Origin of the sequence: Microbacterium sp. CGR1 (assembly GCF_051062835.1) — a bacterium.
In the GTDB taxonomy this organism is placed as follows: Bacteria; Actinomycetota; Actinomycetes; order Actinomycetales; family Microbacteriaceae; genus Microbacterium.
In genome coordinates this window covers 1-55,691 of the sequence record NZ_JAOTPG010000001.1, presented here as the reverse complement: position 1 = coordinate 55,691, position 55,691 = coordinate 1, and the positions used below count along the sequence as shown (strand labels likewise).

General features: G+C 68.4%; 63 protein-coding genes and 1 tRNA gene (1 of these 64 running past the window's edge). 28 read left to right on the top strand and 36 right to left on the bottom strand.

Going from position 1 to position 55,691, the window contains the following annotated elements; all coding sequences use genetic code 11:
- The 4 genes in view from nadC to OD997_RS00305 are tightly spaced (at most 54 nt apart) and all read left to right on the top strand, a layout consistent with a single transcriptional unit that may run on beyond the window.
- A protein-coding gene (gene nadC, locus OD997_RS00320) for a carboxylating nicotinate-nucleotide diphosphorylase (RefSeq protein ID WP_434329856.1) crosses the window boundary here: on the top strand, positions 1-507 show its 3' portion. It extends 345 nt beyond the left edge of the window; 507 of the gene's 852 nt are visible here — the last part of the coding sequence; its start codon lies beyond the left edge, outside the window; the stop codon is at positions 505-507.
- A gap of 5 nt (positions 508-512) precedes the next feature.
- Complete coding sequence (locus OD997_RS00315) at positions 513-1,652, top strand: cysteine desulfurase family protein (RefSeq protein WP_434329855.1); 1,140 nt, start codon at positions 513-515, stop codon at positions 1,650-1,652.
- A 54-nt stretch (positions 1,653-1,706) separates the two neighbouring features.
- Positions 1,707-2,654, top strand: a complete 948-nt coding sequence (locus tag OD997_RS00310) for a glycosyltransferase family 2 protein (RefSeq protein WP_434329854.1) — start codon at positions 1,707-1,709, stop codon at positions 2,652-2,654.
- Positions 2,655-2,674: 20 nt separating this feature from the next.
- Entirely contained in the window at positions 2,675-3,448 is a 774-nt protein-coding gene (locus tag OD997_RS00305) for an SDR family NAD(P)-dependent oxidoreductase (RefSeq protein WP_434329853.1), read from the top strand.
- 7 nt (positions 3,449-3,455) lie between these two features.
- On the opposite strand, the gene OD997_RS00300 is transcribed toward OD997_RS00305, so the two are convergent.
- Positions 3,456-5,501: an ABC transporter ATP-binding protein gene (locus OD997_RS00300; RefSeq protein WP_434329852.1), complete on the bottom strand. Its 2,046-nt coding sequence runs from the start codon at positions 5,499-5,501 to the stop codon at positions 3,456-3,458.
- Between the two features lie 170 nt (positions 5,502-5,671).
- Between OD997_RS00300 and OD997_RS00295 the strand changes: the two genes are divergently transcribed.
- Positions 5,672-7,150: a DHA2 family efflux MFS transporter permease subunit gene (locus OD997_RS00295; RefSeq protein WP_434329851.1), complete on the top strand. Its 1,479-nt coding sequence runs from the start codon at positions 5,672-5,674 to the stop codon at positions 7,148-7,150.
- 25 nt (positions 7,151-7,175) lie between these two features.
- On the opposite strand, the gene OD997_RS00290 is transcribed toward OD997_RS00295, so the two are convergent.
- A complete protein-coding gene (locus OD997_RS00290; protein WP_434329850.1) occupies positions 7,176-7,319 on the bottom strand; it encodes a hypothetical protein in 144 nt (47 codons plus the stop codon).
- 93 nt (positions 7,320-7,412) lie between these two features.
- Between OD997_RS00290 and OD997_RS00285 the strand changes: the two genes are divergently transcribed.
- Complete coding sequence (locus tag OD997_RS00285) at positions 7,413-7,994, top strand: 1-acyl-sn-glycerol-3-phosphate acyltransferase (RefSeq protein ID WP_434329849.1); 582 nt, start codon at positions 7,413-7,415, stop codon at positions 7,992-7,994.
- A gap of 12 nt (positions 7,995-8,006) precedes the next feature.
- Here the strand turns inward: OD997_RS00285 and OD997_RS00280 are convergent, their stop codons facing one another.
- Positions 8,007-8,228: a hypothetical protein gene (locus tag OD997_RS00280; RefSeq protein WP_434329848.1), complete on the bottom strand. Its 222-nt coding sequence runs from the start codon at positions 8,226-8,228 to the stop codon at positions 8,007-8,009.
- Positions 8,229-8,297: 69 nt separating this feature from the next.
- On the opposite strand from OD997_RS00280, the gene OD997_RS00275 reads away from it, so the two are divergent.
- Complete coding sequence (locus OD997_RS00275) at positions 8,298-8,828, top strand: DUF6328 family protein (protein ID WP_434329847.1); 531 nt, start codon at positions 8,298-8,300, stop codon at positions 8,826-8,828.
- A 15-nt stretch (positions 8,829-8,843) separates the two neighbouring features.
- Here OD997_RS00275 and OD997_RS00270 read toward each other — a convergent pair whose 3' ends face one another.
- Positions 8,844-9,386 (bottom strand): Dps family protein, encoded by a 543-nt coding sequence (locus OD997_RS00270; RefSeq protein WP_434329846.1) that lies wholly within the window; start codon positions 9,384-9,386, stop codon positions 8,844-8,846.
- Between the two features lie 162 nt (positions 9,387-9,548).
- Here OD997_RS00270 and OD997_RS00265 point away from each other — a divergent pair, with 162 nt between their 5' ends.
- The 3 genes from OD997_RS00265 to OD997_RS00255 all read left to right on the top strand — a co-directional run bounded on the left by OD997_RS00265 (position 9,549) and on the right by OD997_RS00255 (position 10,873).
- Positions 9,549-10,022: a GNAT family N-acetyltransferase gene (locus OD997_RS00265; protein ID WP_434332300.1), complete on the top strand. Its 474-nt coding sequence runs from the start codon at positions 9,549-9,551 to the stop codon at positions 10,020-10,022.
- A 76-nt stretch (positions 10,023-10,098) separates the two neighbouring features.
- Complete coding sequence (locus tag OD997_RS00260) at positions 10,099-10,398, top strand: hypothetical protein (protein ID WP_056308697.1); 300 nt, start codon at positions 10,099-10,101, stop codon at positions 10,396-10,398.
- 130 nt (positions 10,399-10,528) lie between these two features.
- The gene (locus tag OD997_RS00255; RefSeq protein ID WP_434329845.1) at positions 10,529-10,873 is read left to right on the top strand and encodes a LysR family transcriptional regulator; all 345 of its coding nucleotides are present in this window, start codon (positions 10,529-10,531) and stop codon (positions 10,871-10,873) included.
- Positions 10,874-10,876: 3 nt separating this feature from the next.
- On the opposite strand, the gene OD997_RS00250 is transcribed toward OD997_RS00255, so the two are convergent.
- The 6 genes from OD997_RS00250 to OD997_RS00225 are packed head-to-tail and all read right to left on the bottom strand — an operon-like array spanning position 10,877 to position 15,955.
- On the bottom strand, positions 10,877-12,541 hold the full coding sequence (locus tag OD997_RS00250) for an ABC-F family ATP-binding cassette domain-containing protein (RefSeq protein ID WP_434329844.1): 1,665 nt from the start codon (positions 12,539-12,541) through the stop codon (positions 10,877-10,879).
- A 12-nt stretch (positions 12,542-12,553) separates the two neighbouring features.
- Positions 12,554-12,814, bottom strand: coding sequence for a DUF4190 domain-containing protein (locus tag OD997_RS00245; protein WP_434329843.1), 261 nt, complete (start codon positions 12,812-12,814; stop codon positions 12,554-12,556).
- Between the two features lie 27 nt (positions 12,815-12,841).
- Entirely contained in the window at positions 12,842-13,378 is a 537-nt protein-coding gene (locus tag OD997_RS00240) for an isochorismatase family protein (RefSeq protein WP_434329842.1), read from the bottom strand.
- A gap of 5 nt (positions 13,379-13,383) precedes the next feature.
- Positions 13,384-13,944 carry an alpha/beta fold hydrolase gene (locus tag OD997_RS00235; protein WP_434329841.1) on the bottom strand — a complete coding sequence of 187 codons (561 nt, stop codon included), beginning with the start codon at positions 13,942-13,944 and terminating at the stop codon, positions 13,384-13,386.
- A 58-nt stretch (positions 13,945-14,002) separates the two neighbouring features.
- Positions 14,003-14,149, bottom strand: coding sequence for a hypothetical protein (locus OD997_RS00230; RefSeq protein WP_434329840.1), 147 nt, complete (start codon positions 14,147-14,149; stop codon positions 14,003-14,005).
- A gap of 39 nt (positions 14,150-14,188) precedes the next feature.
- Entirely contained in the window at positions 14,189-15,955 is a 1,767-nt protein-coding gene (locus tag OD997_RS00225; RefSeq protein WP_434329839.1) for a GNAT family N-acetyltransferase, read from the bottom strand.
- 84 nt (positions 15,956-16,039) lie between these two features.
- On the opposite strand from OD997_RS00225, the gene OD997_RS00220 reads away from it, so the two are divergent.
- Both OD997_RS00220 and OD997_RS00215 read left to right on the top strand, forming a co-directional pair.
- Positions 16,040-16,819, top strand: a complete 780-nt coding sequence (locus OD997_RS00220) for an alpha/beta fold hydrolase (RefSeq protein ID WP_434329838.1) — start codon at positions 16,040-16,042, stop codon at positions 16,817-16,819.
- A gap of 156 nt (positions 16,820-16,975) precedes the next feature.
- A complete protein-coding gene (locus OD997_RS00215; protein ID WP_434329837.1) occupies positions 16,976-17,266 on the top strand; it encodes a hypothetical protein in 291 nt (96 codons plus the stop codon).
- Positions 17,267-17,329: 63 nt separating this feature from the next.
- Here OD997_RS00215 and ychF read toward each other — a convergent pair whose 3' ends face one another.
- Together ychF and OD997_RS00205 are read right to left on the bottom strand one after the other, a co-directional pair.
- Entirely contained in the window at positions 17,330-18,403 is a 1,074-nt protein-coding gene (gene ychF, locus OD997_RS00210) for a redox-regulated ATPase YchF (protein ID WP_434329836.1), read from the bottom strand.
- Positions 18,404-18,462: 59 nt separating this feature from the next.
- Positions 18,463-19,212, bottom strand: coding sequence for a class I SAM-dependent methyltransferase (locus OD997_RS00205; RefSeq protein WP_434329835.1), 750 nt, complete (start codon positions 19,210-19,212; stop codon positions 18,463-18,465).
- Positions 19,213-19,271: 59 nt separating this feature from the next.
- On the opposite strand from OD997_RS00205, the gene OD997_RS00200 reads away from it, so the two are divergent.
- Together OD997_RS00200 and OD997_RS00195 are read left to right on the top strand one after the other, a co-directional pair.
- Positions 19,272-19,865 (top strand): exonuclease domain-containing protein, encoded by a 594-nt coding sequence (locus tag OD997_RS00200; RefSeq protein WP_434329834.1) that lies wholly within the window; start codon positions 19,272-19,274, stop codon positions 19,863-19,865.
- A 43-nt stretch (positions 19,866-19,908) separates the two neighbouring features.
- Entirely contained in the window at positions 19,909-21,222 is a 1,314-nt protein-coding gene (locus tag OD997_RS00195; RefSeq protein WP_434329833.1) for a DNA recombination protein RmuC, read from the top strand.
- Between the two features lie 2 nt (positions 21,223-21,224).
- Here the strand turns inward: OD997_RS00195 and OD997_RS00190 are convergent, their stop codons facing one another.
- Positions 21,225-21,524, bottom strand: a complete 300-nt coding sequence (locus tag OD997_RS00190) for a hypothetical protein (protein ID WP_434329832.1) — start codon at positions 21,522-21,524, stop codon at positions 21,225-21,227.
- Between the two features lie 158 nt (positions 21,525-21,682).
- Positions 21,683-22,669, bottom strand: a complete 987-nt coding sequence (gene glpX, locus OD997_RS00185) for a class II fructose-bisphosphatase (protein WP_056308721.1) — start codon at positions 22,667-22,669, stop codon at positions 21,683-21,685.
- Between the two features lie 184 nt (positions 22,670-22,853).
- Here glpX and fbaA point away from each other — a divergent pair, with 184 nt between their 5' ends.
- Positions 22,854-23,882 carry a class II fructose-bisphosphate aldolase gene (gene fbaA / locus OD997_RS00180; protein ID WP_434329831.1) on the top strand — a complete coding sequence of 343 codons (1,029 nt, stop codon included), beginning with the start codon at positions 22,854-22,856 and terminating at the stop codon, positions 23,880-23,882.
- Positions 23,883-23,945: 63 nt separating this feature from the next.
- Here fbaA and OD997_RS00175 read toward each other — a convergent pair whose 3' ends face one another.
- From OD997_RS00175 to OD997_RS00165, 3 genes are all read right to left on the bottom strand, one after another.
- Positions 23,946-24,473 carry a DUF6264 family protein gene (locus OD997_RS00175; RefSeq protein WP_434329830.1) on the bottom strand — a complete coding sequence of 176 codons (528 nt, stop codon included), beginning with the start codon at positions 24,471-24,473 and terminating at the stop codon, positions 23,946-23,948.
- A 267-nt stretch (positions 24,474-24,740) separates the two neighbouring features.
- A complete protein-coding gene (locus OD997_RS00170; RefSeq protein ID WP_434329829.1) occupies positions 24,741-25,532 on the bottom strand; it encodes an IclR family transcriptional regulator in 792 nt (263 codons plus the stop codon).
- A gap of 2 nt (positions 25,533-25,534) precedes the next feature.
- Positions 25,535-26,578, bottom strand: coding sequence for a 4-hydroxy-3-methylbut-2-enyl diphosphate reductase (locus tag OD997_RS00165; RefSeq protein WP_434332299.1), 1,044 nt, complete (start codon positions 26,576-26,578; stop codon positions 25,535-25,537).
- Between the two features lie 90 nt (positions 26,579-26,668).
- Between OD997_RS00165 and xseA the strand changes: the two genes are divergently transcribed.
- From xseA to OD997_RS00140, 5 genes are read left to right on the top strand one after another with little or no spacing between them, the layout of a single operon-like run.
- Entirely contained in the window at positions 26,669-27,961 is a 1,293-nt protein-coding gene (xseA, locus tag OD997_RS00160; RefSeq protein ID WP_434329828.1) for an exodeoxyribonuclease VII large subunit, read from the top strand.
- A 31-nt stretch (positions 27,962-27,992) separates the two neighbouring features.
- Positions 27,993-28,229: an exodeoxyribonuclease VII small subunit gene (locus OD997_RS00155; RefSeq protein ID WP_434329827.1), complete on the top strand. Its 237-nt coding sequence runs from the start codon at positions 27,993-27,995 to the stop codon at positions 28,227-28,229.
- Positions 28,226-28,864, top strand: a complete 639-nt coding sequence (locus OD997_RS00150) for a DUF4245 family protein (RefSeq protein WP_434329826.1) — start codon at positions 28,226-28,228, stop codon at positions 28,862-28,864. The genes OD997_RS00155 and OD997_RS00150 overlap by 4 nt, the downstream gene beginning before the upstream one ends.
- A gap of 5 nt (positions 28,865-28,869) precedes the next feature.
- Positions 28,870-29,559 (top strand): carbonic anhydrase, encoded by a 690-nt coding sequence (locus OD997_RS00145; protein ID WP_434329825.1) that lies wholly within the window; start codon positions 28,870-28,872, stop codon positions 29,557-29,559.
- On the top strand, positions 29,556-30,950 hold the full coding sequence (locus OD997_RS00140; protein ID WP_434329824.1) for a class II fumarate hydratase: 1,395 nt from the start codon (positions 29,556-29,558) through the stop codon (positions 30,948-30,950). Before OD997_RS00145 ends, OD997_RS00140 begins: the two co-directional genes overlap by 4 nt.
- 64 nt (positions 30,951-31,014) lie before the next feature.
- Here the strand turns inward: OD997_RS00140 and OD997_RS00135 are convergent, their stop codons facing one another.
- Together OD997_RS00135 and OD997_RS00130 are read right to left on the bottom strand one after the other, a co-directional pair.
- On the bottom strand, positions 31,015-32,397 hold the full coding sequence (locus tag OD997_RS00135) for a PhoH family protein (protein WP_434329823.1): 1,383 nt from the start codon (positions 32,395-32,397) through the stop codon (positions 31,015-31,017).
- Positions 32,398-32,624: 227 nt separating this feature from the next.
- A complete protein-coding gene (locus OD997_RS00130) occupies positions 32,625-33,404 on the bottom strand; it encodes an isoprenyl transferase (protein ID WP_056508681.1) in 780 nt (259 codons plus the stop codon).
- 96 nt (positions 33,405-33,500) lie between these two features.
- On the opposite strand from OD997_RS00130, the gene trhA reads away from it, so the two are divergent.
- Complete coding sequence (gene trhA, locus OD997_RS00125; protein WP_434329822.1) at positions 33,501-34,229, top strand: PAQR family membrane homeostasis protein TrhA; 729 nt, start codon at positions 33,501-33,503, stop codon at positions 34,227-34,229.
- 26 nt (positions 34,230-34,255) lie between these two features.
- Here trhA and OD997_RS00120 read toward each other — a convergent pair whose 3' ends face one another.
- A complete protein-coding gene (locus OD997_RS00120) occupies positions 34,256-34,540 on the bottom strand; it encodes a hypothetical protein (RefSeq protein ID WP_434329821.1) in 285 nt (94 codons plus the stop codon).
- Positions 34,541-34,609: 69 nt separating this feature from the next.
- Between OD997_RS00120 and OD997_RS00115 the strand changes: the two genes are divergently transcribed.
- A complete protein-coding gene (locus OD997_RS00115; RefSeq protein WP_434329820.1) occupies positions 34,610-34,996 on the top strand; it encodes a DUF4307 domain-containing protein in 387 nt (128 codons plus the stop codon).
- A gap of 96 nt (positions 34,997-35,092) precedes the next feature.
- Positions 35,093-35,584, top strand: coding sequence for a transcription elongation factor GreA (greA, locus tag OD997_RS00110; RefSeq protein WP_056308754.1), 492 nt, complete (start codon positions 35,093-35,095; stop codon positions 35,582-35,584).
- Positions 35,585-35,664: 80 nt separating this feature from the next.
- Here the strand turns inward: greA and ilvA are convergent, their stop codons facing one another.
- Positions 35,665-36,894, bottom strand: a complete 1,230-nt coding sequence (ilvA, locus tag OD997_RS00105) for a threonine ammonia-lyase (protein ID WP_434329819.1) — start codon at positions 36,892-36,894, stop codon at positions 35,665-35,667.
- Positions 36,891-38,087: an AI-2E family transporter gene (locus OD997_RS00100; protein ID WP_434329818.1), complete on the bottom strand. Its 1,197-nt coding sequence runs from the start codon at positions 38,085-38,087 to the stop codon at positions 36,891-36,893. Before OD997_RS00100 ends, ilvA begins: the two co-directional genes overlap by 4 nt.
- Before the next feature lie 78 nt (positions 38,088-38,165).
- Between OD997_RS00100 and OD997_RS00095 the strand changes: the two genes are divergently transcribed.
- A complete protein-coding gene (locus OD997_RS00095; RefSeq protein WP_434329817.1) occupies positions 38,166-39,428 on the top strand; it encodes a winged helix-turn-helix domain-containing protein in 1,263 nt (420 codons plus the stop codon).
- A complete protein-coding gene (locus OD997_RS00090) occupies positions 39,425-39,904 on the top strand; it encodes a hypothetical protein (RefSeq protein ID WP_434329816.1) in 480 nt (159 codons plus the stop codon). The genes OD997_RS00095 and OD997_RS00090 overlap by 4 nt, the downstream gene beginning before the upstream one ends.
- 73 nt (positions 39,905-39,977) lie before the next feature.
- Here OD997_RS00090 and OD997_RS00085 read toward each other — a convergent pair whose 3' ends face one another.
- The 3 genes from OD997_RS00085 to OD997_RS00075 form a co-directional block, all read right to left on the bottom strand.
- Positions 39,978-40,544 (bottom strand): LemA family protein, encoded by a 567-nt coding sequence (locus tag OD997_RS00085; protein ID WP_042542063.1) that lies wholly within the window; start codon positions 40,542-40,544, stop codon positions 39,978-39,980.
- Between the two features lie 92 nt (positions 40,545-40,636).
- Positions 40,637-41,950 (bottom strand): D-arabinono-1,4-lactone oxidase, encoded by a 1,314-nt coding sequence (locus tag OD997_RS00080; protein ID WP_434329815.1) that lies wholly within the window; start codon positions 41,948-41,950, stop codon positions 40,637-40,639.
- On the bottom strand, positions 41,947-43,194 hold the full coding sequence (locus OD997_RS00075) for an amino acid deaminase/aldolase (protein WP_434329814.1): 1,248 nt from the start codon (positions 43,192-43,194) through the stop codon (positions 41,947-41,949). The genes OD997_RS00080 and OD997_RS00075 overlap by 4 nt, the downstream gene beginning before the upstream one ends.
- A 497-nt stretch (positions 43,195-43,691) precedes the next feature.
- Between OD997_RS00075 and OD997_RS00070 the strand changes: the two genes are divergently transcribed.
- Positions 43,692-43,764, top strand: a tRNA-Leu gene (locus OD997_RS00070).
- Between the two features lie 12 nt (positions 43,765-43,776).
- On the opposite strand, the gene OD997_RS00065 is transcribed toward OD997_RS00070, so the two are convergent.
- The 11 genes from OD997_RS00065 to OD997_RS00015 form a co-directional block, all read right to left on the bottom strand.
- Positions 43,777-44,460, bottom strand: coding sequence for a DedA family protein (locus OD997_RS00065; RefSeq protein WP_434329813.1), 684 nt, complete (start codon positions 44,458-44,460; stop codon positions 43,777-43,779).
- Between the two features lie 17 nt (positions 44,461-44,477).
- The gene (locus OD997_RS00060; RefSeq protein ID WP_434329812.1) at positions 44,478-45,305 is read right to left on the bottom strand and encodes a cation-transporting ATPase; all 828 of its coding nucleotides are present in this window, start codon (positions 45,303-45,305) and stop codon (positions 44,478-44,480) included.
- A gap of 290 nt (positions 45,306-45,595) precedes the next feature.
- Positions 45,596-47,083, bottom strand: a complete 1,488-nt coding sequence (locus tag OD997_RS00055; RefSeq protein WP_434329811.1) for an NAD(P)/FAD-dependent oxidoreductase — start codon at positions 47,081-47,083, stop codon at positions 45,596-45,598.
- 39 nt (positions 47,084-47,122) lie between these two features.
- A complete protein-coding gene (locus tag OD997_RS00050; protein WP_434329810.1) occupies positions 47,123-48,415 on the bottom strand; it encodes a S8 family serine peptidase in 1,293 nt (430 codons plus the stop codon).
- Entirely contained in the window at positions 48,412-48,954 is a 543-nt protein-coding gene (locus OD997_RS00045; RefSeq protein ID WP_434329809.1) for a DUF501 domain-containing protein, read from the bottom strand. The genes OD997_RS00050 and OD997_RS00045 overlap by 4 nt, the downstream gene beginning before the upstream one ends.
- Positions 48,955-49,019: 65 nt before the next feature.
- Positions 49,020-49,583 carry an FtsB family cell division protein gene (locus OD997_RS00040; protein ID WP_434329808.1) on the bottom strand — a complete coding sequence of 188 codons (564 nt, stop codon included), beginning with the start codon at positions 49,581-49,583 and terminating at the stop codon, positions 49,020-49,022.
- Between the two features lie 55 nt (positions 49,584-49,638).
- Positions 49,639-50,919 (bottom strand): phosphopyruvate hydratase, encoded by a 1,281-nt coding sequence (eno, locus tag OD997_RS00035; RefSeq protein ID WP_056308775.1) that lies wholly within the window; start codon positions 50,917-50,919, stop codon positions 49,639-49,641.
- 99 nt (positions 50,920-51,018) lie between these two features.
- On the bottom strand, positions 51,019-51,678 hold the full coding sequence (locus tag OD997_RS00030) for an O-methyltransferase (protein ID WP_434329807.1): 660 nt from the start codon (positions 51,676-51,678) through the stop codon (positions 51,019-51,021).
- Between the two features lie 31 nt (positions 51,679-51,709).
- Complete coding sequence (locus OD997_RS00025) at positions 51,710-52,660, bottom strand: lysostaphin resistance A-like protein (RefSeq protein WP_434329806.1); 951 nt, start codon at positions 52,658-52,660, stop codon at positions 51,710-51,712.
- 46 nt (positions 52,661-52,706) lie between these two features.
- Positions 52,707-53,726, bottom strand: coding sequence for a DUF1648 domain-containing protein (locus tag OD997_RS00020; protein WP_434329805.1), 1,020 nt, complete (start codon positions 53,724-53,726; stop codon positions 52,707-52,709).
- The gene (locus OD997_RS00015; RefSeq protein WP_434329804.1) at positions 53,723-54,073 is read right to left on the bottom strand and encodes a GntR family transcriptional regulator; all 351 of its coding nucleotides are present in this window, start codon (positions 54,071-54,073) and stop codon (positions 53,723-53,725) included. Before OD997_RS00015 ends, OD997_RS00020 begins: the two co-directional genes overlap by 4 nt.
- Before the next feature lie 98 nt (positions 54,074-54,171).
- On the opposite strand from OD997_RS00015, the gene OD997_RS00010 reads away from it, so the two are divergent.
- A complete protein-coding gene (locus OD997_RS00010) occupies positions 54,172-54,642 on the top strand; it encodes a PaaI family thioesterase (protein WP_434329803.1) in 471 nt (156 codons plus the stop codon).
- 50 nt (positions 54,643-54,692) lie between these two features.
- Positions 54,693-55,691 (top strand): APC family permease (locus tag OD997_RS00005; protein WP_434329802.1); only part of this gene is annotated, 999 nt, incomplete at its 3' end.

The window sequence follows — 55,691 nt, the reverse complement described above, 5'->3', positions numbered from 1 at the left end:
GCCTATGTGCGGGCGATCGAGGGTACCTCGGCCCGTATCGCCGACACCCGCAAGACCACCCCAGGCCTGCGTGCCTTTGAGCGTCACGCCGTGGTCTCTGGCCGGGGGCACAACCACCGCTACTCGCTGTCGGACGCGGTGATGGCCAAGGACAACCATCTCGCCGTGCTGCAGCGCTCCGGTGTCGACCTCGCCACAGCCCTGCGCGAGGCGTTCTCCCGCCTCCCCCACACGACCCATGTGGTGGTCGAGGTCGACCGGCTCGATCAGATCCCGGCTGTGCTCGACGGCGGAGCGCACACCGTGCTGCTCGACAACTTCTCGCTCGACGACCTTCGGGCAGGCGTCGCGTTGATCGGCGACCGCGCACAGGTCGAGGCCTCCGGCGGGGTGAGCCTCGACACGGTCGGCGACATCGCCAGGACCGGGGTCGACGTGATCTCGATCGGCGCTCTCACCCACTCGGCGCGCGCGCTCGATCTCGGCCTGGACGTGCGGATCGACTGACTCCGATGCTCTACCTCGATCACGCTGCGACCTCTCCGGTACGACCGGAGGTGCTCGATGCGATGCATCCGTATCTCACCGGCATGTTCGGCAATCCCTCCAGCCACCACACCTACGGCGAGGCTGCGGCGAGCGCACTCGACGATGCGAGATCGCGAATCGCGCGCGTCTTGGGGATGCGCACCGGCGATGTCGTGTTCACCGCGGGCGGCACCGAGGCGAACAACCTCGCGGTCAAGGGGATCGTGCTCGCCGCTCTCGCGGACGGCCGCCGTCATCTGGTGATCTCGCCGATCGAGCACGAGTCGATCCTGGAGTCCGCCGACTACCTGCGACGCTTCCACGACGTCGAGGTCACGGCGGCGGCCGTCGACTCGCACGGCCGGGTCTCCGCGGCATCCCTGCGAGAGGAGATCCGCGAGGACACCGCGCTGGTCGCCGTCGGACACGCCAACAACGAGATCGGCACGGTCCAGGACGTGGCCTCGCTCGCGGAGGTGACCCGCACAGCCGGCGTTCCGCTGCACGTCGACGCGGTGCAGTCCGCGGGGTGGCTGCCGCTCGCAGGACTCGGGGCGGATGCGATCACGATCGCCGGGCATAAGCTCGGAGCGCCCAAGGGGATCGGCGCGCTCGCCGTGCGCGGCCGGGTCCCCCTCGAACCTCTCCTGCACGGGGGCGGTCAGGAGCGGGGACGTCGATCGGGGACGGAGAACGTCGCCGGAGCGGTCGGCCTCGCCGTGTCGTTGGAGCTCGCCGAGGCGGAACGCGACACCGTCAACACGGTCGTCGGAGCGGCGACGCAGCGTTTCATCGCCGCCGTGCTCGCAGCCGTCCCCCAGGCGGCGCTCACGGGAGATCCGATCCGGCGGCTCCCGGGGACAGCGAGCTTCACGTTCGCGGGAGTGAGCGGCGAGGCCGTGCTGCTCGAGCTGGAGCGCCGGGGCGTGGTGTCGTCGAGCGGTTCGGCGTGCGCCGCCGGGAGCGACGAGCCGTCGCATGTGCTGCTCGCCTGCGGCGTCGATCCCGCCGTCGCGCAGAGCTCCGTGCGGTTCACGTTCGGTCACGCCCCGTTGCGCGACGATCTTCCCGATCGACTCGCAGACCTCGTGGCAGAGTCGGTACGCGCCGTCATCGGCGTCTGAGAGGCGAGACGCCTGAGAGCGCGAGACTTCCGCACGCGGCCATAGACTCGGCTGGTGACCGCCCCCGCCCCGATCGTGACCCTGATCGTCCCCGGCCGCGACATCGCCGGCTTCGCCCCGGCCGCCCTCGATTCGCTGCGCGCGCAGACCGAGAATCGGTGGCATGCGATCCTCATCGACGACGGCTCGACAGACGGTACCGCCGAGATCTTCGCCGCGGCAGCGGCATCCGATCCGCGCTTCCGTGCCGTGCGACACGAGGCATCGCGCGGGCTCGGTGCGGCGCGGAACGTCGGGATCGACCTCGTCGACACTCCTCTCGTCGGATTCCTCGACGGCGACGACGAGCTGACACCCGCCGCGCTCGAACGTCTCCTCGGGACCCTCACCGAGACGGGCAGCGACTTCGTCGCGGGTGCCTACGTGCGCTCGCGCTTCGACGGCGAACGCTACGTCCCTGGGCGCGTGCAGCCCTGGGTCGAGGCCGCCACCTCCCCGGCACGCCTCGAGACCACGATCATCGAGCACCCCCGGGCCAGCGCCAACATCGTCGCCTGGTCGAAGATCAGCCGTATCGAGCTCTGGAGCGATCTGCGGTTCCCCGAGGGCGTCGCTTATGAGGATCAGGTGGTCGCGCAGCAGATGTACACCCGGGCACGAGCCTTCGACGTGATCCCCGACACGGTGGTCCGGTGGCGGCTGCGAGCGGACGGAACCTCGATCACGCAGGGCCGCGCGCAGCTGCACGTGCTCCGCGACTATCTCCGCGCACTGCGGGGAGGCATCCGCGTGCTGCACGACGCCGGCGCGCATGCCGCCGTCACCGCACGCCTCGAACTGATCCTGGCGATGGACCTGCCGCCGCTCCTCGAGATCGCGGCCACCCACCCCGATCCCCGCTACGCCGAGGAGGTGGCGTCTTTCGCCGCAGAGATCCAGGCACTGCCCGAATACGCCGACGCACGCCCCGATCCCGCCCTCACCGCCGCACTGGCCTGGTGAGAGCACGCCCCAGGAGACTCATGAACGGCTACCTCGCCGACCTCTTCTCGCTCGACGGCCGCACGGCTGTCGTGACCGGGGGCAGCTCCGGCATCGGTCGCGGCATCGCCACCGCCCTCGCGAAGGCCGGTGCCTCGACCGTGATCGTCGCTCGAGGCGAGAGCAGGATCGAGGCGACCGTCGCCGAACTGGCGGATGCCGGATGCCGTGCGGCGGGTGTCGTCGGAGACCTCAGCACCCGCGAGGGGATCCGCGATGTGGCCGACGCAGCGACCGTGCCGTTCGGCGAGCCCGACATCCTGGTGAACTCCGCGGGCATCAACATCCGTCCCCCTTTCGCCGAGATCACGGAGGACGACTGGGACGCGACGATGACCGTCAACGCTCTCGCGCCGTTCCTGCTCGGGCAGCGTTACGGCAGAGGCATGGCCGAACGCGGATTCGGCCGGCTCATCCACATCAGCTCGCAGCAGGCGCACCGCGCTTTCGTCGGAAGCGGGATCTACGGGGTGTCCAAGGGCGCGGTCGAGTCGCTGATGCGGTCGGAGGCCGAGGCCTGGGGCGGCACCGGCGTCACGAGCAACACGCTCGTCCCCGGGTTCGTCCTGACGCCGCTGAACGCCCGCCTGCAGGAGGACCCCGCCCAGATCGCCGCTCTCGCCGCCCGCACGATGATCGGTCGCAACGGCGTGCCCGCGGATTTCGCCGCAGCCGCGGTGTTCCTCGCGGGTGCGGGCTCGAGCTACGTCACCGGTCAGTCGCTGTTCATCGACGGCGGCCTCTCTGTGCACTGACGGCAGCTCAGCCCTCTGCCGGATACACCCTCTCGTCGGCACGCGGAGCGTCGAGCAGCGGCACCGATGCCGTGAGGGTGGCGACGGCATCCGCTCCCGCTGAGTCCTCCGGGGCACGGTCGGCCCGTCGGTCGGCGAGCGCTGCATTCACTCCCCCGGCCACGGCCTCCTCGATGACGGTCTCTGTCTCGATCACCCGTGACGCCGCGACCTGCTGCGCGGCGAGCTCGGCATAGAGGCCACCCCGCGCGATGAGCTCGGCGTGGGTGCCGGACTCGACGATCAGGCCAGCCTCGAGCACGTGGATGACGTCTGCGCCGATCACCGTCGACAGCCGGTGCGCGATCGTCAAGGTCGTACGCCCCTTGGCTGCCTCGTCCAACGCCTCCTGCACGACGCGCTCGGAGACGGTGTCGAGAGCCGACGTGGCCTCATCGAGCAGCAGTACCGGCGGATCCTTGAGCAGCACGCGGGCGATCGCGATGCGCTGCTTCTCGCCGCCCGACAGCCGGTAGCCGCGCTCCCCGACGACCGTGTCGTAGCCGTCCTCGAATCCCGCGATGATGTGATGGATGTTCGCCGCGACGCACGCGGCGATCACCTCGTCCTCCGTCGCCCCCGGCTTCGCGTACAGGAGGTTCTCGCGGATGGTCGCGTGGAACAGGTAGGTCTCCTGCGACACGATCCCGACCTGATCGATGATCGACTCCTGCGTGAGCGTGCGGACATCGGCCCCCGCGAACAGCACGGCCCCGCCGTGAGCCTCGTACAGGCGCGGAGCGAGGTAGAGCACGGTCGTCTTGCCCGCCCCCGAAGGACCCACGAACGCGACGTGCTTCCCCGGCTCCGCGACGAACGAGACACCCTGGAGTGTGGGGCGCGCGTCCGGCGCGGCATCGGGATAGCGGAAGACGACGTCGTCGAACTCGATGCGCCCACGCGGCCCCGGTGCCTCGGCGACCGTGATCGCGTCCGGTGCGTCCTGGATCTCGGGCACGAGGTCGAGGTACTCGAAGATGCGCGCGAACAGCGCCGACGAGGTCTGCAGATCCAGCGACACCCGCATGAGTCCCATCAGCGGCTGCAGGAGACGCGCCTGGACAGTGGTGAACGCGACGACGGTACCGGCGGTGATCGCGCCCGTACCGCCCGCGATCAGGTATCCCGAAACGAGGTAGATGACGGCCGGCACGCTCGCCATGAGCACCTGGACGACGGCGAAGAACCCCTGGCCGCTCATCGCCCTCCGCACCTGCAGCTTCACCTGGTTGCGGTTCTCCGCCTGGTAGCGCTGCGATTCGGTGCGCTGCCGATTGAACGCCTTGGACAGCAGCATCCCCGACACGCTCAGCGTCTCCTGAGTGATCGAGGTGAGCTCCGACAGCGATTCCTGCGTCTCGCCCGCGATGCGCGCGCGGACCTGGCCGACGCGTCGCTGCACGATGATCAGGAACGGCATCAGCACGACAGCGATCAGGGTCAGACGCCAATCGATCAGGATCATCGCGACGAGCGAGGCGATCACCGTGACGACGTTGCCCAGGATGCTGGTGACCGTGTTCGTCAGCACGCCGGAGACGCCGCCGACGTCGTTCTGGAGCCTCGATTGGATCACCCCGGTCTTCGTGCGGGTGAAGAACCCGAGCTCCATCGCCTGCAGGTGCTCGAAGAGCCGCACTCGCAGATCGCCGGTGACGCTGTTGCCCACCGTCGAGGTGAGCCATGTCTGGGCGACTCCGAGAACCGCGGAGACGAGGAACAGCCCGACCATCGCCGACACGAGCCAGATGAGCAGCTGCAGCTGCGGACCGCCGCCGTCGACGGGGAACAGCGCGTCATCGAAGATGCGCTGCACGATCAGCGGCGGGATGACCGCGATGCCGGCGCCGATGACGACCAGCACGCCCGTCCAGAAGATGCGCCACCGGTACGGCCGGAACAGGGTGATGACCCTCGCCCCGAGTCCGCTGATCCGCGGCGCCTCGGCATTGAGCCGACGCTGTGCGCTCTCGTCCACGCCGCGGAATCCGCCGCGTCCGCCACCCATGCTCATGTCGCCAGCGTAGTCACGGTGGCGGACACCGGGCCGCCCGCAGCATCCCCAAGCTCCGCTGAGAGCGGATCCGACCGGATCCGGAATGAAATGTCCGAACCTGTGGTTACGCTGAATGGTCCCCGCGCACTCGCGCGATCTCCCCCCCTCTTCAGTGCCTAGGAGGCCGTATGTCTGCCGTCGACACCGGTTCGATCACCACGCCCCCTGCGTCGTCAGGAGGGGAGATCTCTCGCAGCGACATGCGCGTGATCTGGCTCCTTCTCGTCGCTGCGTTCGTCGCCATCCTCAACGAGACGACGATGGGAATCGCGATCCCGCACCTGAACGTCGACCTCGGGATCCCGCCGGAGCTCGGGCAGTGGCTGACGAGCGCGTTCATGCTCACCATGGCCGTCGTCATCCCGACCACCGGTTTCATCCTGCAGCGCTTCACGACGCGTCAGGTCTTCATCGCCGCGATGATCTCGTTCTCGCTCGGAACCCTGGTCGCGTTGGTCGCTCCCGGTTTCGAGGTGCTGCTCGCCGGCCGCGTCATCCAGGCTGCGGGCACCGGAATCATGATGCCGCTGCTCATGACGACGATCATGAACGTGGTGCCGCCTCAGTCCCGCGGCCGCATGATGGGCCGTGTCGGTCTCGTCATCTCGCTGGCTCCCGCGATCGGCCCGACGCTCGCCGGAGCCGTCCTCGAGACGCTCAACTGGCGCGCACTGTTCGCGATCATCCTTCCGATCGCACTCGTCTCGCTCCTCATCGGAGCCAAGTGGATGACCAACCTCGGCGAGACTCGCAAGGTCCCCCTCGACGTGCTCTCCATCCCGCTCGCGGCCCTCGGATTCGGTGGCATCGTCTTCGGACTCAGCCAGTTCGGCGGCGAGGGCGGATCCGGCGAGACCGCCGGCATCGTCTCGCTCGTCGTGGGCGCCGTCGCGCTCGCGCTGTTCGTGTGGCGCCAGCTCGTCCTGCAGCGCGTCGATGACGCGCTGCTCGACCTGCGCGTGTTCCGTTCCGCGAACTTCACGTTCTCGGTCATCATCATGACGATCCTCGCGCTGTCGATGTTCGGCACGCTGACTCTCCTGCCCCAGTACCTGCAGAACGTCGCCGGCCTTAACGCCCTCGAGTCCGGCCTCATCCTGCTGCCGGGTTCCGTGCTGATGGGTCTGCTCGGTCCGATCATGGGCCGTGTGTACGACGCACGCGGCACTCGTCCGCTTCTGATCCCCGGCACGATCCTCGTCTCGGCGGCACTCTTCTACTACTCCACAGTGGGCGAGCACACCGTGTGGTGGGTCCTGATCATCGTGCAGGCCGCGATGTCGGTGGGACTCGCGATGTCGTTCACACCGCTGTTCTCCGCCTCGCTCGGATCCCTCCAGCGCTCGCTGTACTCGCACGGGTCTGCGGTGCTCAACACGCTCCAGCAGGTCGGCGGAGCGGCCGGTGTGGCTGTGCTCACCGTGACCTACTCGGCGATCCTGCATGCCGGCGAGGCCGAAGGGCTGCCGACGGCAGCAGCCGGAGCACCGGGTGCGCGGATGGCGTTCCTGATCGCCGCGATCATCTCGCTCGCCGCAGTCGCGCTCAGCGCGTTCGTGCGCAAGCCTGCGGATGACATCGCCGGCGGGGTGCACGGCGGACATTGAGCACCGTCGCGGCGGCGCCTGATCGCTACTGCGTCTTCGGCGCGGGGAAGTGGCAGACGCCGCCGCTGCAGTACCCGGCGGAGTCGTTCTCGAGCAGGTTCAGAGCGTCCGGAAGCGGCTGGAGCGCGGTGGGTGCGTCCTGCTCGACGGAGTCCTGTGTCTTGGCCATCATTAGATGCTACGCCTGCTCCGACCGGATGGCGCGGAAATCGACACGCCGATCGACAGCGGACGGACAGCCGTGCTCCCCTACGGTTGACGAGTGCTCAAACGACTCATCGCCCGCCTGTACTGGACGCTCAGCCGCTGGACCCTCACCGCTGAGAGCACGCCCACCCGCCCGACGATCCTGATCGGTGCGCCGCATACGTCGAACTGGGACTTCGTGCTGATGCTCGCCATCGCCTGGCGCCTGGACATCGAGGTGCACTGGCTCGGCAAGAGCAGCCTCTTCAGAGGATGGCGGGGCCCGATCATGCGCCGCCTCGGCGGCATCCCTGTCGATCGAGCGGACCCCGCGCGCGTCGTGGCGGATGTGGTGGCACAGGTCCACTCCGGAAGCGTGTTCGGGCTGGTCATCACGCCCGACGGCACCCGCGGCGGCAACGAGTACTGGAAGTCGGGCTTCTACCGCATCGCCCGCGAGACGGGGATGCCGGTCACGCTCGGGTTCGTCGACCGCACCACGATGACGACCGGCCTCGGACCCACGATCGACCTGACCGGCGATATCCCGGCCGACATGGACCGGATCCGTGCGTTCTACGCCGGCAAGGCGGGGGTGCGCCCCGAGCGCCGCACGGAACCGCGCCTGCGAGAAGAGAATCCCACGCGGGACAGCTGACCGCGGCCCGGGTCAGTCCGAGTCCGCCGCCTCGATCTCCGCACGAGCCTCCGACCGCGCGAAGGCGAGGTCGTCGTCTGACAGGGTCTCGGCGATCCCGACCACGGCTCCCGTGAGGGTCCTGATCTCCTCGCGGGCCTTTTCGCCGAGATGCGGTGCGGTGTCGCCGAGTACCTCGACCCGTGCCTCGAGCGACAGCTCGGACCACCATTCGCTGATGGGTGGGATCGTCATCCGGACCGCCTCATCGATCTTCGCGCAAGAGTCTGGACAGCGTCTGTCCTCCCCAACGAGACTGACCGCATGGAACCCGAGGAGCGGCTGCCCGCCGCTGAGCGTGATGACCTGATCGACGGACGCGATGAGACCCGCAACGAGCGCGCCGACCGCAACTGGGAGGAACTGCTCCAAGAGCTGCGGGTGATGCAGACCGGCACGCAGATACTCACGGGTTTCCTCCTGGCCGTGGCGTTCACGCCTCGGTTCGAGGACATGGACGAGTTCCAACGCGACGTGTACGTGGTGCTCGTGGCCGTCGCTGCGGTGGCCACCATTCTGGCACTGGCACCCGTCGGCATGCACAGGGCGCTGTTCGGCCGGCGCCGCAAACCCGAGCTCGTGCGGGTGGCAGCGCGCATCGTGAAGATCGATCTCGTGGCCATCGCAGCCCTCACGATCGGCGTCACGACTCTGATCATCGATTTCACGGTGAATCGCGCCGCAGGGCTCATCGCTCTCGTCGCCTCCCTGGTGGGAGTGCTCATCCTCTGGCTCGTCCTTCCCCGCCTCGTTCAACGCGAGGCCGAGCGAAGCGGGGAGGACGGCCGGGCCTGAGGGCCTCGCCTGTGCTCAGCGCCCGGCAGGGGTCCGGTTCTCAGCGCTGACCATCCAGGCGAACTGCTCGAGGCTCTCGAGGACGGCGTGCAGGATGTCTGCAGAGGTCGGGTCCTCCTCATCGACGGCATCGTGGACGTCTCGGACGGTGCCGATCGTGGCCTCGAGGCGCGCGGTGATGAGATCGATCGTGTCGGTGGTCGACACCTCACCCATCGGGAACGCGGGAAGCGATGTCGTCTCGGCGATCGTGTCGGTGCGGCCGTCGGGAACGGCGTGCAGCGCGCGCATCCGCTCGGCGACCGTGTCGCTGAAGGTGCGCGCCGCATCGATGATCTCGTCGAGCTGACGGTGGGTGTCGCGGAAGTTGCGACCGACGACGTTCCAATGCGCCTGCTTGCCCTGCAGCGAGAGCTCGATGAGGTCGACGAGCACGACCTGCAGGTTGCCGGCCAGCGTCGACGAGGCGGTGAAGCCCTTCTCGGCGTTCTGGCGCCTCGTGGTCTTCGCTCCGCGCTTGGACGTGCTGCCTGTCTTGGACGTGGTGTTCTCAGCCATGGGATCCTCCTGGGGTCGTGCCTGCGACGGTAGCCTCCGAATCCCTCGTGTTCGAGGGGGTTGACAGTCCCCCGGTGCAGGGCTGATCGTGGCGCAGTGACGGAACCAGAGACATCCCACGACCAGACCGGCGGCCCGGAATCAGAGGTGGCCATCGCGCCCATGACCGAAGCGGATGCCGGTGAGGTGCTCACCGTGCAACGCGCGGCCTTCGTCTCAGAGGCGCAGATCTACGGCAGCGCCGACATGCCCCCGCTGACGCAGACGCTGGCCGAGGTCGAGGCGGAGCTGCGAACAGGGAGCGGTCTGACCGCCCGGATCGGCGGACGTCTGGTGGGCGCGATCCGGTTCGTCGAGGACGACGGCCTGCTGCTCATCGGCCGCATCGCGATTGCTCCCGACATGCAGGGCGAGGGTATCGGCCGCGCCCTTCTCGACGCGGCCGAGCGCTCGTCGACGGCGGCGGAGGCTGAGCTCTTCACGGGCAGCCTCAGCGAGGCGAACCTCCGCCTCTACGACGCGTGCGGCTACCGAGAGACAGTCCGGGTGCCCGATGGCGACGGCACTGAACAGGTCTTCCTGAGAAAACCTCTGCATCAGGTGGGAGACCCCTCCGAACCGGGCGCGTCGGGTTGAAACGCGTCGCCGGGTGGGGAATCGTGGCCCGGACACGTCGCACCCGCGTCGTGACCGCAACCGGAAGGAGAGTCTCGTGCTCACCCTCACCGATAACGCCACCGCAATCGTGAACACCCTCGTCAGCCGTCAGACCGACGCCACCGACGCAGGACTGCGCATTCATTCCACGCCCGCACCCGGGCCTGACGGCGGCGCACGTCTTGCCGTCCTGGTCACGCCCGACCCCGAGCCTGAAGACCAGGTCGTCGAGGTCTCGGGCACGCGTCTCTTCCTCGATGAGACGGCCGCAGCCGCTCTCGATGACAAGATCCTGGATGCCGGAGTGGACGACGAGGGCTCGGTGTCCTTCGCCGTGCTCCCGAAGGTCGCCTGACGAAGACTCCCCGGATGCCGCGGCTCATCGAGCCGCGGCATCCGTGCGTCCGGGGTGTCTGCGCCGCCGTCTCGCGTAGGTTAGAACCAGAGCCGCGATCGTCGTGGTTCGAGAAGGACCGTTCACGCGCATGAAGTTGGCACTGCTCCGTCGCTACGTCGTCCTCGCCGAGACGCTGCACTTCCCCCGAGCCGCGAAGGAGCTGGGCATCCCGCTGGCGTCGCTCTACACCTCGCTCGACAAGCTCGAAGATGAGGTGGGCCACACGCTCGTCAACCGCGAGGGCACGCCTCGCCTGACGAATGTCGGTGAGCTGTTCCTCGTCGAGGCCCGGGCCACCGTGGCTGCCGCTCCCCCGCCTGCGCCGAAGACCGCGGCTCCGGCCGGCGGCAAGGCCAAGGCCTCCAAGGGAAAGGGACGCGCGCCCATCGTCAAGGGGCAGCCGAAGCCGTACAAGAAGCGTCAGGGTCGCTGAGACTCAGCGTTCTTCGACCTGTCCGTTCTCGACGCTCCACCGGCGGTTCGTCTGCACTGCCTCCAGCATCCGACGGTCGTGCGTGACGAGCAGAAGAGTGCCTGTGTACGACTCGAGGGCCTGTTCGAGCTGCTCGATCGCCGGAAGATCGAGGTGGTTGGTCGGCTCGTCGAGCACGAGGAGATTGATTCCGCGCGCCTGCAGCAGAGCGAGCGCCGCCCTCGTCCGCTCCCCCGGTGAGAGCTCGTCCACCGGCCTCGTCACGTGGTCGGCCCTGAGACCGAATTTGGCCAGCAGCGTCCGCACCTCGGCCGAGGACATCTCGGGCACGAGCGCCTCGAACGCGTCAGCGAGCGCGGCATCGCCGACCAGGAGGGAGCGGGCCTGGTCGATCTCTCCGATCAGCACGCTGCTTCCGAGTGTCGAGGTCCCCTCGACGGGCGCCTGCCGTCCGAGGAGCGCCCGCAGCAGAGTGGACTTCCCCGCTCCGTTCGGACCCGTGATGCCGATGCGGTCTCCCGCGTCGACCTGCAGCGACAGCGGACCGAGCGTGAAACCGCCCTGCCCGAACACCGCGGAGTTCAGCGTCGACACGACGGTGCTCGAGCGCGGCGCGGAGCCGATCGTGAACTCGAGCTGCCACTCCTTGCGAGGCTCTTCGACCTCGTCGAGGCGCGCGATCCGACTCTCCATCTGACGCACCTTCTGCGCCTGCTTCTCGCTGGACTCCATCGACGCCTTGCGCTTGATCTTGTCGTTGTCCGGAGACTTCTTCATCGCGTTGCGCACGCCCTGACTCGACCACTCCCGCTGCGTGCGGGCACGGGCGACGAGGTCGGCCTTCTTGTCGGCGAACTCGTCGTACTTCTCACGCAGGTGACGGCGGACGACCGCGCGCTCTTCGATGTACGCGTCGTACCCGCCGCCGTAGACACGGTGGGAGTTCTGGGCGAGGTCGAGCTCGAGCACGCGGGTCACGCTTCGCGCGAGGAACTCTCGGTCGTGACTCACCAGCACGACGCCGCCGCGGAGTCCGCGGACGAAGGACTCCAACCGATCCAGGCCGTCGAGGTCGAGATCGTTGGTCGGTTCGTCGAGGAAGACGATGTCGAAGCGCGACAGCAGGAGGGCGGCCAGCCCGACGCGTGCGGCCTGGCCTCCTGACAGCCCCGTCATGAGTGCGTCCTCGGCCACGCGTCCGCCGCTCGGGAGGCCCAGATCCGCCAGCACCGCAGGGATGCGGTCATCGAGGTCGGCGGCGCCGCTGGCGAGCCATCGGTCGAGTGCCTGTGAATACGTGTCTGCCGGATCCGTGCCCTCCGGAACCAGTGACGGGTCTCCCAGGGCGGCAGCCGCGGCATCCATCTCCTGCGTCGCCTCGGCACAGCCCGTGCGGCGCGCGATGTACTCGGCCACCGTCTCACCCTCGACGCGCTCGTGCTCCTGCGGCAGCCAGCCGACGAAGGCGTCGGTCGGTGCGAGGGACACCGTCCCGTCAGCGGGCGCGAGAACCCCGGCGAGAATCCGCAGCAGCGTGGACTTGCCCGCGCCGTTCGCGCCGACGACCCCGATGACATCTCCGGGAGCGACGGTCAGGTCGAGGCCCTCGAAGAGGATGCGGTGGCCGTAGCCACCTGCCAGATTCTGGGCGACGAGGGTTGCGGTCATCCCTCCAGTCTGTCAGGAAGCCATTCCGCCGACCGCACGGAAGAACAGCGAGAACCAGATGATGAAGAAGCCGATCTGAGCGAGCGAGCCAACGACTCCGATCACCATCGCCCAGCGGGCGAGTCCGCGGCCGGATTCGGCGTTGCCCGGCGCATCGAGCTGACGCCGGGCGAACACGGACAGGATCACGCCCGCGAGCGGGATCATGAATGCCGCGATGAAGCCGACGAGGGCGAGCACATTCGTCTTGGCCGGTGCGGCGCACTGGGTCACGGGATCAGGATAGAGCGCGACTCGCCCTCAGAGCGCGACCCGGTCGTGCGTGGCGATCGCGAACCGCTGGCCCGGGTACCGCAGACCCGCGAAGTACATGTTCGTGTGCGCGACGATCTGCTCTCCCGAGATCGGCACGCCGTCCCATTCGGTGTCGACGGTGGTGTGCGCGTCGCTCACGAGTGTGACGTCGTATCCGTCACCCGCCGCGCGCTGCATCGTCGTGCGCACGCAGAAATCCGACTGGGCGCCGGCGATCACGAGGTGCGTCGCGCCGAGGCCATCGAGCGTCTCCCTCAGCGTCGTGTCGGCGAAGGAGTCGCGGTAGCTCTTGCGCACCAGAGGCTCGCCCTCGAGGCGGTGCAGAGGCGCCGCGAGCTCCCACTCGGGTGTGCCCACTCCGACGGGGTCGTGATGCACCCAGACCACGGGAACGTCCGCGGCGCGAGCGCGATCGACCAGCGCCGCAGCACGCGAGAGCACGCCGTGCTCGTCGTGGCAGCCGGGCATCACCCCGGCCTGCAGGTCGATCGCGAGGACGACGGTGCGCTCGCCCGAGGCCATCGGGTTCAGTCCCAGTCCAGGTATTCCTCGATGATCACGCCGGTCTCGATCGGGTGATGCATTGGGAACAGGTGATCACCGGCGATCGTCTTGATACTCGAGCGGTCGGGGATCGTGGACTGCAGCGCCTCGGCGTTCGCGGCGGGAGTGTCGGTGTCCTCGGTGCCCTGCACGATCAGCACGGGAATCGCGGGGGCCACCTCGATGTCGACGTCCTCGACGCCCAGCAGCAGCAGTCCGTTCGCGCGGTCGGTGTGTGCGGCGACCAGCGCCCGAGCGATGGTTCCACCGAATCCGTGGCCTCCGACCCAGGTGTCGTCGATGCCGACGTGGTCGATCACGGCGACGACGTCTTCGACGCGCTCGTCGAGCGTCGCCTCGCCGGCACGGTGGCCGATGCGCAGCACATGGAACCCTGCCTCTTCGGCGAGGTAGTGTGCGGCGACCCCCAGAACGTCGGCCGCGAGCCCCTGCTCCTGGATCAGCACGAGCTTGACCGGCCCGTCGCCCTCATCCACGAAGGGGATGGCGCGGCCTTCAGGCTCGAAGATCTGGGTGTCGGTCATGGGCGCGCGGCTCCTCGTTCAGCGTTCAGGGGTCGTGTTCCAGCGTAGTCGAGCGCCTCTACCCGCTGTGGTCCTCGAGATCGGGGCTCGCCCGCAGAGCATCGGCGATCTGCTCCTCCGGTCGCGGCGCGATGGTCTCGTCGAGTTCGAGTTCCGGGACTGACGGCTCGTCTGGGGCGGGGATGTGCTCTTTGTGGTCAGACATGGCGGATCCTTCGGTCGGCGGCACCCACAGCGTACGCCGCTAAATGTGCCGTTTCAGTCCAACGTGAGCGGTCTCGTACCCGAGCCGGGTGTAGAAGGCGCGAGTCCGATCCCGTGCTTCGTCGGTCGTGACCTGTGACAGTCGAGCCCCTCGTGCGCGGCCGAATTCGTGTGCCCACTCGAGCATCGCAGCACCCAGACCCTGGGACCGTTGCTCTGGCGCGACTCGCAGCCCCTCGATCTGCAGTCGGGTCGAACCGCTGCGGGAGAGCCCCGGGATGACGGTCAGCTGCATGGTGGCGACGATGTTCTCGGCGCTGTCACGAACGACCCCCAGATAGTTGGATGGGTCGCGAGCGACCGCACTGAAGCCGGCCTCATATCGCTCGAGCTCGTCACTCTCACGGTCGGAACCGAACTGATCATCGGACAGCAGCGCTGCGATGGCCCCGATGTCGTCACGATTCGCACGCTCGAGCCTGAACGTCCGGCCCGCGACCTGAAGCCGGCCCCGGACGGAGGAACGCGCGTCCGCCTGCAACCTGGCGACGAGCAGATCGAGCCAGCCACCGACGTTCGCACGAGCTTCGGCAGTGTCGGGATATCGGCATCTCAGGTGTAGACCCGACTCATCCAGGATGAACCACAGCATCACGCCGTCGGTGTCGGTCGCCGCGCTGACGTATTGCGCGTCGAGCCCGACGGAATCGATCCGCACGGGGAGTCTGCGCAGGTCCAACCACGAGATCGCGAACATTCCGGAGGCCACGGGCATCCCGCCCCACGGAGCGAGTACGTCTGCGAGCGGCCAGGCACCGAGCTGCACGGCCTCTTTCACCGCGGCCGCCGCCGCGTGCGGTTCGGCGAGCTCCGACTCGAGGACGGAGTTGGTGATGAACCAGCCGACCGAGTCGTGCCAGTTCTCCTCGAAGCGGCTGTGCACGGGAAAGACGGCTCGCAGCGCCGTGCCCGCCAGCTCGCGGGTCACCGCGGTCATCGCGACGACTGCGCGTGCGAGGGTCGAGACGCCGTCGTCACGGGCTTGCGCGGCGAACGCGGCGGCGTCGTCGACGTCGAAGACGTCACGCACCTCCACACGCTCGCGATGCGGCTCGGGCACACCGAGCGACAGCGGGAACTTCGGCATCACGCCACCGCTGTCCGCGATGATGGCTTCCCATCGCTGACGCACGCTGTCAGGCGCGGCATCCCGATCCAGCAGTGCCTGCGTGTGCTCGACGAAGGCGGGCGCCGGTCCGGGCATCGGCTTCGCGCCGGCCCTCCCCGCGTCGAGCGCGGACAGCAGGTCGCGCGCGATCACCAGCATCGACCACATGTCGACATGCGCGTGATCAGCCGCGATCACGACCGTGAGCCCCGCAGCAGTCTCCAACACGCACAGCCGGTGCGACGGACGGCGGTACGGCGAACACGCCGCATCGAGGATGTCCCGCAACGCGTCGTTGACGGCCTGCCCAGGGCCGACCTCGTGCTCGACCCAGCTTCCGGGGCCGATCTCGATCTCGTGGAGCACCGGATCGCCATCAGCGCCTGGCGCGAATGCCGATCGCAGCGTTCCATGACGGGCGACGACCGCCAGCCAGGCATCGGCGATCGATTCACGACGAGTCTGCGCAGGCAGCCGGAAGGACAACGCCATCCACGAGCCGGGTCGGTCACCGGCCCCGACATGGAGTCGCTGATCGAACGACACAGGAAGGCGCCGCCCGAGCGCAGACGCGCTCACGTCGTACCCCCAGAGCCGTCCGAACGGGAGGCGGAGGTGCGTGACGTTGGTCAGTCGCATGGGCAGTACCTTATCGGCCCCAGATAACCTGAAAACTCCAGGACTGCCCGACCCGACGCGGTCAGTCACCGATCGAGGAGCCTGATGCCCACTTTCGAGGTGCCCGGAGCCAAGCTGGCTGTGTCCTTGAGCGATGAAGGCGGACACCCGGTCGTCCAGCTGCATGGCCTCACTTCGAGCCGCGCCCGTGACCGGGTGCTCAATCTCGACCTCGGCCGAGGACTCAGCGGCACTCGACTGCTGCGTTACGACGCACGCGGACACGGTCGGTCGACCGGGAGGGAGGTTCCCGAGGACTATCGCTGGGAGAGTCTCGCCGATGATCTTCTACGAGTACTCGATCAGTGGTTCCCCGGCGAGCGCGTTCACGGAGTGGGACCGTCGATGGGCACCGCGACGCTCCTGCACGCGGCGACGATCGAGCCGGATCGCTTCTCCGGGCTCACACTCATGGTGCCTCCCACGGCGTGGGAGACCCGACTCGATCAAGCCGAGATCTACCGAGCAGCGGCGGCGCTCATCGAATCCGACGGTGTGGAGGCATTCCTCGCCGGGTCGCGCGGATCGACACCGCCCCCTGCCGCCGTCGCCGCGCCGGAGACCTGGCCCGACATCGCCGATGCTCTTCTGCCGTCAGTCCTTCGCGGTGCAGGGCTCAGCGACCTGCCCAGCCCTGACCTCATCGCGCGAATCAATGTGCCGACGTCGGTCCTGGCGTGGGTGGACGATCCGGGCCACCCCTTGTCGACCGCGGAGCGCCTCGCCACGCTGCTCCCGCACGCGACGCCGACGGTCGCCCATAGCCCGGAAGACGTCGAAGCGTGGCCAGAGGTGTTGAGTCAGGACGTCGAGCGGTACGGCTAGGCCGGCTGTTCGCGCCCAGCTCGCTCGCGACAGCACGGCATCGCGATCATCGCAAGCCGAGGTCACGATGCCGGTGCTGTCCTCGCTCAGACAGCGCAGTGATATCTTCATGCGGTGAGGCCAGAGTTCGGGGATACCGCAAACGCGGCCTTCGCCGTGAGCATCGTCGTGGACATGCCGATCACGAAGCTCCATGCGCTGGACGTCATCGCTTTCGTGTCGGACAGTGCCATCGCAGACGCACGCACCGCGTCTCCTCGGGTACCGCTTTCGCCCGACGCCTGGGCAGAGGTGCAGATACCACGCTTTGCCGATCCGCCGCCGATCGCCATCGACGTCTGCTCAGATGCAAGCTTCGAAGTGGCGCACGCTGCCGCCGACCGCCTTGCGGAGGCGTTGGTGCAGGTCGGCTGGATCGTGCGTGCTCGACGTAGCGACGAGATCTGATCCGCGACCCGCGGCTTCGAACGATCCGCACCCGATCTCCTCAGCAGTCGGGCAGGACATCGCTCAGTTGTTGAAGCGGAACTCCACGACGTCGCCGTCCTTCATGACGTAGTCCTTGCCCTCGAGGCGCGCCTTGCCCTTGGAGCGGGCCTCGACGACCGAACCGGTCTCGACGAGGTCGTCGAACGACACGATCTCGGCCTTGATGAACCCCTTCTCGAAGTCGGTGTGGATGACGCCCGCGGCCTGCGGAGCCTTCGACCCCTTGGGGATCGTCCAGGCGCGTGCTTCCTTCGGGCCTGCCGTGAGGTATGTCTGCAGACCGAGCGTGTCGAAGCCGATGCGGGCGAGCTGGTCGAGGCCCGACTCGTCCTGTCCGGTCGACGCGAGAAGCTCAGCGGCATCCTCGGGGTCGAGGTCGATCAGCTCGGACTCGATCTTCGCGTCGAGGAAGATCGCCTTGGCGGGGGCGACAAGTGCCGCGAGCTCCGCCTTGCGGGCGTCGTCCGTGAGCACGCCCTCATCGACGTTGAAGACGAAGATGACGGGCTTGGCCGTCAGCAGGCCCAGTTCGCGGATGGGCGTCAGGTCGATGCCGGCGACCGACAGCAGCACGCCGCGCTCCAGAGCATCCTTCGCCGCGGTCGCGGTCTCGAGAACGATCGGCTCGATCTTCTTGCCGCGGACTTCCTTCTCGTAACGGGTGATCGCCTTGTCGACCGTCTCGAGGTCGGCGAGCATCAGCTCCGCGTTGATCGTCTCCATGTCGGATGCCGGATTGACCGCGCCGTCGACGTGCACCACGTCGTCATCGGCGAAGCCGCGGACGACCTGCGCGATGGCATCCGCCTCACGGATGTTCGCGAGGAACTTGTTGCCGAGACCCTCGCCCTCGCTCGCGCCACGCACGATACCCGCGATGTCGACGAACGACACAGCGGCGGGCAGGATGCGCTCGCTGCCGAAGATCTCGGCGAGCTTGTCGAGACGCGGATCGGGCAGGTTCACCACCCCGACGTTCGGCTCGATCGTCGCGAACGGATAGTTCGCCGCGAGCACGTCGTTCTTGGTCAGAGCGTTGAAGAGGGTGGACTTGCCGACGTTGGGCAGGCCGACGATTCCGATAGTGAGAGCCACGGGGGTCGAGTCTACCGGTCGTAGATGCTCGGCCCCTGCGGAATGCCGGGATCAGCCGTTCAATCGCGCACCGCGCGGAACACGTGCGTGACGTAGGGAAGATCGATCGTCGAATCGCCGTCGAGCCCGAGCTCGTCGAACAGGGCATCCATCTGGCGCGTGATCTCCGTGCGCTCGTCCGCGGGCGCTGTGATGAGGTAGCTGCGAGAGAGGGCCATCTGGTGCAACTGAGTCCGCGTCATCGGGCGGTTCCACTCCCAGCGCTGCATCTCGACCTCGCCGAAGGGCGCGGCGATGCGCGGCCCCTCGGATTCGGGACCGTTGACCATGTTCTCGGCAGGGCTGCTGTGCATGATGTCGGTGAGGCGGCGCACCCACTCGGTGCTCTCGTCGCGGATGTTCCAGATGAGACCCAGCACTCCCCCGCTGCGGACGACTCGACCCAGCTCCGCGGACGCGGCGATCGGCTCCACCCAGTGCCACGCCTGGCCGAGCACCGCCGCGTCGAGGCTCGAGTCCGGCAGGGGCATCCGTTCAGCCGAGCCCAGGAAGGTGGGCACTCCGGGAACGCTCTGTCGCAGCGCGGCGAGCATCGCCGCATCCGGATCCACGGCGACGACCTCCGCACCCGGTGCATGACCGAGCACCCGAGTGAGCTTTCCGGTGCCCGCCCCGACATCGGCGATCCGGCGCGAATCGGCCGGCATCCGCTCGAGCATCCACGCGACCGCCTCGAACGGATACTCGGGCCTACCGGCCTCGTAGTTCGCGGCCTCTGCGCCGAAGGATGTCGCACGGTCTGCACTCATATCGTCAGCCTACGGCGAGTCCTCCTCGGGCGTCATCGACACCGGGAGAGAGTGGAACCGTGCCACTGGACTTCACCGCGATCGACTTCGAGACCGCGAACTCCAGCCCCGCTTCCGCGTGCTCCGTCGGACTCGTCCGCGTACGCGACGGCCAGGTCGTCGCCACGGCAGGATGGCTGATCCGTCCGCCTGCAGGCCACGACGAGTTCCAGGAGTGGAACACCAAGATCCACGGCATCCGCGCGCAGGATGTGGTCGCGGCCGCCACCTGGGCTGATCAGTTCGATCGTCTGTGCGCCTTCGCCGGTGCCGACGTGCTGGTCGCCCACAACGCGGGTTTCGACCTGAACGTCCTGCGCCGCGCGTCGGAGGTCACCGGCGGCGACTGCCCGCCGTACCGTTCACTGTGCAGCCTGCAGGTCGCGCGCAAGACCTACGAGCTCGAGTCCTACCGTCTTCCGAAAGCCGCAGAAGCCGCGGGCTTCACCGGTTTCTCTCACCACGATGCACTCGCAGACGCCCTCGCCTGCGCCCACATCATCATGGATGCCGCACGACGACACGACGCCGCGGATGTGTTCGCCCTGGCCGCAGCGCTACGGCTGCGTGTGACCGACCCTGTCATCGCCACCCCCGAGCGCGCTGTCGCCTGAGTCGCAGCGGACGAATGTCCGAGGCCGAGCGCATCATGGAGCCATGGATGCTCTGACGATGGTTCTGCTGCTGGCCGCCCTCGTGGCCGGCGCTGCGGTGGGCTGGTTCCTCCGCGCGTCGCGAGGCGCTGCCGACCTCGCCCGAGCGCAGGCCGAGCTCGCGGCCGCGAGAGACGACCGCGATCGGCAGTACGACCTGTATCGGGATGCCGTCGAGCACGCCAGACTCGAGCAGCGCGCCGAGGCGCAGCGGGTGCAGCAGCAGAATGCCGTGCTCACGGCACTCGCCCCCGTGCGCGAGAGCCTTCAGCAGATGCAGCAGAAGGTGTCCGCGATCGAGCAGGAGCGTCATGCGCAGTTCGGGTCGCTCGCAGAGCAGCTGAGGCGTGCACAGGAGTCGGACGAAGCGCTGCGTGCGACGACGGAGTCACTCGCCGGTGCGCTCAAGTCGACCGCCACGCGAGGCGTGTGGGGCGAGACGCAGCTCCGCCGGGTGGTCGAGGCCGCGGGATTGACCCGGCACGTGGATTTCGACCTCCAGTCGACCATCTCCTCCGACCGTGGTCAGGGCCGCCCCGACATGGTGATCCGGCTGGCCGGCGGCACGTCGATCGCGGTCGACGCGAAGGTGCCCCTCGACGCCTACCTCGAGGCCTCCGCGCTGCCGATCGGCGACGCCCATGAGGCCCAGCGCCGGATGCACATGCAGAAGCACGTCAAGGCGGTGCGTGCCCATATCGACGCGCTCGCCAAGAAGGCGTACTGGTCCGGGCTCGACGCGAGCCCGGAATTCGTGATCTGCTTCCTGCCGAGCGAGTCGCTGCTGGCCGCGGCCATCGACGAGGATCCGACTCTGCTCGACTATGCCTTCAGTAAGAGGGTCGCCCTCGCGTCCCCCGTGAACCTCTGGGCGGTGCTGAAGACCGTCGCCTACACGTGGACGCAGCAAGAGGTCTCCACCGAAGCGCGGGCGCTTCTGAACCTCGGCACCCAGCTGTACGACCGACTGGGCGTGCTCGCCGGCCACGCCGATGACCTCCGTCGAGCCCTCGAACGCACCGTCGACAGCTACAACCGCTTCGCAGGATCGCTCGAGAGCAGAGTGCTCGTGACAGCGCGGCAGTTCCCCGGCATCAGCGCGACGACGCTCGACTCCGCTCCCCCGACGATCACGGCGCAGACGCGCAGATTCACGGCCGAGGAGCTCGTCGAGAACACCGATCTCGTCGAGAACACGGAGCAAGCGAATGCGGGGCTACTGGCAGACGTCGGCGAGATCAGGTCACGCCTCATCGGTGACGGAGCACCGTCCGCGATCGCCTCGGACACGAACGGATCCGGGACGACGCGAGGCTGAGCTCAGGCGATGCCGGGCACGCCGCTGAGCAACAGGATGACAAGGCCGCTCGTCACGACGAACGCACCGATCATCCACCAGGAGCTGACTTCGTGTCCTTCGTCCAGGCGCTTGCGGAAGAGCACGTCTGCACGGCGAGCCGGGTCTGCGACGGCCGGCGCCTTGGCCACCGGCACAGCCGGCGTACCGGATGCGATCGGCACCCCTGCCTCGTCGACCTTGACACGCATGATGCGGCCGGTGCTCGTCGTGACGATCTTGGTCGGCGCGGCCTTGGAGCCACTCGTGTGCTGCGTTGTCATCGGTCTGCCCTCCTGTGCCTGCGGTGCCTGGCGGCTCCGTCGACGGCGACAAATCCAGTGACAATTGTGACACGGCAACGCACGAATGCCCGGCCCAGCGCTCCCCAGCGCGGTACCGGGTCGGTAACGATGACCCCGGAGTGCTCAGCCGACCGGTGTCAGAGCCACTTCGAGACGAGGTGCTCCGAGGCGATCCTGCGCAGTGTTCCCGAGGCACCGCGCAGCACGACACTCTCGGTGTAGATGTAGCCGCCTTCACGACGCACCCCGGCGACGAGCTGACCGTCCGTCACGCCGGTCGCGACGAAGATCGTGTTGTCCCCTCGCACCAGGTCGTCGGCCTCGTACACCTTGTCCATGTCGAGCCCCGCGTCGATTCCGCGCTGACGCTCGTCATCGTCGCGCGGCCAGAGCCGCCCCTGGATGTGACCGCCGAGCGCCTTGATGGCACAGGCCGTCACGATGCCCTCCGGGCTGCCTCCGACGCCGACGCACATGTCGGTGCGCGCGGCATGGCGCGCGGCGTTGATGCCGCCGGCGACGTCGCCGTCGCTCATCAGGCGCGTTCCCGCTCCGGCATCCCGGATCTCCTGGATCAGCTTCTCGTGACGAGGACGGTTGAGCACCGACACGACGATCTCATCGACCGGCTTGCCGAGCGCGCCGGCGAGCTTGCGGATGTTCTCGCCGATCGGAAGGCGGATGTCGACCACCCCGACGCCGGCGGGACCGGTCACGAGCTTGTCCATGTAGAAGACGCTGGAGGCGTCGAGCATCGACCCGCGGTCGGACACGGCGATCACGGAGAGAGCGTTCTGACGACCCGCCGCGGTGAGCGATGTGCCATCGATCGGGTCCACGGCGATGTCGCACTGGGGACCTGTGCCGGTGCCGACCTCTTCGCCGTTGAACAGCATCGGAGCGTTGTCCTTCTCGCCCTCGCCGATCACGACACGCCCCTGGAACGCGACGGTTCCGAGGAACGCGCGCATCGCATCGACGGCTGCACCGTCGGCGGCCTCCTTCGCACCTCGACCGATGAACGGCACAGCGCGGATCGCGGCTGCCTCAGTGGCTCGCACCAGCTCCATCGCGAGATTTCGATCGGGACGAAGGGGGCTGAGATCCGCTGTAAGACTAACCATGCGGTCAGCCTAGCCATCGAGACACGGTCAACTGGGGTGTTTTCGCGCCGAGACGACCGAAGGAAACGCGATTCTTAACGTCAGCGCAGGAGCAGCATGCTCGCTCCGACTCACCGCCGGAAACCGAGAGCCAGCCCCGATAGAGTGACTGCTGTCCCGGCTTCCCAAAATCGCAGGAGTTCTCATGCCCGTCGCCACCCCGGATCAGTACGCCGAAATGCTCGACCGCGCGAAGGCCGGCGGCTTCGCGTACCCGGCATTCAACGTCTCGAGCTCGCAGACGATCAACTCGGTCCTCCAGGGCCTGACCGAGGCAGGCTCCGACGGAATCATCCAGGTCACCACCGGTGGCGCGGACTACTTCGCCGGCCACACGGTCAAGGCGCGCGCGACCGGCGCACTCGCTTTCGCACGCTTCGCGACCGAGGTCGCCAAGAACTACCCCGTCACCGTCGCACTTCACACCGACCACTGCCCGAAGGATGCCCTCGCCGGTTTCGTCGAGCCGCTGATCGCAGCCTCCGAAGAAGAGGTCAAGGCCGGGCGCAACCCTATCTTCCAGTCGCACATGTGGGACGGCTCGGCTGTGCCCCTCGCGGAGAACATCGAGATCGCGCAGGACCTCCTTCCCCGCATGAAGAACATCAACGCGATCCTCGAGGTCGAGATCGGCGTCGTCGGCGGCGAAGAAGACGGCGTCGCGCACGAGGGATCCAACGACGCTCTCTACACGACGTTCGCGGACGTCGACCAGGCCGTCCAGGCTCTGGGCCTCGGCGAGCAGGGCCGCTACATCGCCGCCCTCACGTTCGGCAACGTGCACGGTGTCTACAAGCCCGGTGGCGTCAAGCTGCGCCCCGAGCTCCTGGGCGAGATCCAGCAGCAGGTCGCCGCGAAGTACAACACGGGCGCGAAGCCGCTCGACCTCGTCTTCCATGGTGGGTCCGGCTCGACCGATGAGGAGATCGCCCTCGCGGTCGCCAACGGTGTCATCAAGATGAACATCGACACCGACACGCAGTACGCCTACACGCGTGCGATCGCCGACTACATGTTCAAGAACTACGACGGTGTCCTCAAGGTCGACGGCGAGGTCGGCAACAAGAAGCAGTACGACCCTCGCGCCTGGGGCAAGATCGCGGAGACGGCGATGGCCGCTCGCGTCGTCGAGTCCACGCGCCAGCTCGGCTCCTACGGACAGTCGAAGAGCTGATCCCGTCCTGACAGCGAAATGCCCCCGACCACTGCGGTCGGGGGCATTCTGCGTCTCAGCCGTCTACTGGCCGGCGGTCTTGGCGACGAAGTCGATGAAAGCAGGATCGTTCATCAGCGGGATGGCGGCGCAGATCGACGCCACGAGAAGCGTCACGGCGGCCCCTGCGAGCGGAACCCACCACGAAGCCTTGCCGCTGCGCAGGCGGCGGATCGAGAAGTACGCGGTGAGCGACCACCCTGCGGCGAGGACGATCGCCGCGATCGTGCCCCAGAGCTTGCCCTGAGCGAAGTTCGTGAACTCGCCGTCGACGCCGAGGACCTTCATCATCTCGTTCATCGCGGTGGGGAAATCGAGGTACGACAGACCGGTCATCACGACGTTGATGAGGCCGTAGGCGAGCAGAGCGATGGTGATGAATCTGTCGACCGGGCGCGGCCGAGCAGTGGCCGGTGCACGCACGGATGCGGCTTCGGGGACCGGCGCTACGGGGGCTGCGGGCGGCGTCTCGTCGAGCGGCGGCAGCCCTGCTGCCCTGCGCTGCTCTTCGAGGGTCGCGATTTCGCCGTATTGAGGCCGCTGGTCGGTCATGCCGCCATGCTATCCGCACCGCCTCTGCGCGGTTCTCAGACTGCGCCACCCGAACATGATGGCGGCCCCGGAGAAGTGGGGACTCCTCGGGGCCGCGGATTCGGAACGCTGGGGACGTTCGTCATCCAAGTGGGTCGAGGAACGCTGGGGACGTTCCACCACCAGTAGTGCCGTTTGCACATGCGACTACATCTCACATGTTAGGAAAGCGCGTGCCGACCCGCTAGTGGCATTTCTTCAGATAGTGAACATTTTCGTGGACGAGCGTCAGATCGCCGTCTGCAGATCCGGTTCTCCGCCCGTCAGCGCATCCGCGCCCAGCTGCAATGACAACCGCGTCGCGCTCTGCTTCAGCTTCGTGACGAGACCTCGGTCGACGCGTGCCCGGTCGGAGGGGACCGAGATCGCCAGCGACGCCACGATGTTCGGCGCGATCACGGGAACCGCGACACACGTGTTGCCGATCGCGTACTCCTCACGGTCCAGGGCGAAGCCCGGTGACCGCTCCAGTTCCGCCAGCAGTGCACCACGGTCGCTGATGGTGCGCGGCGTGAGCTCCTCGAGACGATTCCGCGAAAGGTAGTCGAGACGCTCATCACAGGTGAGGTCGGTCAGGATCTGCTTGCCGAGTGCCGTCGCGTGCGCACTCGATTCGAGGGCGACGGACATGGCGATCCTCGGAGTGCGCACCGCGTCGACGATGTCGATCAGGTGCACTTCGCCGTCGTGGTAGCGCGAGAGGTAAGCGGTCTCCCCCACGGCTTCGGTGACCTCGCGCAGCGCGGATCGCACGCGCGCGAGAAGCACTCCGCCCGCATCCGGTGCCGCCCGGAACACCGGGAAGCTCGCGCCGAGGACGAGTCCGTCCGGTTCGTTGGCCAGATATCCCTCGTGGATCAGCGTGCGAACGAGGTTGTAGGTCGTCCCGTGGGTGAGCCCTGTGAGGGCCGCGAGAGCCTTGACGGGCACGGGACGGGCCGAGTTCGCGACGATGTCGACCAGGCGCAGAGCGCGCTGGACCGATCCGATGAGCGTCGGCGCCGCCTCCGTGGTGGGCACCGTCAGGCGTTTCCGCCGGAAGCGCGGCCCCCCAGCGCACGAGCATCGCGCTGACCCGAGGCATCCTGTCGGAGCTCCTTCGGCAGCGAGAACATGAGGTCCTCCTCCGCCGTCTTGACCTCTTCGACGTCGTGGTAGCCGGCGCCCTCGAGGGCCTCGAGCACCTCACGGACGAGGACCTCGGGAACCGATGCTCCACTGGTGACCCCGACCGTGGCGACACCGTCGAGCCACTCCTGCTTGACCTCTTCGGCGTAGTCCACGCGGTAGGCGGCCTTCGCCCCGTACTCGAGGGCGACTTCGACGAGGCGCACGGAGTTCGAGGAGTTCGAGGAACCCACGACGATCACGAGGTCGGCGTTCGCCGCGACCTTCTTGATAGCCACTTGACGGTTCTGCGTCGCGTAGCAGATGTCGTCGGACGGCGGATTGTGCATCTCCGGGAAGCGCGTCCGCAGACGGTTGACCGTCTCCATGGTCTCGTCGACCGACAGAGTGGTCTGCGAGAGCCAGACGACCTTCGACGGGTCCTTCACCTGCACCGTGTCGGCCTCGTCGGGAGAGTTGACGATGGTCACGTGATCCGGGGCCTCGCCGGCGGTGCCCTCGACCTCTTCGTGTCCTTCGTGGCCGATGAGCAGGATCTCGAAGTCATCGCGGGCGAAGCGCACGGCCTCGCGGTGGACCTTGGTGACGAGCGGGCAGGTCGCATCGATCGCGTGCAGACCGCGGTCGGAGGCAGCCTCCACGACCGCAGGAGAGACACCGTGCGCGCTGAAGACGACGTGAGCGCCCTCCGGAACCTCGTCGACCTCCTCGACGAAGATCGCGCCCTTCTCTTCGAGCTCGGACACCACGTGGATGTTGTGCACGATCTGCTTGCGCACGTAGACGGGTGCGCCGTAGCGCTCGAGAGCCTTCTCGACAGCGACGACGGCGCGGTCCACGCCGGCGCAGTATCCGCGCGGAGCCGCGAGCAGAACGCGCTTGTTCCCCACCACCGGGTTATCCTGAAGCCGCCCGGCCGCCCCACGTACTCGTGGGATGCGCGGCAGAGGCAGATGAACGGCAGTCGAGGTCACACTGGAATTCTACCGCCGAGAACCTGAGCAGGAGCGGGAAGGTGCACTGAGCGGATGACGGTCTTCGAAGCCTCGACGCGTCCGGGCGAGACTCCACCGGCGGATGCGGTCGCTCCGCGCGACTCCTCCGCGGATGCCCCGACCTCCGTCGCCCGGCTGAACGGCACGATCCGCGACTTCGTCGCCCGGTGGAACACCGTCTGGGTCGAGGGCGAGATCACCTCGTGGAACGTCCGCGGCGGCAACATCTTCGCGCGACTCAAAGACACCCGCTCGGACGCGCAGATCTCGATCCGGGTGTGGTCGAGCGTCCGCCCCCGCATCCCCGGCGATCTCGCCGTCGGCGACCACGTCGTCGCAGCCGTCAAGGCCGACTACTTCGTCAAGGCCGGCGACTTCAGCTTCACCGTCTCGGCGATGAAGCACGTCGGGCTCGGCGATCAGCTCGAGCGCCTCGAGAAGCTCCGTCTGCAGCTGCGCCAGGAGGGACTGTTCGATTCCGCTCGCAAGAAGCGTCTCCCCTTCCTCCCGCACGTGATCGGCCTGATCACCGGCGAACGATCCGACGCGGAGAAGGACGTGCACCGCAACGCGGAGCTGCGCTGGCCACAGGTCCGCTTCCGCACCGAGTACGCCGCCGTGCAGGGCGACCGCTGCGTGCCCGACACCCTGGCCGCCCTCGCTCGGCTCGACGCCGACCCCGATGTCGACGTGATCATCATCGCGCGCGGCGGCGGAGACCCCCAGACCCTCCTCGGATTCAGCGATGAGCGGCTCGTCCGCGCCGTGGCTGCAGCATCCACCCCGGTGGTGAGCGCGATCGGACACGAGAACGACCGCCCGCTCCTCGACGACGTCGCAGACCTCCGCGCCTCGACTCCGACGGACGCGGCGAAGCGCGTCGTGCCCGACGTCAGCGAACAGCGGGCGCTGATCGCGCAGCTGCGGTCCCGCGCGACCTCCCGTCTGACGCAGCGGCTGTCGCACGACATCGCCCAGCTCGAGCAGTTGCGTTCACGACCCGCGCTGCGCTCACCCGATCCCATCATCGACTCGCGCTCGCAGGAGGTGTGGCTGCTGCTGTCGCGCGGACGCGACACGATCACACGACAGCACGACGCGGCGGGACGGGCGACCAGCGAGCTGCGCGCCTCTCTTCGGGCGCTGTCTCCCGCGGCCACACTCGCTCGGGGCTACGCGATCGCCCACCTCGAGGGCGGCGTGATCCTCCGCGACGCGGCGGATGCACCGGCCGGCAGCGCCCTGACGATCACGGTCGACCGCGGGTCGATCGCTGCTCGTTCCGAAGGCGAGATCGCCGAGGGACCGACACCTCGCTCCGGATGAGCGCACCCTGCGCACCGCGTAGGATGGAGGCGTGAGTGCGCTGAACGACACCCCTGTGGACACGCTGTCGTTCGAGGCCGCTCGCGACGAGCTCGTGAAAGTCGTCTCCGAGCTCGAACAGGGTGCTCCGACACTCGAGCAGTCGCTCGCCCTCTGGGAGCGCGGCGAGGCTCTCGCCGCGCGGTGCGAGGAGTGGCTGCTGGGCGCGAAGCGTCGTCTCGAGGCCGCGCGCGCCGCCGCCGACACCTCAGACGAGGACGAGTCGTGAACAAGCCCGCACCCATCGTCGCGGAACTCGGCCGACCCGAGACCCCCGCCGAGACGGCGGCCCGCAAGGCCGCATCGAGCAAGGCGTATCGCTCGAGCCAGACGGTGCGCAGCCTGATCGCCGCCCTGATCGCCACCCTGGCCATCGTCGCGGTGATCGTGTTCGCCGTGCCCCGCGGCGAACCCGCGACGAGCACGACCATCGACATGGTCGGCATCGCCGCCGACGTGGAATCCACGGTCGGCAGTCCCGTGATCGTTCCCGATCTCGACGACTTCTGGCGCGTGAACGCGGCCGGCCTCACCAGCAGCGCGACCCCGGTGTGGGACGTGACCCTCGCCCCGTCCGCCGAGGACGAGCGCGGCTTCATCAAACTCGCGCAGGCTTTCGGCACCGACTCGTCGTGGGCCCCGCAGCGCCTGAACGGAACGGCGCCCACCGACACGATGTCGATCGGCGGCCTCGAGTGGGACGTCTACAAACTCGGCGATGCCGGTGCGAAGCAGAACATCACCTATGCGATCGGCACCCAGGCGGGTGACGACTACCTTCTGCTCTACGGCTCGCGTTCGGCCGATTCCACGGCCGAGCTCGCCGAATCCCTCGTCCCGCAGATCCGCGACCTCTCGGAGTAGCCCTCATGACAGACACGCTCACGCCCGCCGCCGCCTGGAAACAGATGCAGGAGGGCAACCAGCGATTCGTCGATGATGCCCCTCGGCACCCGAATCAGGACGTCGCGCGACGCAAGCACCTGGCTGCCGCGCAGCATCCGGTCGCGACGCTGTTCGGATGCTCGGACTCACGACTCGCGGCGGAGATCATCTTCGACCTCGGCCTCGGCGACCTCTTCGTCGTCCGCAATGCCGGCCAGGTGATCGGCGAGTCGATCGTCGCGAGCCTCGAATACGCGGTCGCCGTGCTGAACGTGCCCCTGATCGTCGTCCTCGCGCACGACTCGTGCGGCGCAGTGCGCGCTGCCATCGACGGGACCGCCATCGACGCCGCTCCCCTGCCCCCGCACATCTGGAAGCTCATCGCGCCGATCGTGCCCGCAGCCCGCAAGGTGCTCGTCGAGAACGGTGGGACCACTGTCGACGAGATCGACGCCGACCTGGTCGGCCGGGAGCACCTGCGCAACACTGTCAGCGATCTGCTGCAGTCGTCCGAGGTGATCTCCCACGCGGTCGCCGAAGGCCGTCTGGGCATCGTCGGCGCCAACTACCGTCTGGCCGAGGGCACCGCGGTGCCCGTCATCACGGTCGGAATCGACTCAGACGGAATCGACACCGAGGGGCACGGCCCCGCAACCAAGGAGGGTTCGGAATGACCGACACCGAGTACCGCATCGAGCACGACACCATGGGCGAGGTGCGGGTTCCCGTCGACGCGCTCTATGGCGCGCAGACGCAGCGCGCCGTCGAGAACTTCCCGATCTCGGGCAAGGGTCTCGAGTCGACGCAGATCGCCGCTCTCGCGCGCATCAAGAAGGCCGCAGCGCTCGCGAACAAGGAGCTCGGAACTCTTGACGGCGCCATCGCCGACGCGATCGCGCAGGCCGCCGATCAGGTCGCCTCGGGCGTGCACGACGGCGAGTTCCCCGTCGACACGTACCAGACCGGCTCCGGCACGTCGTCGAACATGAACATGAACGAGGTGCTCGCGACGCTCGCGACCCGCATCCTCGGTGCGAACGTGCACCCGAACGACCACGTGAACGCCTCGCAGTCGTCGAACGACGTCTTCCCGACCTCCGTGCACATCGCCGTGACGCAGGCCCTGATCGACACCCTGATCCCGGCGCTCGACCACCTCGCCGTCGCCCTTGAGGCGAAGGCGGAGCTGTGGAAGGACGCGGTCAAGTCCGGCCGCACGCACCTCATGGATGCGACCCCGGTCACCCTCGGCCAGGAGTTCGGCGGCTACGCCCGTCAGATCCGCCTCGGCATCGAGCGCGTGCAGTCCGCGCTCCCCCGCGTCTCCGAGGTTCCCCTTGGTGGCACGGCCACCGGCACCGGCATCAACACGCCGCTCGGGTTCCCGCAGAAGGTCATCGCGCTGCTCGCGGCCGAGACCGAGCTGCCGATCACCGAGGCGAAGGACCACTTCGAGGCGCAGGCCAACCGCGACGGCCTCGTGGAGGCATCCGGTGCGCTGCGCACCATCGCGGTCTCGCTGACCAAGATCAACAACGATCTGCGCTGGATGGGCTCGGGCCCCAACACGGGTCTCGGCGAGCTCCACATCCCCGACCTGCAGCCCGGGTCCTCGATCATGCCCGGCAAGGTCAACCCGGTCGTGCCCGAGGCCGTGCTGATGGTCTGCGCGCGTGTGATCGGCAACGACGCGACCGTCGCCTGGGCCGGCGCATCCGGTTCGTTCGAGCTCAACGTCGCCATCCCGGTGATGGGTACGGCGCTGCTCGAGTCGATCCGTCTGCTCGCGAACGCGTCGCGCGTGCTCGCCGACAAGACCGTCGACGGCCTGGAGGCCAACCTCGAGCGCGCTGCCGCATTCGCCGGAATGAGCCCGTCGATCGTCACGCCGCTCAACAAGCTCATCGGCTACGAGGCTGCCGCCAAGATCGCCAAGCACGCCGTCGCGAAGGGCATCACCGTCCGCGACGCCGTGATCGACCTCGGCTACGTCGAGCGGGGCGACCTCACGCTCGAGCAGCTCGACGAGAAGCTCGACCTGCTCTCGATGACCCACCCGGGTTGATCCTCAGCCACTGAGACGCCGGATGCCGCAGGGACTCTTCCCTGCGGCATCCGGCGTTTCGAGCTCAGCTGAGTTCGCCACCCTCCAGGAGCTCCGTCACGAGCGCTGCGATCGCAGAGCGCTCGGACCGCATCAGCGTCACGTGTGCGAACAGGTCGTGTCCCTTGAGCGTCTCGATCACACTGGCGATGCCGTCATGCCGGCCGACGCGCAGGTTGTCTCGCTGGCCCACGTCGTGCGTGAGGATGACCCGCGAGTTCTGCCCCATCCGGCTGAGCACCGTGAGGAGCACGTTGCGCTCGAGCGACTGCGCCTCGTCGACGATCACGAACGCGTCGTGGAGGGACCGTCCGCGGATGTGGGTCAGCGGCAGCACCTCGAGGATGCCCCGTTCGACGACCTCTTCCATGACGTTGCCCGAGACAACGGAGCCGAGGGTGTCGAAGACGGCCTGCCCCCAGGGCCCCATCTTCTCGCCCTGGTCTCCGGGGAGGTAGCCGAGCTCCTGACCGCCGACGGCGAACAGCGGGCGGAAGACGATGATCTTCTTCTGCTGCTGGCGCTCGAGCACCGCCTCGAGTCCCGCGCACAGCGCCAGCGCCGACTTGCCCGTTCCCGCTCGTCCACCGAGAGAGACGATGCCCACATCGGGGTCGGTCAGCAGATCGATCGCGATGCGCTGCTCTGCCGAACGGCCGTGCATGCCGAAGATGTCGCGATCGCCGCGGACGAGCTTGTACTCGCCGTCACCGGTCATGCGACCCAGGGCCGAGCTGCGCTCCGAGTGGATGATGAGACCGGTGTTCACCGGAAGACCCCTGGCATCTTCGCTGACGCCGACCTCGCTCTCGTAGAGGTCGCTGATCTCGTCGCCCGAGAGGTTGAGCGTCGTGATGCCGGTCCAGCCGGAGTCGACCGCCTGCTCGGCCAGGTACTCCTCGGCCCGGAGCCCGAGGGAGGCGGCCTTGACGCGCATCGGGAGGTCTTTCGAGACGATCGTGACGTCCTGGCCGTCCTGCGCCAGATGCATGGCGACGGAGAGGATGCGAGTGTCGTTGTCGCTGAGCCGGATGCCGGCCGGAAGCACGGAGGCATCGGTGTTGGCGAGCTCGACACGAAGGGTGCCGCCCTCTCCAACCTCGACGGGGAAGTCGAGACGACCGTGCTCGACGCGCAGGTCGTCGAGATGGCGCAGCGCCTGGCGGGCGAAGTAGCCGATCTCAGGGTCGTGGCGCTTGCCCTCGAGCTCGGTGATGACGACCACCGGAAGCACGACCGAATGCTCGGCGAACCGGAAGAACGCCTGCGGATCACTCAGCAGGACAGACGTGTCGAGCACGTAGGTCCGGAGATCCTGATCAGGATCAGCGGACGCCGCTCGCGTCGTCGTCTTACGGGTGGACTGCTGCGCGGTGCTTGCGGACTGCTGCGCTGTACGTGAGGTCACGACCCACTCCCGACCCGGGGAGAATCCCGGTTTTTCGAACGAGTCGACCAGGGGGTCACGAGTCGTCAACCTGAGGCCGACCCGACGGGCGCCTTGCCCGATGCCTAGAAGCTACGACCACGTGCCGACATTAACGCGACTCGACACGCCCTCACTTCGTTACGTGTTGATTAACGGCTCATGGCCAGACGTCCGAGATGGTCGCGCTCGGTGCAGACGACCGCGGATCAGCGCCCGAATCGCCGGTCTCGGTCGGCGAAGTCGCGGATCGCTCTCAGGAAGTCGACCTGCCGGAGATCCGGACCGAGCGCCTCGACGAAGTAGAACTCGCTGTGCGCGCTCTGCCACAGCAGGAAGTCGCTCAGGCGCTGCTCACCGCTGGTGCGGATGACGAGATCCGGATCCGGCTGCCCGCCGGTATAGAGGTGCTCGCCGATCATCTCGGGGGTGAGGTGCGCGGCGAGATCCTCGATCGTCCCACCCGAGGCCTGGTGCGACGTGACGATGCTGCGCACCGCGTCGACGATCTCGTTGCGTCCGCCGTAGCCGACCGCGAGGTTCACATGGAGCCCGGTGTGGTCGCGAGTGCGCTCCTGGGCGTCGTCGAGCACCCTGGCGAGCTCCGGGGGCAGGATGTCGGATCGTCCGACGTGCTTGACCCGCCAGTTCGGCTCCTGCGACAGAGCCTCAGCGAGCTCCGCGATGATCTCGATGAGATCGGCCAGCTCCGCGGAGTCGCGCTTGAGCAGGTTGTCGCTGGAGAGCAGATAGAGCGACACGACGCGGACGCCGAGCTCGTCGCACCATCCGAGGAACTCCCGCATCTTGGCCGCCCCAGCACGGTGTCCCTCGGCCGGGGTCTCGTATCCGAGCTGTCGGGCCCATCGCCGATTCCCGTCGATCATCATCGCGACGTGGTGCGGAACGGACGCCGGGTCGAGGTGGCGGCGCAGCCTGCTGGTATAGAGCCGGTACAGCGGCCCCCGCCCCTGACCATCACGTGACATCACCTCCCTACGCTATCGTGCCGAGATCTGAAGGACAGTGGCTGACGCTCAGGATATGTACGCCTGGTGGAATGGCGGCCCGCATAGAGTGAGGGCGTGAGCACACCCGACTCCGCGGTCCCCGACGTCCCTCAGCTTCCCCTCCTGGAGGAGGCGGCGCACGATGCGGCGGTCGAGATCAAGCCCACCTGGCGCGGCTGGATCCACGCCGCGACCTTCCCGATCGCGATCGTCTGCGGCGTGCTGCTGATCCTCTTCGCTCAGGGCGGCGCCGCGAAATGGGCGGCTGGAGTCTTCATGGCGACGTCGCTGCTGTTGTTCGGCAACTCCGCGCTCTACCACCGGTTCGACTGGAGCCCGAAGGTCAAGGTCGTCCTCAAGCGGATCGACCACGCGAACATCCTGCTGCTCATCGCCGGCACGTACACACCGCTGGCCGTGCTCGCCCTGCCTCCTGAGAAGGGCGCGCTGCTCCTCGTCCTCGTCTGGAGCGGCGCCCTGCTCGGCATCCTCTTCCGGGTGTTCTGGATCAACGCGCCGCGCTGGCTCTACGTCGCGCTGTATCTCGTGCTCGGCTGGGCGGCCGTGATGTACATGGCCGACCTGCTCGTGGCGAACGCGGCGATGATGGTGCTCGTCATCGTCGGCGGCCTGCTGTACACGGGCGGGGCGATCGTCTACGCGCTCAAGAAGCCCAACCCGTGGCCAGGCCACTTCGGCTTCCACGAGATCTTCCACATGTGCACGGTGCTGGCGTTCCTGTGCCACTGGACGGCGTGCCTGCTCATCGCCCTGGCACCGCTGTCCCCGTCGCTCGGAGCGTGATCGGCTCCTGACGGCTCAGTGCCGGATCAGCGCTTCTCGGGGTCGTCGTCGCCCTCGCGGACGATCGGCAGGTCGGCATCCGTCTCGGTCGCCTCGTCGGCCTGGAGCGCGGCCTCCTCGGCATCCAGCTCGTCTCTGACCTCTTCCCGGTAGCGGACGCGGCGGATCCGTCGGTTCATGTCGAGGATCAGGAGGATCACGGCGACCAGGATGATCACCACGGCGGCGAAGCCGACGAAGCCGGGCGTGACCAGCTGGGGGTCGACCGTCATCGTGGGCGTCGGCATCGGGGTCTCGGTCAGAGCAAGCACGGAATCGGCCTTTCATGCGCAGGTCGCATAACCTGGAGTTACCAGCCTAACGACCGGAAGCGCCACCCCGTGACAACCGCAGAACAGCTCGACGACCGATACGGCCGCACCCGCAGGCGACGAGGCCCGTGGATCGTGGTCATCGCGATCGCCGTCCTGCTCGTCGGGGCCTTCGGGTGGATGACCGTGACCACGCAGATGAATGCGGTGGACTCCGACGATCTCGGTTTCGATCTGGTCGACGAGCACACCGTCACCGTGCGATTCCAGATCACGGGTGTGCAGGGCAAGGACGTGGCCTGCGTGGTCGAAGCGCTCGACGAGGAGTTCGGCGTCGTGGGGTGGAAGGTCGTCGAGATCCCCGCGGGCGACGCCCATTCCCAGGCCCTCTCAGCCACCGTTCCCACCGTGTCCGCGGCGACGACAGGTTTGGTGAACAGCTGCTGGGTCGCTTAGACTCGTCGCAGCAAGACGACGCCCTGGCAACCTGCCGGGGCGTCTTGGCATATCCCCCGCGGATCGTCGGCGGGTACCTACCGAAGGAGCTTCGTCATGTCTACTGACGCTCAGGTTCCCTTCCTCACGCAGGAAGCATACGACCGGCTCGTCTCCGAGCTGGAACACCTGTCCACGACGGGACGTGACGAGATCGCCAAGCGCATCGAAGCGGCCCGAGAAGAGGGTGACCTCAAGGAGAACGGCGGCTACCACGCGGCCAAGGACGAGCAGGGCAAGCAGGAGGCGCGTATCCGCACCCTCGAGAACCTTCTCAAGACCGCCAAGGTCGGCGAGGCTCCTGCCAGCCGCGGCATCGTCGAGCCAGGAACCGTGGTCACCGCGGTGGTCGCGGGAGGCGAGGAGGTCTTCCTCCTCGGCAGCCGGGAGATCGCGGCCGGCGGCAGCGACCTCGACGTGTACAGCGAGGCCAGCCCGCTCGGGCAGGCGATCCTCGGTCTCAAGGTCGGCGAGAAGTCGTCGTACGAGGCTCCGAACGGTCGCTCCATCGCCGTCGAGATCGTCAACGTCGAGACCTACACCGGCTGACATCGCAGCCCGGGCGATCGTGCCCGTCACACGAAGAGGCCCCGTCCGCTCGGACGGGGCCTCTTCGTATGATCCGGTGCTCAGTCCGGGACGATCATCGGGTGGAAGCCCGCCCGACGCAGCGTGTCGAGCGTGTGCTCGGAGTGCTCGGCACCGCGCGTCTCGACACTGAGTTCGAGGAACACCTCGCTGATCTGCAGTCCGTGGCCGTGTCTCGTGTGCATCGCTTCGATCACGTTGGCTCCAGCCTCGGCGATCAGCTCGGACACACGCGCGAGCTGGCCCGGACGGTCGGGAAGCGGGATGCGGATCGTCAGGTACCTGCCCGACGCCGCGAGGCCGTGCGAGACCACGCGCTGCAGAAGCAGCGGATCGATGTTGCCTCCCGACAGCACGGCCATCGTCGTGCCCGTCGCCGATACCTTGCCTGCGAGGATGGCGGCGACTCCCGCGGCGCCTGCAGGCTCGACGACGACTTTGGCCTGCTCGAGCAGGATCAGGATCGCCCGAGCGAGATCGTCGTCGGAGACCGTGACGACCTCGTCGACGAGATCCTTGATGATGTCGAACGGGATCGCTCCCGGGCGAGCCACGAGGATGCCGTCCGCGATGGTCGGCTTGGTCTCGATGTCGACCGGATGCCCCGCATCGAGCGACGGCGGAATCGCCGCCGCGTTCTCGGCCTGCACCCCGATGATGCGAACCGCGCGTCCGAGCTGAGCGGCCCGGGCTTTGACCGCCGCTGCGACCCCCGCGATCAGGCCGCCGCCGCCGATCCCGAGCACGATCGTGTCGACCTCGGGCGCATCGTCGAGCAGCTCGAGTCCGAGGGTTCCCTGCCCCACGACGACGTCGCGGTGGTCGAACGGGTGGATGAGCATCGCCCCTGTGCGCTCGGAGAACTCCGAGGCGAGGCGGAGCGAGGTCGCCACGGTCTCACCTTCGAGCACGACCTCGGCACCATACCCCCGAGTGGCGAGCAGCTTCGGCACCGGCACCCCGATGGGCATGAAGATCGTGGCGGGGATGCCGAGGGCCTGGGCCGCCAGTGCGACGCCCTGGGCATGGTTGCCGGCCGACGCCGCGACGACGCCATGCGACCGCTCTTCGGCGCTCAGGCGGGACAGACGGTAGGCGGCGCCGCGGATCTTGAACGAACCGGTGCGCTGCAGGTTCTCCATCTTGAGCAGGACGGGCGCGCCGAGAATGTCGGACAGCGCTCGGGACGGAAGCGTCGGTGTGTGCGTGATCACCTCAGCCAGACTCTGAGCAGCGCTCTCGAACTCGGTCAGGCTGGGGACTGCGCTCATCGATTCCTCCGTCTCCGCTCGCGCGGAACTGTACTCCAGATAAGGTCTGCGTCGGGTTGGTCGCCGGTACGCCACGAGCCGGTGCTGACGGTGACGGCGGCGACGTTGACGAACGCCGCGAGCGGCACCGCGAACAGCGCGCCGGGGATGCCGCCGACCATCGATCCGCCGGCCACGACCAGCACGACCGCGAGCGGATGCACCTTCACGGCCGAGCCCATCAGGATCGGCTGCAGGATGTGGCCCTCGAGCTGCTGCACTCCGAGCACCACGGCCAGCATCGCGAGTGCGATCCAGGGGCCGTTGTAGACGAGCGCGAGAAGCACCGCGATCGCGCCGGTCACGACGGCACCCACGATCGGGATGAACGATCCGAGGAAGACGAGCACCGCGACGGGGATCGCGAGAGGGACGCCGAGCAGCGCCGCACCCACTCCGATGCCGACCGCGTCGATCGCCGCGACGAGGAGCTGCGTGCGTGCGTAGTTGACGATCGTCGCGAACCCGTTGCTCGCGGCGGCGTCGGCGGCCGGGCGTGCGGCGCGGGGGAAGAGGCGCAGCGTCCACCCCCAGATGCCGCGGCCGTCGGCGAGCAGGCAGATGAGGATGAAGAGCGAGAGCACGGCGCCGGTCACGACGTGCGCGGCCGTGGTGCCGACCGCGAGGGCGCCGTTGAGCAGTGCCTGCGTCTGCTCGTTGATGATCTGGAGACCCTGATCGATGTATCCCTGGATCTGCGATTCGCTCAGGTGCAGCGGGCCGTCGAGGAGGAACGTGCGGAACTCGTCGACGGCTTGGGAGCTGCGCTCCTGCACATCGGGGAGCTGCGCCCGGATCTGCCAGATCACAAGCCACAGCAGCAGCGACACGATCGCCAGCGTGCCGATGATCGAGAGCGCGACGGCGAGCCACCGCGGGAAGCGGTGTCGCAGCATCCACTGGAACCCTGGCCAGAGCAGCGCGGTGATCAGAATGCCGACCATGAGCGGGATGACGAGGAGCTTGAGCTCGATCACGAGCCAGATGAAGCCGGCCACGACGGCCGCGATCAGCAGCAGACGCCACGCGTATGCCGCCGTGACACGCAGCCCGACGGGCACCGTCGCATCGACGTCGGTGGCCGGAACGCGGTCCGACGCCACCGGGCGCGGACGGAAGAGATCCCTCAGCCGCGGACGCTGCTCTTCGCTCATCGCCCAAGTCTACGGCGCTGCCGTCGGACGGCACGACGACGGGGTCACGATGTCCGACACCGGCGATACGCTGACGACGTGACCGACACTCTCAGCTCCGCCCAGGCGCGTCGAATCGCACTGGCCGCGCAGGGTTTCACCCGCGCCCGTCCGAGTTCCGTGTCCGCTCGGCACGTGCATCGCGTGATGGATCGGCTCGGCGTGCTGCAGATCGACTCGGTCAACGTGTTCGCGCGCTCGCACTACCTGCCGCTGTTCTCGCGTCTGGGTTCGTACGACCCCGCGCTGCTCGACCGGGTGTTCCACTCGCGTACGACCCACTACGTCGAGTACATGGCTCACGAGGCGACGTTCATACCGGTCGAGGACTGGCCTCTCTGGCGGTTCCGCATGGACGACTTCCGTGCGCGCTGGTCGGGGCCGGATTCCTGGATGAGCAACAACTCCCGAACTCTGCGCTGGGTGCAGGACGAACTGCGGGATCGTGGCCCGCTGCGCCCCGCCGACCTCAGAGCCGACGCTCCTCGAGAGCGTGGCACCTGGTGGGACTGGGACGACGTGAAGCTCGCCCTCGAGCACCTGTGGCGCACAGGCGACGTGGCGATCAGCGGCCGCAAGGGATTCGAGCGCAGCTATGCGCTCGCCGAGCACGTGATCCCTGACTCCGTGCTCTCGCAAGAGATCCCCCGCGACCAGGCGATCCTCGAGCTCACGCGACGCGCGGCACGTTCCTCCGGAGTCGCGACGCAGTCAGATCTCGCCGACTACCATCGCATCCGCGATCGTGCGGCGGTGTCGCAATCCATCTCCGACCTCGTCGATGCCGGGGAGCTCCTCCCGGTCGCCGTTCGCGGCTGGGACCGCGCGGGACGCCCGCTCCCCGCCTGGCGTCACCACGAGGCCGCGCTCCCGCGGAAGGTCGATGCGGCGGCGCTGCTGACGCCTTTCGACCCTGTCGTGTGGTTCCGCGACCGAGCGCTGCGCGCATTCGAGCTCGACTACCGCATCGAGATCTACGTCCCCGCCGAGAAGCGGCGCTACGGCTACTACTCGCTGCCGGTGCTCGTCGGCGACCGCATCGTCGCCAGGGTCGACCTGAAGTCCGATCGGGCGAGTTCGACCCTGCAGGTGCAGTCCGCCTGGTGGGAGCCGCAGGCCAGGCCCGTCGAAGACGTGGAGCGTATCGCGGCCGAGGTGGCACTCGCGGCGTCGTGGCAGGGGCTGGCCCACATCTCCGTCTCGGGGTGGGGCACCGCCGCCGAGAGCCTGCACGACGCCCTCTCCGGCCATTCGGGGGCCTCCGTCCGACGCCACGTGCACGCCAGAGAAGCCACGCCGTGACACGTCGCCTCGCGTGGTCGATCGGCGCAGGGGTCGCCGCCCTCGTCATCGCCGGGACGGCGGTGTGGGTGTGGCAGTCGTCGAGCATTCAGCCGTCGCCCGCGGTATCCCCCACCGCGACCGTCGCACCCGTCGCCGACGCACAGTCGCTCGCGCAGCAGCAGCTCGACGAGCATCTCGAGAGCTGCACGGCGAAAGAGGTCGCAGGCGGCGCCGTCCCCGAAAGGTGCGGCATCCGGGTCCCCTGGGGTACGGAGTTCGCCGCGGTCGAGAGCGTGCGCTTCCGGATCGATCGGATGCCCGTGCTGAAGCTGACCGACGAGGGATTCTTCGCCGACGGCGGCGTTCTCGTCGCGACGGTGTCGGGCACCGGGCAGGACGGCGCCGCGAGAACCGAGACCTACCGCACCGAGTCGTGGAGCGTTCGCGGCGACGTCGCGGTCGACGGAGACCGAGTCGATCTCGACGTCTGGTGACGCACGCCGCCCCGCTCTCCCGCCCGGGCACGCCGAAGGCCCGATGCGGCGATGCGCATCGGGCCTTCGGACGTCAGAACTGCACGCGTGGCGGTTCGGAGATCGCACCGCTGTCCGCGACCTCGAAGAACTCGCGCTCGGTGAACCCGAGCCCCTTGGCGAACAGGTTGTTGGGGAAGACCTTGATCTTCGTGTTCAGCTCTCGGACGCCGCCGTTGTAGAACCGGCGGGCCGCCTGGATCTTGTCCTCGGTGTCGACGAGCGCCTGCTGCACCTGCAGGAAGTTCTGGCTCGCCTGCAGTTGCGGGTACGCCTCGGCGACTGCGAAGAGGCTCCGGAGGGCCTGCTGCAGGTGACCTTCCGCAATTCCCGCTTCTCCGGGGCTGCCGGCTGACAGCGTCTCGGCGCGCGCACGGGTGACGTTCTCGAACACCGCCTTCTCGTGCGAGGCGTAGCCCTTCACCGTCTCGATGAGGTTGGGTATCAGGTCAGCCCTGCGCTTCAGCTGCACCGTGATGCCGCTCCAGGCCTCATCGACGCGCACGTTCAGCTGCACCAGCGAGTTGTAGGTCGCCCAGAGGTAGATTCCGATGAGCAGAATCACACCGACGACGATCAGTACCGGCACGAGCCATTCCATCAGAGGCCCACCCTTCCTCGTATTTCTCTCATCCTATCGGCGCAGCCTGCGCGTCGACTGGGTGTGGCCCCGGGCTTCGCCAGGGATTCCGATCATTCACCGAGGACGCGGTCCAGATACCGGTTGGTGAACCGGCGCTCGGGATCGAGCTGATCGCGAAGCGCCGTGAAGTCACCGAATCGCGGATACCGTTCGCGCAGCTGCTCCGAGCCCAGAGTGTGCAGCTTGCCCCAGTGCGGGCGCCCGCCGTACTCGATCATGATCTGCTCGACCGCCTCGAAGTACGTCGTCGGGTCGGCTCGCCAGTACCGGTGCACGGCGATGTATCCGGTCGCTCTCCCGTAGGCGGTGGACAGCCACCGGTCGTCCGCCGCGGCGAACCGCACCTCGATCGGGAACTCGATCCGCCACCCGCGCTTCTCGATGAGCGCACGCACGGCGCGGAAGGCGGGAACCACATTCTCGGCGGGTAGCGCATACTCCATCTCGCGGAACCGCACCGTGCGGCTCTGCGTGAGCACTCGGTGGGACAGATCGGTGTATTGGCGGTCGCCCGTCAGCTTCACCGCGAGACGGCTGAACGGCGGAGTGACCGCGGGCACGACCTGCCCCGCCGCGCAGACGGCTCTGTACACACCGTTGGACAGCACGGTCTCATCGATCCACCTGCCCACCACCGGGAGAGGCTGGCGCCTCGTCGACTCCGGCACGCGGGTCTGACGCTTGGTCAGCGCGACATGGGTGTGCGGGAACCAATAGAACTCGTAGTGATCCGACGCTGCGACACGATGCGCCAGGGTCGCGAGCACGTCATCGAGCGGTGCGGGCTCATCGATCGCCTTCATCACGAACACGGGCACGCATTGGAGAGTGACGTCGACGATGATGCCGAGCGCACCGAGGCCCAGCGCCATGGCGGGCAGCATCTCGGCGTTCTGCTCCGCGTCGATGCGCAGGAACTCACCTGCCGCCGTCACCAGCGTGACGCCCACTACCTGCGTCGCGAGTCCGCCGAACCCGGCGCCGGTGCCGTGCGTTCCGGTCGAGATCGCACCGGAGATGGACTGTCGATCGATGTCGCCGAGGTTCTCCATCGCCAGCCCGAAGGGCGCGAGCAGGCCGGGGATGCGGTGCAGCCGCGTGCCAGCGAGCAGCGTGACCCGCCCGGTGGCCGCGTCGGCCGACACCAGCCCCTGAAGGTCGTCGAGCTCGAGAAGCACACCCGGAGCCACGGCGATTCCGGTGAAGCTGTGGCCTGCGCCGACCGCCTTGATCGTGAGGCCTTGGGCGACTGCCGCCTTGACGGCGCGCTGCACCCCTTCCGGCGTCCGAGGGCGCTCCACGCGGAGCGGCTTCACCTGCGCCGATCGCCCCCAGTTCTGCCAGGTGCCACCGATCCTCGTCACAGGAACGCCTTTCCTTCACCGCGGTACGTCGGCAGCTCGTCGATGATCTCGTCGCCGGAGACGAGCTGATAGCTGAGGATGCGCTCGGCGGGTTCGCCGCTCTTCGAGTGCCGGAACCAGACGCGGTCTCCGACGCCCAGCCGTGCGGCCGCGCGCCCCTGCAACGGCGTCTGCACCTCTCCCGCAGCTTCTCGCGAGAGAGTGCGCAGTCCCTGCGGCCACACCGGAAGAGGCTGACGGGAGGCCAGCGCGGGTCCCGATGCGATCCATCCGCCGCCGAGCACCGTCGCGATGTCGGCGGTCGGTCGCCGCACCACGTCGAACGCGAAGGCGGATGCCGGGGCCGGGCGGAACGAGCGGTACCCGTCGAAGAGGTGCCCGCCCAACAGCCCGCTGCCCGCGCTCGCCTCCGTCAGAGACTCGTCGCTGCCGGTGAACTCGAGCGACCCGGTGCCGCCGCCGTTGAGGAACTCGAGGTGTGCGATGTCCGTCAGCGCTCCGACGATCGCGGCTCGCCGATCGCGCAGTTCGGCGCGCGATCGCGCCTGGACGAGACGGATGACCGGAGCATCCGCCCCTGCGTTGTCTCCCTGGCCTGCGATCTGCGCCTCGTACATCTGCAGCCCGACCAGGGTGAAGCCGGGGCGTCGGACGATCGTGCGGGCGAATGCGGCGACCTCGCCGGCGGTGAACAATGCCGACCTGCGCACCCCGATATGTCCGAGAGCGGCCGAACGAAGCGAGGCGTCGGCATCGATGGCCACCCGGATGTCTGGTCGGCTTCCGGCGGGCGAGACGCTGTCGATGACGTCGAGATGCGCGGGGTCGTCGACCATCAGAGTGATGCGACGTGTGGCTTCCTCGGACGCGAAGAGCTGCGCCAGACCGGCACGGTCGACCGTCGGGTAACCGAGGACGATGTCGTTGTGGGTCTCCGCGAGCCACAGCGCCTCGGCGAGGGTGAACGCCAGGATCCCCCGGTAGCCGGGCAGTTGCAGCACCGCATCGAGCACCGAGCGCACGCGCACGGACTTCGAGGCGACGCGGATCGGCAGCCCTCCCGCGCGGACGAGCAGGTCCATGGCGTTGTGCCGCAGGGCCTCGCGGTCGATCACCGCCACGGGAGCCGGGAGATGCCCGGTGGCCGCGGAGAGGCGCGGCCAGAATCGCGACGGGTCCTGCCACTCGGGGGAGACGGCAGAGGGTCCCTTCTCAGGGCTCAGATCGGCGGTGAGGTCGAGCACTCCCCCACCCTACGGCGTGAACGAACTCGGATTCATTCTTTCTGGAATCGAGTCGCACGGCGCAGCTGCCATCGGGGCACTCCCGGAATCCCAATACTCCAGGCAGAAGCGACGTCATGAACCTTGACGATCACCGTCTTAACCTCTGGGACCGTCGTTCAGACGGGCTCACCGGCCGTGTTCGGCCGGTTGCCGGGGGGTGGCGATGCTGTCTCAGCAGCATCAAGAGAGAGACGGGCGCTGAGAGGCCCGTCTCTCTTGCGCCCGCTCGCGTGGACGTCGAATCGCGCCTCGAAGATTCCGGAGGGCATCGTCACGTTCTTGTTCGATCGAGGTCTTGCTTGATGGACCGTTCCGGAGCGGTCCGCAGTGCCGCGGCCGTCGACCCGCCTCCCCGTGGTCGCCGGTGGTCAGTTCGCGTGCTGGAGAGGCGGGCGTCCCTTGACAGGCGCCCGCCTCTGACCGCCGTGTACTCTGAGCCAGAGTCAGGGCCGACCGCCCCCGTAGCCCAATGGCAGAGGCAGGCGACTTAAAATCGCTTCAGTCTGGGTTCGAGTCCCAGCGGGGGCACCCGGTGCTCCGTCATTCGAGAGCTCCCCCGGGTCGGTCGGCGACTCGAGTCGCCCTCGCCGATCCACGCGCCTCGCGCACTCGGCGGACGATGAGGATGCCGAGGGCGATCGCGATCGCGGCGTAGACGACGTAGTCGACGTACCCGAGAACACCCTCGAGTTGCTCGTGCTGGGTGCCGAGGGCGGCGCCGACCCCGATGAGGAACGAGTTCCACAGGCCGCTCCCCACGATCGTGTACAGGCTGAACCGGACGAGGTTCATCCTGGTCGCACCGGCCGGGATCGAGATCAGGCTCCGTACCCCCGGCACCAGGCGACCGACGAGCACCGTCCACCCTCCACTGTGCAGGAACCACTGTGCTCCTCGGTCGAGGTCCGAACGACTCACGAGCTTCGTCGCCGCGAGGAATCGCACGGCTCGTTCGACCCCCACCGCCGCGCCCAGCCAATACAGCAGCAGCGCGCCGATCCACGACGCGAGGGTGCTCCAGACGATGAGCCACCCGAGATTCAGGCCTCCGCTCTGACTCAGGTATCCGGCGAACGGAAGGATCACCTCGCTCGGGATGGGCGGGATCAGCACCTCGACGAACACCAGCACGCCGACTCCGACGTCGCCGAGTGCGGTGAGGACGTCTGCGGCGAAGCCGGTGAGGCCGGAGAACCCGTGATCCGCCTGGACGGCGGCGGCCATGACAGATCCTGACGAGCTCATCGGCTGAACAGGTCGCCGATGCCGGGGATTCCGAGATCACCCAGACGCTGTCCCCACTCGCCCGCCGTGTCTCCCAGGCCAGACACCGTCTCCCCCGCCGATCCGAGAAGCCCCTCCGCCGCACCCGCGAGCTCTTCGCCGCCGAGGCCGCTCGCGATCGCCTCGACGTCGAGCCCCTGAGCGAGGGCGTCGAAGTCGACGCCGAGTCCGGCCGCCTGCTCGAGGAGGGGCCCGGCGACCACGCTCCCCACCGCGCCGACGGCGACGACGCCGAGCACTCCCACGGCCGCGCCGCCGACCATTCCCGCGGCACCGCCACCGCGGACTCGCGAGAGCAGCCCGCGCATCCGCCCGGGTCGCGCGGCCTCCGTACGTCCTGCCGCACGTGCCAGATCGTCGACAGACGATGACGCGGGACGCTCTCCGGGCGCGAGCTCCGTGTTCATGCGCTCCTGCACCTGTGCACGCTGCGCGGGCGTGAGGCGTGCGAATGCCTCACGGTGGATCTGCTCGACACTGCGGGGATCGGCCGTTTCGAGCAGATAGTCGTATCGGGCGATCGCGGCACGATCGGCATCCGAGGCCGACGCCGTCCCGGCAGCCTGTGCGGGCGGCGGCGCGTAGGCTCCCTGCACCGCCGGGCGCGCGGGAGGCGGCGAATAGGAGTCGTGCCCGTTCCGGCGGGGAGGGACAGGAGACGTGGCCGTGTGCCGGGACGGCGCCTGAGGCTGTGCCGACCGCGAGTCGCTGCGTCCATCGCGTCTGCCCTCGTCAAGATCGAGCGCGCGAGCGGCCATGCCGATGAGCTTGGTCAGTTTTCCCATGGTGTCGATTTCCTTCGTGGCGTGTGGCCGACCACGGGAATTCGACAGCGGTGCTACGAGGGTCCATGGTCGTCCGCGAATACGGACGCCAGGTCTCCTCCACCCTCACGGGCCGATGGGCCGGGACACGACATCATGTCCGTAATGACGACACCACCGCAGACGGGAGTACTCCCCTTGCCCGACCGACCCTAGCGGTCGCTCCTATGAGCCCGGTGCGAGAACCCCTCCGGCGGGGAGAACGACGAACGCCCCGACTCCGGAGGAATCGGGGCGTTCGCGGAGAGACGTTACTTGGCTGCAGCCGTCTCGGCGGCCTTCTCGGCAGCGGGCTTCTTCGCTGCGGGCTTCTTGGCGGCGGGCTTCTTGGCTTCGGTCTTCTGGCCGGCCGGCTTCTCGCCTGCCGCCTTGTCGGCGGCGGCGGCCTGAGCGGCCGGGGCCGTGGTCGCGGGAGCCGCCGGACGCGGGCGTGCGGCGAACTCCTCGAACACGTAGCGCGGGTTCTGCACCGTCTCGAGGTTCACCAGGTCGCGTCCCAGCCACAGGTTGTTCCACCAGCCCCAGACGACGCGGAACTTGCGCTCCCACGTCGGCATCGCGAGGCCGTGGTAGCCGCGGTGAGCGACCCAGGCGACGAAGCCCTTCAGCGCGATCTTGCCGGACTGGAAGACGCCGTTGTAGAGACCCAGGCCCGCGACGGCGCCGAGGTTCTTGTGGAAGTACTCCTTCGGGTCCTCACCGCGCAGGACCGCGACGAGGTTCTTCGCGAGGAGCTTGGCCTGACGCACGGCGTGCTGAGCGTTCGGAACGCAGAAGCCGCCGACGCCACCGCCGGAGAGATCCGGGACGGCCGAGACGTCACCGGCTGCCCAGGCGCCTTCGACGAAGGCCTCGGGGGTGCCCACGCGGAGGTCGGCGCGGGTCTGGATGCGACCGCGCTCTTCGACGGGAAGGTCGCCGCCGCGGACGACGGTCGGGTTCGCCATGACACCGGCGGTCCAGACGATGAGGTCGGTCGGGATGACCTCGCCCGTCGAGAGCTCGACGTTACCGTCGACCGCGCTGGTGAGCTGGGTGTCGAGATGCACGTTGGCGCCTCGCTTCGCCAGGTCCTTGAGGACCCACTCGCTCGTCGGCAGCGACACCTCGGGCATGATGCGGCCCATCGCCTCGATGAGGTGGAAGTGCGTGTCTTCGAAGCTGATCTGCGGGTACTTGCCCACGAGGGAGGACGCGAGCGAACGGAGCTCTGCGAAGACCTCGATGCCGGCGAAGCCGCCACCGACGACGACGACCGAGAGCAGACGGTCGCGCGCGGGGCCGGCGGGCAGCGAGGCCGCCTTGTCGAAGTTCGACATCAGGCGATCGCGGATGGCGACAGCCTCTTCGATGGTCTTCAGACCGATCGCGTTGTCGGCGATGCCGGGGATCGGGAAGGTGCGGGAGACCGCGCCCGCGGTCACCACGATCTGGTCGTACGAGAACTCGTACGGCTCTCCCACCGGAGGGGTGATCGTCGCGACCTTCTCCGCGTGGTTGATGCCCGTCACCTTGGCGGTGAGCACGTGGGTGCGCTTGAGGTGACGACGGTGGGCGACCACCGAGTGGCGGGCTTCGATCGAGCCGGCGGCCACCTCGGGGAGGAACGGCTGGTACGTCATGTACGGCAGCGGGTCGACCATGGTGACGTCTGCTTCACCCTTGCGAAGGTGCTTCTCCAGCTTCCACGCCGTGTAGAAGCCTGCGTAGCCTCCACCGACGATCAGAATCTTGGGCACAGTGCTGTTCTGAGGCACAGGGGAACAACTCCTCGGGAGTCAGGGATTTGGCGTGCGAGCGCGCGCCGATCGGATGCGCCGGGCAGCTGCGGTGACGCCAAGCGCTACCAGGATACCAGGGACTGTGAGCGCGATGAGCGGCAGGGTACCGTAGCGCAGTGAATCAGCGCTGGGAAGCAACGGTGAACCGGGATCCGTCGGCGCGTCGGCTGCCGGAAGCGGAGGCACCTCGACCGGTGCGACCGTGGGCTCGGGCTCAGGAACGGTCTCTGCCCTCCGGTACAGCCGCACCCACTCGGCGAGGTCGCCCATCGGATTCTCGTCGACTTTCGCGACGTCCGCGCTGACCGCGGCGTCGGCATCGACCAGCCCGTAGCCGTAGAGCGGGTCGGGCAGCTTCGCCGCACCCGGCACCGGGATGGCCGTCTTGATGATGCGGTTGATGACGTTGGCGGCATCCAGATCCGGATGCGCGGAGCGGATGAGTGCGGCGACGCCCGCGACGATCGGGGCCGCGCCGCTGGTTCCGCTCCAGGACACGAGCGTGCCATCGGCGGACACACCGCGCAGGCCCTCGCTCGGGGCCGCGATGCCGATCGTGATGCCCTGCGTGGACGCCTCGATGCTCGCTGTCCCCGTCTGGTCGACGCCGCCCACCGTGAGCACTCCGGGGATCGTCGCGGGGGCGCCGATGATGTTCGTCCCACTGCCCCGGTTGCCGGCGGCCACGACCACCACCACGTCATGGTCGAACGCGTAGAGGAACGCATCGTCCCAGCTGCGGTCCCAGTCGAGCGTATTGGTCGTGAACGAGAGGTTGATGATGTCGGCACCGTGATCGACGGCCCAGCGCATCGCTTTGGCCACCTGCTCGGTGAACGGCACCGCGGCGGCAGCGCCGAAGCCCACGGAGATCGAGAGGAGGTCGGCTTCGGGAGCGACCCCGATCATGCCCTTGCCGTCGGCTGCACCGCGGCCGGCGGCGAGAGAGGCCACCCAGGAGCCGTGGTTGCCGTCGATGGCGCCGACAGGGGTGCGCCCATCGGGAGACCCGGTGCCGGATACATCGGTGCCTCCGGTGACCGCCTCATCGAAGATCCCGGGGACTTTGCCGATGCCGGTGTCGATCACCGCGATCGTGACACCGTCGCCCCGCGTCGTCTGCCAGGCGTCACGGATGCCGGCGCCGTCGAGCCAGTACTCCGACGCGCGCACGGGATCTGCGGGGTCGTCGGGCACGGGAGGCGGAGTGGCCGCCGCCCCGAGGAGCAGGACGGATGCCACGACGGCCGCCAGAGCGACGCCGTTGCGCAGCACCCGATGCGGCCTCATGCCGACGATGCCTCGGCGTCGCGCACGGCAGCGCCCGGATCATCGCACCGGCACTTCTCGGGAGACCAGCTCGACCGCTCGAGCGCCAGGTCGCCGATCGGATTCACGCCGCGTCCTGCGGCGAGTGCGTGGCCGGCGAGAGCGTGGAGGCACTTGACGCGCGTGGGCATGCCACCGGCGGAGATCCCGTCGATCTCGCTCACCTCGCCGAACTGCGCGCGGTCGCTCAGGTATGCCTGATGCGCGGCGAGGTACGCCGTCGCGACGTCCTCGTCGTCGGCGAGCAGCGCGGCGAGCTCGGGCATGACCTGCGTCGCCTCGAGCGTCGACATCGCGGCGGTCGCGGCCGGGTGCGTCAGGTAGTAGAACGTGGGGAAGGGCGTGCCGTCGGGAAGCCGCGGCGTGGTGGCGACGACCGTCGGGTTCCCGCACACGCAGCGCGCAGCGATGCCGACGACGCCCCGCGCCTGCCGACCCAACTGGGCCGACACCACGGCGAGCTCGGCGGTCGTGGGGGCGGCGAAGGGAGGCGTGGTCACTCCTCCAGCGTACGGGAGACGCCGGGGAGGATGCTCGGAGGCCGCGGCGCCGCCTGCGACTCTGCTCAGCGGCTGACCGCGGCCGTGTCGCTCAGTCCGGCGGCGGTCAGGGTGCGCAGCAATTGGGACATCCAGTCCGACGGTGTCTCTTCGAGAGTGTCGCTGACCGGGCCCTGCTCCTGCGGGAGCGCTGCGGGGTCGAGGTCGTTGTCGATCAGGTAGACGACTTCGCCCGGCTTGACGTAGTAGAGGCGCTCGCGCGCCTGGGTGGTGATATAGGCCGGGTCGTTCCAGCGCTCGCGCTCTTTCTCGAGTGCGGTGATCTCGTCTTCGGAGACCTGGATCGACTGCTCGAGAGCGGCGATCTTCTGACGCTGATCGATGAAGGTGCCGAGCGTGGGGACGAGCACCCACGCGCCCAGGACGACGAGCGACAGCATGATGACGGAGAAGGCGGACAGCCGGATGCCGGACGCCCATTCGCGCACATCGACGCGTCGTTCCTGGCCTCCCCTGCTCGCCGCGCCACGCGGCGGTCGGGCGTTTCCTGTGCGCGAGGCGGACTTCGAAGCCGCAGCCGGGCGGGAGGAGCCCGGAGACGCCGAAGGAGGAGCCGGTCGTCGTGCCACGGCTCCTCCTCCGTACGTGCGCCGTTCAGGCGGCGTGTGTCTGTCTCAGCTGCATTCAGCCCTGGTAGCGCGGGAACGCCGAGCGGCCGGCGAAGACCGCCGCGTCGCCGAGTTCCTCTTCGATGCGCAGAAGCTGATTGTACTTCGCGACCCGCTCGCTGCGAGCAGGCGCACCCGCCTTGATCTGACCCGCGTTCGTGGCGACGACGAGGTCGGCGATCGTGGTGTCCTCGGTCTCACCCGAGCGGTGCGAGAGCATCGCCGTGTAGCCCGAGCGCTGCGCGAGGCTGACCGCATCGAACGTCTCGGTGAGCGTTCCGATCTGGTTGACCTTGACGAGCAGCGAGTTGGCCACGCCGCGCTTGATGCCGTCCGCGAGACGCGTCGGGTTGGTGACGAACAGGTCGTCTCCGACGAGCTGGACCTTCGAGCCGAGAGCGTCCGTGAGGAGCTTCCAGTTGTCCCAGTCGTCCTCGGCGAGTGCGTCCTCGATCGTGACGATCGGGAAGTCCTTGACGAGACCCTCGTAGTACTCGATCAGCTCGGGGCCGGTCCAGTCCTTGTTGTCGAGGCGGTAGACGCCGTCCTTGAAGAACTCGGTGGCAGCGACGTCGAGGCCGAGCGCGATGTCGGTGCCCGGAGTGAAGCCGGCCTTCTCGATCGCCTTGACGAGGAAGTCGAGGCCCTCGCGGTTGCTGGGCAGGTCGGGGGCGAAGCCGCCCTCGTCGCCGAGGCCGGTCGCGTAGCCGGCGGCCTTCAGCTCGCCGCGCAGCACGTGGTAGGTCTCGACGCCCCAGCGGAGCGCCTCGGAGTAGGTCTCGGCACCGATCGGCGCGAGGAAGAACTCCTGCATGTCGATGCCGTTGTCGGCGTGCTCGCCGCCGTTGATGACGTTGAACAGCGGAACGGGCAGAACGTGCGCGTTCGGTCCGCCCAGGTAGCGGAACAGCGGCAGGTCGGCCGAGTCGGCCGCGGCCTTCGCGACGGCCAGGCTGACGCCGAGGATCGCGTTGGCGCCGGTGCGCTGCTTGTTCTCGGTGCCGTCGGTCTCGATGAGGATCTCGTCGACGATGCGCTGCTCGCTCGCCTCGACGCCCTCGAGCGCCGGGCCGAGCTCGTCGATGATCGCGTCGACGGCCTTGAGCACGCCCTTGCCGCCGTAACGGCTCTTGTCGCCGTCACGCAGCTCGTATGCCTCGAATGCGCCGGTGGACGCGCCGGAGGGGACGGCGGCGCGCTGGACGACACCGTCGTCGAGGAGCACCTCCACCTCGACGGTCGGGTTTCCGCGCGAGTCGAGAATCTCGCGTGCGCCTACAGCCTCGATCAGTGCCACTGATGTGCTCCTTGCTCAGAGAAAAGGTGTGTGGAGCGTCGTCGATCCGCGCCCAGTCTAGCCCGCCCGAGCGCGAGCCCCGGGGTCGCCCCCGAGTGTTCACACCACGACGGCGAGCGCGACGCCGTCCCAGCCCTTGACCCCCACCGTCTGCAGTGCCGTGGCGTCGAAGCGGGGGTCATCCCCCAGCATCCGCAGCGCGTCCCTGGTGCCGATCACTTTCGTGTCGGTGGAGTCCTCGCGGACGATCTCGCCGTCACGACCGATGTTGTCGAGGATGACGACGGTGCCGGGGCGGCCCAGCTTCGCCGCCCAGTCGAGGTAGATCGTGTTCGACTCCTTGTCGGCGTCGATGAAGACCAGATCGAAGCCGCCGACGAGCGTCGGGAGAACGTCGGCACCCCGTCCGATCCTGATGTCGACGCGGTCGCCGACTCCGGCCGCGTCGATGCTCGCCCGCGCCACGGCGGCGTTGTCGGCCTCGGCTTCGACCGTCACGACACGACCTTCCGGGCCCACCGCACGTGCCAGCCAGATCGTCGAGTATCCCCCGAGCGTGCCGATCTCGAGCACGCGGCGAGCGCCGGCGATGCGCGCGAGGAGGTGGAGGAACTTGCCTCCGACGGGTGCCACCTCGATCTCCGGCAGGCCGGCATCGCGCTGAGCGGTCAGAGCGGCCTCGAGCCCTGGATCGTGGCCGACCAACAGGTCTGCGAGGTAGGCGTCGGCATTCGACCAGGCGGCGGGGGTGGATTCCATGACCTCAGCAAACCGCGCGGCATCCGGAGCGTCAAGAGGTGGCGGAGCGGCCGCCGTCACGGGGCGCGGACAGCAGCCGAGCGGGTGCACCCGCGAGCTCGGGCTGCTCCCGGAACTGTCCGGTGAGGACGAGGACTGCAATCACGACGGTTGCCACGATCCACCCGGCGACACCCAGGGGACCTGCGAGTGCGAGGTCGGGCTGCGCTGCGGCGACGAGGATCACGAGTCCCGCCGCGGCGTTCAGGGCTCCGTGGGCCAGCACGGCGGGCCAGACCGATGCGGAGCGCAGACGCAGCCATCCCAGCAGGATGCCCCAGGCGACGCAGCCGCCGATCATGAAGAGCACCCCGGTGATGTCCGTGCGTCCGAAGTTGTAGCCGAGCAGGATCACCGGGCTGTGCCAGAGCCCCCAGATGGCTCCGCTGATGAGCAGCGTCGGCCAGGTTCCGAGCGGCCGCAGCGCGGGCACGAGCCACCCGCGCCAGCCGAGTTCTTCGCCGAACGCCACCACGCTGTTGATGAGCGCTCCGAGGGGGATCATCGCGATCTGCGCGAACACGAGCAGTTCGATCGGCGGCATCGGGGTGCCCTCGGGGACGAGACCGGCGATCTCGGCGGCGTATTGCGCGAAGGTCGGATCGAGCCGGATGAACCCGAGAGCCGCCGCGACGAGGACCGAGACTCCCACCAGCAGCGGAGGTGCGAGCCAGCCGACGACCATGAGCCAGACCACGCGTTTGGCCGGCCGCAGCGGCCACAGCCCGAGGAAGCGCACGCGTTCGCCCGGAGCGGGGATGCGCATCGTGAACGTGATCACCAGCGCGGCGATCGCGGGCGTGAGCATCATCACGGGCAGCAGTAGACCGGCGCTCGGCTCGGCGAGGCCGTCGCCCAGCCACAGCGGCAGGCAGACGAGCCAGGCGAGCCCGCACGCGAGCACGGTGAAGGCGATGACGGCGGCGACGCGGATGCGGGTCATGATGATCTCCTCGTTCGAATGCTGTGAGTGCGCGGTCGGCGAAAGGTCAGCGCCGGGCTGCCGCCGCGAGGACGGATGCTGCGGTGGCGGCGTCATCGACGGTGACGACGAACACCCGGCCGCTCGTGCGGGTGACTTCGAGCGCGTCTCCCTTGCGCAGCACGATTCCGCGCCGTCCGTCCATCCCGAACCGATACCCCCAGCCGCCGAACTCGGCGAAGGGGTCGACCTGGACAGCACGAGTGCTCGCGACCTCTGTGGCCGGGATATCGACCCGCGGCCAGCCGGCGACCGATCGCACCCGCAGCCCCGCGGCGCTCGCGCGGACGCGGAAGGTGAGGCTCGTCACGACGAGCGCGAGAAGCACCACTGCGACCGCGGCGGTGATCCAGCCCGCGGCGATGCCCTGAGCGAGCAGGAGCACGCTCATCGCGACCACGATGAAGACGCCGATGCCGAGCACGACCTGACCGCCCCTCGCGACCGTCACGGTCTTCATCCACACCGCGCGTTCGTGATCGGCCAATGGCAGCGGGGCCGCAGCGTCGCCCGTCGAGTCGGATGAGACCGGCACGGACGGCTGCAGGAACCAGCCTGCGATGCCGAGACCCGCCATCGCCAGGAGGAGGACCGGAACCCACGGGGTGATGTCAGCCGCATCCGCGGCGTCGGCGAGACCGCGCTGAGCGGCGGTGGAGGCGATGGCGAGCATCGACATCATGCCTGCGGTGCCGAGGCTCGCGGCTCCCAGCAGCCGCGCGGTCGCCGACCACTGCGGCTGCGGGATCGGTGCGGCAGCACCCCGCTGCGGGAGCCGGTGGGAGAACAGCGAGATCGCCGCGAACAGCACCACGGTGCCTCCGCCGAGACCGATCAGCAGAACGAGAGGTGTCCACCGAGGGCCGAAGCCGTCGGCGCCGTCGAGACCCCAGTGGATCGCGGCGGGGTCGGGCACATCGGGGAGCCAGGCGAGCACGACGATACTCGCGAGCGCGATCAACGCCAGCGGGAGGATCACCCCCACCCACCAGAAGGCGGTGCGGGCTCTGCGGATCTCGGGGGTCATGCGTCGGTCTCCTTGATGAGGGCGGCCAGGGTCGTGGGAGAGACGCCGAGGGAGGCGGCGCGGGCGACGAGCGCGGTGATGTCGTGCGAGAGCTCGGCGAGAGGCGCGGCGGAGGCTGCGACCACCGCTCCCCTGCCACGGCGCAGGTCGATCAGTCCCTCGTCTCTGAGCTGCTGGTAGGCACGGAGGACCGTGTGCAGGTTGATCTCGAGGGCGTCCGCGAGCTCACGCGCGGCCGGCAGCCGATCGCCGGGTCCGAGCCGCCCTGTCAGGATGTCGGCACGGACGGACGTCGCGACCTGATCGAAGAGCGGCCGAGCACTGTCGGCATCGATTCGAATCAGCATCGCGTCCTCCATTTCTACTAGTTATAGGAGAACTATAACAACTGTCGGAACCCTCCAGCAAGCTTCGCCTCCCGGGCAACGTCGTCCACACTGACCTCATGCGCATCACTCCCCGCCGCCTCGCCATCGGCATGAGCCTGTGGGTCCCCAACCTGTTCAGCGGGATCCGCATCCGCCGCTTCAGCGAAGACTGGACCCACGCGACCGTCGAGCTGCATGTGAACGTGTTCACCCGCAACTACGTCAAGACGGCGTTCGGCGGCTCGATGTCGGCGATGACGGACCCCTACTTCTTCATGCTCGTCATGCACCAGCTCGGACGCGACTACGTGGTGTGGGACACCCGTGGCGAGATCGAGTTCCTCAAGCCCGGACGCGGCGTGCTCACCGCCGAGTTCGAGGTGAGCCGGGAGCGCGCCGCGGAGATCCGCGAGCGCGCACACGGCGGGGCGAAGGTGCTCGAGTGGTTCGAGACCATGATCACCGACCGCGACGGCGACGTGGTCGCCCGGGTGCGCCGCGAGGTCTACATCCGCGAGAAGAAGCGAGTCACCTCGGCACGAGGCTGATCCGGAAGGGGCGGCACCTGCCGTTCACCCCGGCGTGCGACGATGACGGGATGCCTCTCGCCCGCCGCCTGACGCTCGGCGACGCCACAGCCCTCGGACTCGGTTCGATGATCGGCGCCGGCGTCTTCTCGGTCTGGGCGCCGGCGGTCGGAGTCGCCGGCGCCGGCATCCTGATCGCCCTCGCGATCGCGGCGATCGTGGCCTACTGCAACGCCACCGCCTCGGCGCAGCTCGCTGCGCGGCATCCGGTCGCCGGCGGTACATACGCGTACGCCCGCGCGGAGATCGGACCGTGGTGGGGCTTCGTCGCCGGCTGGAGCTTCGTCATCGGCAAGATCGCCAGCTGCGCGGCGATGGCCATGACCTTCGCCGCCTACGCCGCACCCGACGGCTGGCAGACGCCTGTCGCGATCGCGGCGGTGGTGGCGCTGGCGACCGTCAACTGCCTCGGGGTCACGCGGACGGCTCTCGCGACCCGGATACTCGTGATCTGCTCGCTTCTCGGACTGGCCGTCGTCGTCGCGGTCGGACTCGGCGCGGCATCCGGGGCGTCCCCCGCTCCCCTCCCCGACGCGACGGCCTATGGGGTGCTCCAGGGTGCCGGGCTGCTCTTCTTCGCCTTCGCGGGGTACGCGCGGATCGCCACGATGGGCGAGGAGGTCGTCGACCCCGTCCGCACGATCCCGCGTGCGATCGCCCTCGCACTGGGAGGGGCGATGGTCGTGTATCTGGTCGTCGCGGTCACTGTCGTCGTCACCCTCGGCGGCGACGCCGCATCGAGCTCCGCGCCGCTCGCCGACGTGCTCTCGTCCACGGGATGGGGTGGACTCGCCCCGCTCGTCCGGATCACGGCCGCCGCCGCATCCCTGGGAGCGCTGCTCGCACTCCTCACCGGGATCGGCCGCACGACGCTGGCCATGGCGCGCGAGAAGGACCTGCCCTCGTTCCTCGCGAAGATCGACGACCGACGTCAGGTGCCCCGACGAGCCGAGATCCTGATCGCCGTCATCGTGGTCGCGATCGTGCTCGTCGCCGACCTGCGCGACGCG

Bases quoted from the DNA above. Each gene is read 5' to 3' on its own strand.
- OD997_RS00235 (WP_434329841.1), bottom strand. From the start codon at position 13,944: ATGACCGACACCCAGATCTTCGAGCCTGAAGGCCGCGCCATCCCCTTC.
- OD997_RS00025 (WP_434329806.1), bottom strand. From the start codon at position 52,660: ATGACCCGCATCCGCGTCGCCGCCGTCATCGCCTTCACCGTGCTCGCG.
- greA (WP_056308754.1), top strand. From the start codon at position 35,093: ATGTCTACTGACGCTCAGGTTCCCTTCCTCACGCAGGAAGCATACGAC.
- OD997_RS00145 (WP_434329825.1), top strand. From the start codon at position 28,870: ATGACAGACACGCTCACGCCCGCCGCCGCCTGGAAACAGATGCAGGAG.
- OD997_RS00065 (WP_434329813.1), bottom strand. From the start codon at position 44,460: ATGGCCGCCGCCGTCCAGGCGGATCACGGGTTCTCCGGCCTCACCGGC.
- OD997_RS00175 (WP_434329830.1), bottom strand. From the start codon at position 24,473: ATGACCGACCAGCGGCCTCAATACGGCGAAATCGCGACCCTCGAAGAG.
- OD997_RS00010 (WP_434329803.1), top strand. From the start codon at position 54,172: ATGCGCATCACTCCCCGCCGCCTCGCCATCGGCATGAGCCTGTGGGTC.
- OD997_RS00205 (WP_434329835.1), bottom strand. From the start codon at position 19,212: ATGAGTGCAGACCGTGCGACATCCTTCGGCGCAGAGGCCGCGAACTAC.
- OD997_RS00085 (WP_042542063.1), bottom strand. From the start codon at position 40,544: ATGGAATGGCTCGTGCCGGTACTGATCGTCGTCGGTGTGATTCTGCTC.
- OD997_RS00140 (WP_434329824.1), top strand. From the start codon at position 29,556: ATGACCGACACCGAGTACCGCATCGAGCACGACACCATGGGCGAGGTG.
- OD997_RS00265 (WP_434332300.1), top strand. From the start codon at position 9,549: ATGACCGAAGCGGATGCCGGTGAGGTGCTCACCGTGCAACGCGCGGCC.
- OD997_RS00255 (WP_434329845.1), top strand. From the start codon at position 10,529: ATGAAGTTGGCACTGCTCCGTCGCTACGTCGTCCTCGCCGAGACGCTG.
- OD997_RS00230 (WP_434329840.1), bottom strand. From the start codon at position 14,149: ATGTCTGACCACAAAGAGCACATCCCCGCCCCAGACGAGCCGTCAGTC.
- glpX (WP_056308721.1), bottom strand. From the start codon at position 22,669: ATGGTTAGTCTTACAGCGGATCTCAGCCCCCTTCGTCCCGATCGAAAT.
- OD997_RS00225 (WP_434329839.1), bottom strand. From the start codon at position 15,955: ATGCGACTGACCAACGTCACGCACCTCCGCCTCCCGTTCGGACGGCTC.
- OD997_RS00220 (WP_434329838.1), top strand. From the start codon at position 16,040: ATGCCCACTTTCGAGGTGCCCGGAGCCAAGCTGGCTGTGTCCTTGAGC.
- OD997_RS00280 (WP_434329848.1), bottom strand. From the start codon at position 8,228: ATGACGATCCCACCCATCAGCGAATGGTGGTCCGAGCTGTCGCTCGAG.
- OD997_RS00195 (WP_434329833.1), top strand. From the start codon at position 19,909: ATGGATGCTCTGACGATGGTTCTGCTGCTGGCCGCCCTCGTGGCCGGC.
- OD997_RS00270 (WP_434329846.1), bottom strand. From the start codon at position 9,386: ATGGCTGAGAACACCACGTCCAAGACAGGCAGCACGTCCAAGCGCGGA.
- OD997_RS00130 (WP_056508681.1), bottom strand. From the start codon at position 33,404: ATGTCACGTGATGGTCAGGGGCGGGGGCCGCTGTACCGGCTCTATACC.
- ilvA (WP_434329819.1), bottom strand. From the start codon at position 36,894: ATGAGCGCAGTCCCCAGCCTGACCGAGTTCGAGAGCGCTGCTCAGAGT.
- OD997_RS00060 (WP_434329812.1), bottom strand. From the start codon at position 45,305: ATGGGAAAACTGACCAAGCTCATCGGCATGGCCGCTCGCGCGCTCGAT.
- OD997_RS00275 (WP_434329847.1), top strand. From the start codon at position 8,298: ATGGAACCCGAGGAGCGGCTGCCCGCCGCTGAGCGTGATGACCTGATC.
- OD997_RS00100 (WP_434329818.1), bottom strand. From the start codon at position 38,087: ATGAGCGAAGAGCAGCGTCCGCGGCTGAGGGATCTCTTCCGTCCGCGC.
- OD997_RS00300 (WP_434329852.1), bottom strand. From the start codon at position 5,501: ATGAGCATGGGTGGCGGACGCGGCGGATTCCGCGGCGTGGACGAGAGC.
- OD997_RS00020 (WP_434329805.1), bottom strand. From the start codon at position 53,726: ATGACCCCCGAGATCCGCAGAGCCCGCACCGCCTTCTGGTGGGTGGGG.
- fbaA (WP_434329831.1), top strand. From the start codon at position 22,854: ATGCCCGTCGCCACCCCGGATCAGTACGCCGAAATGCTCGACCGCGCG.
- OD997_RS00030 (WP_434329807.1), bottom strand. From the start codon at position 51,678: ATGGAATCCACCCCCGCCGCCTGGTCGAATGCCGACGCCTACCTCGCA.
- OD997_RS00315 (WP_434329855.1), top strand. From the start codon at position 513: ATGCTCTACCTCGATCACGCTGCGACCTCTCCGGTACGACCGGAGGTG.
- OD997_RS00050 (WP_434329810.1), bottom strand. From the start codon at position 48,415: ATGAGGCCGCATCGGGTGCTGCGCAACGGCGTCGCTCTGGCGGCCGTC.
- xseA (WP_434329828.1), top strand. From the start codon at position 26,669: ATGACGGTCTTCGAAGCCTCGACGCGTCCGGGCGAGACTCCACCGGCG.
- OD997_RS00015 (WP_434329804.1), bottom strand. From the start codon at position 54,073: ATGCTGATTCGAATCGATGCCGACAGTGCTCGGCCGCTCTTCGATCAG.
- OD997_RS00250 (WP_434329844.1), bottom strand. From the start codon at position 12,541: ATGACCGCAACCCTCGTCGCCCAGAATCTGGCAGGTGGCTACGGCCAC.
- OD997_RS00305 (WP_434329853.1), top strand. From the start codon at position 2,675: ATGAACGGCTACCTCGCCGACCTCTTCTCGCTCGACGGCCGCACGGCT.
- OD997_RS00240 (WP_434329842.1), bottom strand. From the start codon at position 13,378: ATGGCCTCGGGCGAGCGCACCGTCGTCCTCGCGATCGACCTGCAGGCC.
- OD997_RS00290 (WP_434329850.1), bottom strand. From the start codon at position 7,319: ATGGCCAAGACACAGGACTCCGTCGAGCAGGACGCACCCACCGCGCTC.
- OD997_RS00190 (WP_434329832.1), bottom strand. From the start codon at position 21,524: ATGACAACGCAGCACACGAGTGGCTCCAAGGCCGCGCCGACCAAGATC.
- OD997_RS00295 (WP_434329851.1), top strand. From the start codon at position 5,672: ATGTCTGCCGTCGACACCGGTTCGATCACCACGCCCCCTGCGTCGTCA.